General features: G+C 62.7%; 51 protein-coding genes. 39 read left to right on the top strand and 12 right to left on the bottom strand.

Translation table 11 applies throughout. The features are described 5' to 3' along the window. Nucleotides 1-79: 79 nt before the first annotated feature. Genes recA through dapF form a run of 5 tightly spaced genes read left to right on the top strand, consistent with a single transcriptional unit; the run spans nt 80 to nt 5,153 of the window. On the top strand, nt 80-1,123 hold the full coding sequence (recA, locus tag ACZ881_RS18335; protein WP_011774305.1) for a recombinase RecA: 1,044 nt from the start codon (nt 80-82) through the stop codon (nt 1,121-1,123). Beyond that, entirely contained in the window at nt 1,113-1,655 is a 543-nt protein-coding gene (locus ACZ881_RS18330) for a regulatory protein RecX (protein ID WP_476117527.1), read from the top strand. The genes recA and ACZ881_RS18330 overlap by 11 nt, the downstream gene beginning before the upstream one ends. Next, complete coding sequence (gene miaB, locus ACZ881_RS18325; protein WP_476117526.1) at nt 1,655-3,184, top strand: tRNA (N6-isopentenyl adenosine(37)-C2)-methylthiotransferase MiaB; 1,530 nt, start codon at nt 1,655-1,657, stop codon at nt 3,182-3,184. The genes ACZ881_RS18330 and miaB overlap by 1 nt, the downstream gene beginning before the upstream one ends. An 18-nt stretch (nt 3,185-3,202) precedes the next feature. After that, entirely contained in the window at nt 3,203-4,138 is a 936-nt protein-coding gene (gene miaA / locus ACZ881_RS18320) for a tRNA (adenosine(37)-N6)-dimethylallyltransferase MiaA (protein WP_476117525.1), read from the top strand. Nucleotides 4,139-4,184: 46 nt separating this feature from the next. Beyond that, nucleotides 4,185-5,153: a diaminopimelate epimerase gene (gene dapF / locus ACZ881_RS18315; protein ID WP_091466496.1), complete on the top strand. Its 969-nt coding sequence runs from the start codon at nt 4,185-4,187 to the stop codon at nt 5,151-5,153. Here dapF and ACZ881_RS18310 read toward each other — a convergent pair. After that, nucleotides 5,134-5,748, bottom strand: coding sequence for a class I SAM-dependent methyltransferase (locus tag ACZ881_RS18310; protein ID WP_476117524.1), 615 nt, complete (start codon nt 5,746-5,748; stop codon nt 5,134-5,136). The genes dapF and ACZ881_RS18310 overlap by 20 nt on opposite strands. A 517-nt stretch (nt 5,749-6,265) precedes the next feature. Between ACZ881_RS18310 and hflX the strand changes: the two genes are divergently transcribed. Together hflX and ACZ881_RS18300 are read left to right on the top strand one after the other, a co-directional pair. After that, complete coding sequence (hflX, locus tag ACZ881_RS18305) at nt 6,266-7,828, top strand: GTPase HflX (RefSeq protein WP_091466499.1); 1,563 nt, start codon at nt 6,266-6,268, stop codon at nt 7,826-7,828. Next, the gene (locus ACZ881_RS18300; RefSeq protein WP_476117523.1) at nt 7,821-9,881 is read left to right on the top strand and encodes an ATP-dependent DNA helicase; all 2,061 of its coding nucleotides are present in this window, start codon (nt 7,821-7,823) and stop codon (nt 9,879-9,881) included. Before hflX ends, ACZ881_RS18300 begins: the two co-directional genes overlap by 8 nt. 5 nt (nt 9,882-9,886) lie before the next feature. Here ACZ881_RS18300 and lexA read toward each other — a convergent pair whose 3' ends face one another. Further along, nucleotides 9,887-10,630, bottom strand: a complete 744-nt coding sequence (gene lexA, locus ACZ881_RS18295) for a transcriptional repressor LexA (RefSeq protein WP_026005367.1) — start codon at nt 10,628-10,630, stop codon at nt 9,887-9,889. A 348-nt stretch (nt 10,631-10,978) separates the two neighbouring features. Here lexA and ACZ881_RS18290 point away from each other — a divergent pair, with 348 nt between their 5' ends. The 8 genes from ACZ881_RS18290 to ACZ881_RS18255 all read left to right on the top strand — a co-directional run bounded on the left by ACZ881_RS18290 (nt 10,979) and on the right by ACZ881_RS18255 (nt 17,165). Further along, nucleotides 10,979-11,338 (top strand): LysM peptidoglycan-binding domain-containing protein, encoded by a 360-nt coding sequence (locus ACZ881_RS18290; RefSeq protein ID WP_091466503.1) that lies wholly within the window; start codon nt 10,979-10,981, stop codon nt 11,336-11,338. Nucleotides 11,339-11,417: 79 nt separating this feature from the next. Next, nucleotides 11,418-12,536: a histidinol-phosphate transaminase gene (locus ACZ881_RS18285; RefSeq protein ID WP_476117522.1), complete on the top strand. Its 1,119-nt coding sequence runs from the start codon at nt 11,418-11,420 to the stop codon at nt 12,534-12,536. A gap of 45 nt (nt 12,537-12,581) precedes the next feature. Beyond that, nucleotides 12,582-13,208 carry an imidazoleglycerol-phosphate dehydratase HisB gene (hisB, locus tag ACZ881_RS18280; protein WP_091466505.1) on the top strand — a complete coding sequence of 209 codons (627 nt, stop codon included), beginning with the start codon at nt 12,582-12,584 and terminating at the stop codon, nt 13,206-13,208. Beyond that, nucleotides 13,205-13,948 (top strand): imidazole glycerol phosphate synthase subunit HisH, encoded by a 744-nt coding sequence (gene hisH / locus ACZ881_RS18275; protein ID WP_476117521.1) that lies wholly within the window; start codon nt 13,205-13,207, stop codon nt 13,946-13,948. The genes hisB and hisH overlap by 4 nt, the downstream gene beginning before the upstream one ends. Nucleotides 13,949-13,969: 21 nt before the next feature. Continuing rightward, nucleotides 13,970-14,107, top strand: a complete 138-nt coding sequence (locus tag ACZ881_RS18270) for a hypothetical protein (RefSeq protein ID WP_162486097.1) — start codon at nt 13,970-13,972, stop codon at nt 14,105-14,107. A gap of 47 nt (nt 14,108-14,154) precedes the next feature. Continuing rightward, entirely contained in the window at nt 14,155-14,898 is a 744-nt protein-coding gene (gene priA, locus ACZ881_RS18265; protein ID WP_476117520.1) for a bifunctional 1-(5-phosphoribosyl)-5-((5-phosphoribosylamino)methylideneamino)imidazole-4-carboxamide isomerase/phosphoribosylanthranilate isomerase PriA, read from the top strand. Then, complete coding sequence (locus ACZ881_RS18260; RefSeq protein ID WP_476117519.1) at nt 14,898-15,809, top strand: SseB family protein; 912 nt, start codon at nt 14,898-14,900, stop codon at nt 15,807-15,809. Before priA ends, ACZ881_RS18260 begins: the two co-directional genes overlap by 1 nt. A gap of 51 nt (nt 15,810-15,860) precedes the next feature. Then, complete coding sequence (locus ACZ881_RS18255) at nt 15,861-17,165, top strand: MFS transporter (RefSeq protein WP_476117518.1); 1,305 nt, start codon at nt 15,861-15,863, stop codon at nt 17,163-17,165. A gap of 98 nt (nt 17,166-17,263) precedes the next feature. On the opposite strand, the gene ACZ881_RS18250 is transcribed toward ACZ881_RS18255, so the two are convergent. After that, nucleotides 17,264-17,662 carry a DUF1844 domain-containing protein gene (locus tag ACZ881_RS18250; RefSeq protein WP_091467627.1) on the bottom strand — a complete coding sequence of 133 codons (399 nt, stop codon included), beginning with the start codon at nt 17,660-17,662 and terminating at the stop codon, nt 17,264-17,266. A 393-nt stretch (nt 17,663-18,055) separates the two neighbouring features. On the opposite strand from ACZ881_RS18250, the gene infC reads away from it, so the two are divergent. From infC to ACZ881_RS18225, 5 genes are all read left to right on the top strand, one after another. Then, a complete protein-coding gene (gene infC, locus ACZ881_RS18245) occupies nt 18,056-19,090 on the top strand; it encodes a translation initiation factor IF-3 (RefSeq protein WP_476117517.1) in 1,035 nt (344 codons plus the stop codon). A 116-nt stretch (nt 19,091-19,206) separates the two neighbouring features. Continuing rightward, on the top strand, nt 19,207-19,401 hold the full coding sequence (rpmI, locus tag ACZ881_RS18240) for a 50S ribosomal protein L35 (protein ID WP_011774324.1): 195 nt from the start codon (nt 19,207-19,209) through the stop codon (nt 19,399-19,401). A gap of 119 nt (nt 19,402-19,520) precedes the next feature. Further along, on the top strand, nt 19,521-20,189 hold the full coding sequence (gene rplT, locus ACZ881_RS18235; protein ID WP_011774325.1) for a 50S ribosomal protein L20, sunset domain variant: 669 nt from the start codon (nt 19,521-19,523) through the stop codon (nt 20,187-20,189). A 26-nt stretch (nt 20,190-20,215) separates the two neighbouring features. Next, nucleotides 20,216-21,127, top strand: a complete 912-nt coding sequence (locus tag ACZ881_RS18230) for a TrmH family RNA methyltransferase (protein ID WP_476117516.1) — start codon at nt 20,216-20,218, stop codon at nt 21,125-21,127. Nucleotides 21,128-21,228: 101 nt separating this feature from the next. Further along, nucleotides 21,229-22,155: a cation diffusion facilitator family transporter gene (locus tag ACZ881_RS18225; protein ID WP_476117515.1), complete on the top strand. Its 927-nt coding sequence runs from the start codon at nt 21,229-21,231 to the stop codon at nt 22,153-22,155. A gap of 126 nt (nt 22,156-22,281) precedes the next feature. Here the strand turns inward: ACZ881_RS18225 and ACZ881_RS18220 are convergent, their stop codons facing one another. After that, nucleotides 22,282-23,490: an MFS transporter gene (locus ACZ881_RS18220; RefSeq protein ID WP_476117514.1), complete on the bottom strand. Its 1,209-nt coding sequence runs from the start codon at nt 23,488-23,490 to the stop codon at nt 22,282-22,284. Between the two features lie 133 nt (nt 23,491-23,623). Between ACZ881_RS18220 and ACZ881_RS18215 the strand changes: the two genes are divergently transcribed. Further along, nucleotides 23,624-24,058, top strand: a complete 435-nt coding sequence (locus ACZ881_RS18215) for a (deoxy)nucleoside triphosphate pyrophosphohydrolase (protein WP_476117513.1) — start codon at nt 23,624-23,626, stop codon at nt 24,056-24,058. Between the two features lie 56 nt (nt 24,059-24,114). Here the strand turns inward: ACZ881_RS18215 and ACZ881_RS18210 are convergent, their stop codons facing one another. After that, nucleotides 24,115-25,206 carry an Rv2578c family radical SAM protein gene (locus tag ACZ881_RS18210; protein WP_476117512.1) on the bottom strand — a complete coding sequence of 364 codons (1,092 nt, stop codon included), beginning with the start codon at nt 25,204-25,206 and terminating at the stop codon, nt 24,115-24,117. A 92-nt stretch (nt 25,207-25,298) separates the two neighbouring features. On the opposite strand from ACZ881_RS18210, the gene pcp reads away from it, so the two are divergent. Then, on the top strand, nt 25,299-25,940 hold the full coding sequence (pcp, locus tag ACZ881_RS18205) for a pyroglutamyl-peptidase I (protein ID WP_476117511.1): 642 nt from the start codon (nt 25,299-25,301) through the stop codon (nt 25,938-25,940). Here pcp and ACZ881_RS18200 read toward each other — a convergent pair. Both ACZ881_RS18200 and ACZ881_RS18195 read right to left on the bottom strand, forming a co-directional pair. Then, complete coding sequence (locus ACZ881_RS18200) at nt 25,937-26,566, bottom strand: SIMPL domain-containing protein (protein ID WP_476117510.1); 630 nt, start codon at nt 26,564-26,566, stop codon at nt 25,937-25,939. The genes pcp and ACZ881_RS18200 overlap by 4 nt on opposite strands. A gap of 2 nt (nt 26,567-26,568) precedes the next feature. Continuing rightward, the gene (locus tag ACZ881_RS18195) at nt 26,569-27,015 is read right to left on the bottom strand and encodes a hypothetical protein (RefSeq protein ID WP_454810223.1); all 447 of its coding nucleotides are present in this window, start codon (nt 27,013-27,015) and stop codon (nt 26,569-26,571) included. Between the two features lie 98 nt (nt 27,016-27,113). Here ACZ881_RS18195 and ACZ881_RS18190 point away from each other — a divergent pair, with 98 nt between their 5' ends. The 5 genes from ACZ881_RS18190 (at nt 27,114) to ACZ881_RS18170 (ending at nt 33,580) form a co-directional block, all read left to right on the top strand. Next, the gene (locus tag ACZ881_RS18190) at nt 27,114-28,040 is read left to right on the top strand and encodes an LppM family (lipo)protein (protein WP_476117509.1); all 927 of its coding nucleotides are present in this window, start codon (nt 27,114-27,116) and stop codon (nt 28,038-28,040) included. 109 nt (nt 28,041-28,149) lie between these two features. After that, nucleotides 28,150-29,211 (top strand): phenylalanine--tRNA ligase subunit alpha, encoded by a 1,062-nt coding sequence (gene pheS / locus ACZ881_RS18185; RefSeq protein WP_091466530.1) that lies wholly within the window; start codon nt 28,150-28,152, stop codon nt 29,209-29,211. Between the two features lie 2 nt (nt 29,212-29,213). Beyond that, nucleotides 29,214-31,757, top strand: coding sequence for a phenylalanine--tRNA ligase subunit beta (pheT, locus tag ACZ881_RS18180; protein ID WP_476117508.1), 2,544 nt, complete (start codon nt 29,214-29,216; stop codon nt 31,755-31,757). A 185-nt stretch (nt 31,758-31,942) separates the two neighbouring features. Then, nucleotides 31,943-32,809 (top strand): trypsin-like serine peptidase, encoded by an 867-nt coding sequence (locus tag ACZ881_RS18175; protein ID WP_476117507.1) that lies wholly within the window; start codon nt 31,943-31,945, stop codon nt 32,807-32,809. A gap of 132 nt (nt 32,810-32,941) precedes the next feature. After that, on the top strand, nt 32,942-33,580 hold the full coding sequence (locus ACZ881_RS18170) for a 4'-phosphopantetheinyl transferase family protein (protein ID WP_476117506.1): 639 nt from the start codon (nt 32,942-32,944) through the stop codon (nt 33,578-33,580). Here ACZ881_RS18170 and ACZ881_RS18165 read toward each other — a convergent pair. The 4 genes from ACZ881_RS18165 to ACZ881_RS18150 form a co-directional block, all read right to left on the bottom strand. Beyond that, nucleotides 33,577-34,920 carry a M1 family metallopeptidase gene (locus ACZ881_RS18165; protein WP_476117505.1) on the bottom strand — a complete coding sequence of 448 codons (1,344 nt, stop codon included), beginning with the start codon at nt 34,918-34,920 and terminating at the stop codon, nt 33,577-33,579. The two genes, ACZ881_RS18170 and ACZ881_RS18165, sit on opposite strands and share 4 nt — an antisense overlap. A 12-nt stretch (nt 34,921-34,932) precedes the next feature. Then, nucleotides 34,933-38,844, bottom strand: coding sequence for a Pls/PosA family non-ribosomal peptide synthetase (locus ACZ881_RS18160; protein WP_476117633.1), 3,912 nt, complete (start codon nt 38,842-38,844; stop codon nt 34,933-34,935). Between the two features lie 153 nt (nt 38,845-38,997). Continuing rightward, nucleotides 38,998-39,963, bottom strand: coding sequence for a quinone oxidoreductase family protein (locus ACZ881_RS18155; protein ID WP_476117504.1), 966 nt, complete (start codon nt 39,961-39,963; stop codon nt 38,998-39,000). Nucleotides 39,964-40,048: 85 nt separating this feature from the next. Continuing rightward, nucleotides 40,049-41,137 carry a fatty acid desaturase family protein gene (locus ACZ881_RS18150; RefSeq protein ID WP_476117503.1) on the bottom strand — a complete coding sequence of 363 codons (1,089 nt, stop codon included), beginning with the start codon at nt 41,135-41,137 and terminating at the stop codon, nt 40,049-40,051. A gap of 167 nt (nt 41,138-41,304) precedes the next feature. On the opposite strand from ACZ881_RS18150, the gene argC reads away from it, so the two are divergent. The 9 genes from argC (at nt 41,305) to ACZ881_RS18105 (ending at nt 50,894) form a co-directional block, all read left to right on the top strand. Further along, nucleotides 41,305-42,336 carry an N-acetyl-gamma-glutamyl-phosphate reductase gene (gene argC, locus ACZ881_RS18145; RefSeq protein ID WP_178996244.1) on the top strand — a complete coding sequence of 344 codons (1,032 nt, stop codon included), beginning with the start codon at nt 41,305-41,307 and terminating at the stop codon, nt 42,334-42,336. Beyond that, entirely contained in the window at nt 42,333-43,499 is a 1,167-nt protein-coding gene (gene argJ, locus ACZ881_RS18140) for a bifunctional glutamate N-acetyltransferase/amino-acid acetyltransferase ArgJ (protein WP_476117502.1), read from the top strand. The genes argC and argJ overlap by 4 nt, the downstream gene beginning before the upstream one ends. 10 nt (nt 43,500-43,509) lie before the next feature. Next, complete coding sequence (gene argB, locus ACZ881_RS18135) at nt 43,510-44,454, top strand: acetylglutamate kinase (RefSeq protein WP_476117501.1); 945 nt, start codon at nt 43,510-43,512, stop codon at nt 44,452-44,454. Beyond that, on the top strand, nt 44,451-45,842 hold the full coding sequence (locus tag ACZ881_RS18130; RefSeq protein WP_476117500.1) for an acetylornithine transaminase: 1,392 nt from the start codon (nt 44,451-44,453) through the stop codon (nt 45,840-45,842). Before argB ends, ACZ881_RS18130 begins: the two co-directional genes overlap by 4 nt. Further along, nucleotides 45,839-46,846, top strand: a complete 1,008-nt coding sequence (gene argF, locus ACZ881_RS18125; protein WP_476117499.1) for an ornithine carbamoyltransferase — start codon at nt 45,839-45,841, stop codon at nt 46,844-46,846. Before ACZ881_RS18130 ends, argF begins: the two co-directional genes overlap by 4 nt. Then, a complete protein-coding gene (locus tag ACZ881_RS18120) occupies nt 46,846-47,382 on the top strand; it encodes an arginine repressor (protein WP_011774347.1) in 537 nt (178 codons plus the stop codon). Before argF ends, ACZ881_RS18120 begins: the two co-directional genes overlap by 1 nt. A gap of 71 nt (nt 47,383-47,453) precedes the next feature. Further along, nucleotides 47,454-48,659 carry an argininosuccinate synthase gene (locus ACZ881_RS18115; protein ID WP_091466547.1) on the top strand — a complete coding sequence of 402 codons (1,206 nt, stop codon included), beginning with the start codon at nt 47,454-47,456 and terminating at the stop codon, nt 48,657-48,659. After that, complete coding sequence (gene argH / locus ACZ881_RS18110; protein WP_476117498.1) at nt 48,659-50,074, top strand: argininosuccinate lyase; 1,416 nt, start codon at nt 48,659-48,661, stop codon at nt 50,072-50,074. The genes ACZ881_RS18115 and argH overlap by 1 nt, the downstream gene beginning before the upstream one ends. Nucleotides 50,075-50,156: 82 nt before the next feature. After that, nucleotides 50,157-50,894, top strand: coding sequence for a maleylpyruvate isomerase family mycothiol-dependent enzyme (locus tag ACZ881_RS18105; protein ID WP_476117497.1), 738 nt, complete (start codon nt 50,157-50,159; stop codon nt 50,892-50,894). Nucleotides 50,895-51,037: 143 nt separating this feature from the next. On the opposite strand, the gene ACZ881_RS18100 is transcribed toward ACZ881_RS18105, so the two are convergent. Then, nucleotides 51,038-52,606, bottom strand: coding sequence for an AlkA N-terminal domain-containing protein (locus ACZ881_RS18100; protein WP_476117496.1), 1,569 nt, complete (start codon nt 52,604-52,606; stop codon nt 51,038-51,040). A gap of 95 nt (nt 52,607-52,701) precedes the next feature. On the opposite strand from ACZ881_RS18100, the gene ACZ881_RS18095 reads away from it, so the two are divergent. From ACZ881_RS18095 to tyrS, 3 genes are all read left to right on the top strand, one after another. Next, nucleotides 52,702-53,358, top strand: coding sequence for a DNA-3-methyladenine glycosylase (locus tag ACZ881_RS18095; RefSeq protein WP_476117632.1), 657 nt, complete (start codon nt 52,702-52,704; stop codon nt 53,356-53,358). Nucleotides 53,359-53,490: 132 nt separating this feature from the next. Then, complete coding sequence (locus ACZ881_RS18090; RefSeq protein WP_476117495.1) at nt 53,491-55,719, top strand: HelD family protein; 2,229 nt, start codon at nt 53,491-53,493, stop codon at nt 55,717-55,719. 37 nt (nt 55,720-55,756) lie between these two features. Next, nucleotides 55,757-57,067, top strand: coding sequence for a tyrosine--tRNA ligase (gene tyrS, locus ACZ881_RS18085; protein WP_476117494.1), 1,311 nt, complete (start codon nt 55,757-55,759; stop codon nt 57,065-57,067). Nucleotides 57,068-57,671: the final 604 nt, after the last annotated feature.

Here is a 57,671-nt window from a genome sequence, read left to right as displayed (position 1 = left end):
CACCGTAATAGCGTCAGACATGACAGGAAAGCGGCCTTTCGGGCCACTCCACAGCGAGAAAGCATCAGAGGTGTGAACCATGGCGGCAACCCCGGATCGTGAAAAGGCGCTCGAAGCAGCGCTTGCCCAGATCGACAAGCAGTTCGGCAAAGGCTCCATCATGCGCCTGGGTGATGACACCCGCGCCCCGATTGAGGTCATTCCGACCGGCTCCATTGCATTGGATGTAGCCCTTGGCATTGGCGGCCTGCCCCGGGGGCGCGTGGTGGAAATCTATGGTCCGGAATCCTCGGGTAAGACCACCGTGGCCCTTCATGCTGTTGCCAACGCACAGCGCGCAGGTGGCATCGCAGCGTTCATTGACGCCGAGCATGCACTTGACCCGGACTACGCCGCCAAGCTTGGCGTGGACACGGATGCACTCTTGGTTTCCCAGCCGGACACCGGTGAGCAGGCATTGGAGATCATGGACATGCTGGTGGGCTCCGGCTCGCTGGACATCGTGGTCATTGACTCCGTAGCCGCCTTGGTACCCCGCGCCGAAATCGAAGGCGAAATGGGCGACTCCCACGTTGGCCTCCAGGCTCGACTCATGAGCCAGGCCCTGCGTAAGATCACGGGCCGCCTGAGTCAAACCAAGACCACCGCCATCTTCATCAACCAGTTGCGTGAAAAGATCGGTGTTTTCTTCGGATCCCCGGAAACAACCACCGGTGGTAAGGCCTTGAAGTTCTACGCCTCAGTGCGTATCGACGTTCGTCGCATCCAGACCCTCAAGGAAGGTGCTGACTCCGTCGGTAACCGCACCAAGGCAAAGATCGTCAAGAACAAGATGGCTCCGCCCTTCAAGATCGCCGAGTTCGACATCATCTACGGTCAGGGCATCTCCCGTGAGGGAGGCATCATTGACATGGGTGTGGAGCACGGCATCATCAAGAAGTCGGGCTCGTGGTTCACGTATGACGGCGATCAGCTGGGCCAGGGCATGGAGAACTCGCGTCGATTCCTGCGTGACAACCCTGAGCTCGCCCAGGAACTGGAGCGCCTCATCAAGGAAAAGCTTGGCGTGGGCGTTGTAAAAACTGAAGAAGATTCCCCGAAGCTGAAGGCCGTTGACGGCTAGGAGAGGGCCGGAGCCGGATTCTTCCGTTGCGGCCGATCCCGAACCTGATCCCGAATCCGTGGCGCGTGCCATCGTCCTGAGGCAGTTGACGATGGCGCCGCGGAGCCGGCTGCAACTGTCCCGGAAACTCGCTGAACGGAACGTTCCCGAGCACGTGGCGGAGGCAGTTCTGGACCGCTTCGAAGAAGTTCAGTTGATCGATGATGCTGAGTTCGCCAGGATGTGGGTCCGCAGCCGTTCGCAGAGCAAGAAGCTTGCCAAAGGCGCCATTCGTCGGGAACTGGCAGACAAAGGCATAGAGCTGGATACGGCAGAGGAAGCCCTGTCGCAACTCAGCGACCAGGACGAGGAATCGGCTGCCCGGGAGCTCGTTCAGCGCAAACTGCGGCCCAGCATGGATCTGTCAGATCGGGCCGAGCGGGACAAGTACACCCGCCGGCTTGCATCAATGTTGGCCCGCAAGGGGTACGCCCCCTCCATGGCGTTCAGGATCGTCGGTGAGGTGCTGGCAGAAGCCGGTACCCTTGAGTAGTGAGTTTGACCATTCCCTCCCCAACAGCTGCCGCCACTCCTTCTGCCGAGCCCAGGACCTATCAGGTTCGTACTTTCGGCTGCCAGATGAACGTCCATGATTCAGAGCGCATGGCGGGACTCCTCGAAGAAGCCGGTTATGTGGCCGCTGAAGGTGAAGTGGCCGACGTCGTGGTCTTCAATACATGCGCTGTGCGGGAGAACGCAGACAACAAACTCTATGGAAACCTTGGCCAGCTTCGGCAGGTCAAGGAAGCAAACCCCGGAATGCAGATTGCTGTTGGCGGCTGCCTGGCCCAGAAGGACCGGGAAACCATTGTGAAGAAGGCGCCGTGGGTGGACGCCGTGTTTGGAACGCACAACGTGGGAGCCCTCCCGGCCCTGCTGAACCGCGCCCGGCACAACAATGAGGCGCAACTCGAGATTCTCGAATCCTTGGATGTGTTCCCGTCAACGCTCCCCACCAAGCGTGACTCTGTGTATGCAGGTTGGGTGTCAATCTCCGTGGGTTGCAACAACACCTGCACGTTCTGCATCGTGCCCTCGCTTCGTGGCAAGGAGAAAGACCGGCGTCCCGGCGAAATTCTGGCGGAAATTCAGGCTCTCGTGGATGACGGTGCTGTGGAAGTCACGTTGCTTGGCCAGAACGTGAATTCCTACGGTGTGGAATTTGGTGATCGCCAGGCGTTCTCCAAACTCCTCCGCGCATGCGGTGAAATCGAAGGCCTGGAACGTGTTCGTTTCACCAGCCCCCACCCCGCAGCATTTACGGATGATGTCATTGACGCCATGGCCGAAACACACAACGCCATGCCCCAGTTGCATATGCCACTGCAGTCCGGCTCGGACAAGGTACTGAAAGACATGCGCCGTTCGTACCGTTCCAGCAAATTCCTGGGAATTCTGGACAAAGTGCGGGAACGCATCCCGCATGCTGCCATCACAACCGACATCATCGTCGGCTTCCCCGGTGAAACCGAGGAAGACTTCCAGGCGACCCTGGATGTCGTGGAGAAGTCGCGGTTTGCCTCCGCCTTCACGTTCCAGTACTCCAAGCGGCCCGGCACGCCGGCTGCAGACCTTCCAGAGCAGCTCCCCAAGGCCGTGGTGCAGGAGCGCTACGAACGCCTCACGGCGCTGCAGGACCGTATTGCCGCAGAAGAGAACGCCAAGCAGCTGGGGCGGAAAGTTGAAGTCCTGGTTACAGCGCAGTCAGGGCGGAAAGCCGGCGAAACACACCGGTTGTCCGGCCGTTCGAAGGACCAAAGGCTGGTGCACTTCTCCTTGCCGGCCGGAGCTGAGACCCCGCGGCCGGGTGACTTCGTCACCGTGACCATTACCGCGGCCGCTGCCTTCCATCTTGTAGCTGACCCGGCAACAACAGAGGATTACCTCTTGCGCCGCTCCCGTGCAGGCGATGCCTGGGATCGCTCGCAGGCTGATTCGTGCGGGGTCCCGGCTGCAGGATCGGCGTCGGGCAAGACGGGCGTGTTGTTGGGCATGCCGGCCTTGCCGGTTCGCCGCGCCTAGTCCGTGAGCCAGGACCGCATGTCGTTTGCCAGTTCGGAACCTCCTCAGCCTGTCATCGCCGTTGTTGGTCCCACGGGTTCCGGTAAGTCGGATCTGGGCGTCAACCTCGCTCTGGCCCTGAACGGCGAGGTGATCAACGCCGACGCCTTGCAGTTCTACCGTGGCATGGATATTGGTACTGCCAAGATCACAGTGGAAGAGCGCAGGGGTGTGCCACACCATTTACTGGACACCATGGACGTCACGCAGGAAGCCAGCGTGGCCGACTTCCAAAGTGAATGCCGCGCAGCCATCCATGACATCCATTCACGGGGAAAGCGCGCCATCCTTGTGGGCGGATCCGGGCTGTATGTGCGGGCGGCACTGGATGTGCTGGAATTCCCGGGTACTGATCCGGTGCTCCGCAGTCAGTTGGAAGAAGAATGCGAAACCAACGGGCTTGCGCCGTTGCGAGCCCGCCTCGAGGAAGTCGATCCCGTCTCGGCTGCCCGCCTTGGAGACGCACGACGCGTAATCCGGGCTTTGGAAGTGCACGGGCTCACTGGCCGCCCTTTCAGCTCATTCATGCCTCAGCGAGAGTATTTTCAGCCGGCACTCCAGATCGGCATGGAGGTTGATCGAGAGCAACTGCGGGAACGTCTGGCACTGAGGGTGCATCGGATGGTAGATGCAGGGCTCCAGCAGGAAGTCGAACGACTCGACGCCGTCGGTTTGAGGAGCGGCAAGACAGCTTCGCGCGCTTTGGGATACGCCCAATTCCTGAAGGTGCTGGACGGCGGGATGACTGCGGACGCCGCCGCCGAGGAAACCATCGTGGCAACCAGGCAGTTTGCGCGGCGCCAGCTGACATGGTTCCGGGCGGATCCACGAATCACTTGGCTGGACTGGCAGGATCCGGAGCTTGTGGCTAAGGCAGCCAATGTTGTCAATGCGGCCAGCGCGTCCACGACCTAACCGCTGCAATTTCTGGCCAAAGAGCCGTGGCAGGTAGCCTAGATCCATGGACGAAACCGCCGCAGTTCCCGCCCCGCAGCCCGCAACTGCCGGTGCTCCAGTGCCACTTTCCAGCCTCGCCGGCCTGGAGTTCTCCAAAGGTCACGGAACGGGCAATGATTTTGTCCTCATCGCTGATCCCGGTGACGCCCACGAGATCACGGCCGAGCAGGTCGCGCAGTTGTGCGACCGCCATGTGGGCATCGGGGGTGACGGCCTCATCCGGGCAGTTCCTTCCCGTTTTCTCCCGGAAGGTCGTGTCGCCCTTGAGCAGGATCCCGAAGCCGAGTGGTTCATGGATTATCGCAACGGAGATGGTTCGCTCTCCGAAATGTGCGGCAATGGCGTACGCGTTTTCGTCCATTTCCTGATTGCGGAGAACCTGGTGAACCTGGGGCCCGGTCAGACGCTCACCATCGGCACTCGTGGCGGCGTAAAGAAGGTTGTAAGGACAGTCAACGGTTATGCCGTGGATATGGGCCCATGGGAGTTCATCTTCCCCCAAGAGGCCACCAGCAAGGCCATGGATGCGCTGGTAAGCGCTGACGGCCTGGAAGTGGCAAGGCCCGGTCTGTCAGTCAGTATGGGCAACCCCCACACGGTAGTTGCCCTCGCTGAACTCAGCGAGCTTTCAGCCACACAATTGTTCAAGCCCCCCGTGGTGGATCCCAAGCCCGCAAACGGAACCAATGTTGAGTTCGTGGTTCCCGCCGAGCCCCTGGTGGAGGACGGCGTAGGAACCATCACCATGCGCGTCCACGAGCGCGGCGTGGGGGAGACGCAATCCTGCGGCACAGGCGCGTGCGCCGCCGCCGTCGCGATTCGTCACTGGGCGGGTGATACGGCTCCCAACGACTGGCACGTGAAGGTACCGGGCGGCGTCGTAGGTGTGAAGTTCTTCCCTGGTGCGGGAGGCCGCGAGCATGTTGAACTTAGTGGCCCAGCCGTCATCGTGGCTACTGGGACGCTTTCCTGATACGGATGATCCTGAACGTCTTGGATGTGCTCTCACGGGAGACTGTGTAGGAGCTGTCCAGCTCGGTGGCCAGCCACCGCTGGAGGGAATCGGAGCCCAGGTTCTTCTGGACAACCAACCAGGCGTTACCGCCCGGTGCCAGCCGGGGCAGCCACGTCAGCAGCAGGGCATGCAATTCGTCTTTTCCGATGCGGATGGGCGGGTTGGACCAGATGGTGTCGAACTCGACGGCGGGATCTACCTCGTGCGGGAGGCTGGCAGTGACGTTGGTGAGGCCGAGCGCCGCCGCATTCTCGTTGGTCAGCGTGATGCAACGCTCATTCACATCCACCGCATGGACCTTGGCATGTGGCGCCATCAGACCCAAGGTGAGGGCAATCGGACCCCAGCCGCAGCCGATGTCCAGCAGGTGACCCTTCGGTGACGGCGGCGGAACCTCGGAAAAAAGTACTGCCGTGCCTTTGTCCACGCCGTCGGGACTGAAGATTCCCGACGAGGTCTGCAGCTGGCGCGTGGCTCCTGCGAGTTCCACCGTGAGTGGCTTGCGGGTGAACGGTCCGGCCGGTTGGGCAGTGAAATAGTGTGCAGACTCCATAATTTGCCAGATTAGTTGGCTATCGTCGGCTTGGGAAACCGCCTCCTTCCGCAGCAGGTTTGACAATGGCTGCTAAAGTGGAACGCATGTTCTTGATCTTCGAGTAATCAGCCCACAGACACCGGAGTCATCCGGCGTTTGACGGTACCGCCCGCGACGCAGGCCCGCTTGGCATTTCAGCCCGGCCGGCCTTTCCGCCCGGCAGGTCCCACTGGCTCAGTCCGGCAACTCCAGTATTTGGCGCCGGGCGCTCTGAAGATTCCGCCCCGCACCCTAGTGGACAGCTGTATCCATCCGGCTAAACGCGTAGGGCAGGCAGAGCATCCTCACGTTGGCCAGAGGACCCTCCCCGGGGAGTCATTCACGCCACATTCCAGCAGCCCCTGCCTCCGAAAGGCACCGACTGCCCAGTACACAGGAGGCCCATTTGGCCGATGTCCGTCAGCCCAGCGCGAATAGCGCCCCATCGAGCACGAAACCGCACTATTCTGGAATTGCCGAACAGTCTAAGGAGACCATGACCACCCAGAAGCACTCCGGATCCGATTCCGACGCCCAGGACATGAGTCCTGAACAAATCCAGGCCGTCATCGACCGGATTCTTTCCAAGGATGTACCTGCGCAGGCATCCGACGACAACGACGCCAACGGTGTGTTCGGCAAGGCGCAGGCGATTTCCACGCTGGACCGTGAACACAGTATCTACGACGGCGACCAGGAAGATTTGGCTGAACGCCGTGCCCTTCGCCGTACCGCAGGACTGTCAACCGAACTTGAAGACGTCACTGAGGTCGAATACCGACAGTTGCGCCTGGAACGCGTTGTGCTGGCCGGTCTGTGGACTGAGGGGACTCTCGCGGACGCTGAGAACTCCCTCCGCGAGCTGGCGGCACTTGCAGAGACGGCCGGATCCGAGGTGTTGGACGGTTTGGTTCAGCGCCGGCAGAAGCCGGACCCCGGGACCTTCCTTGGTTCCGGTAAGGCCCAGGAGCTCAAGGACATCGTCGCTGCCACGGGCGCAGATACTGTGGTTGTGGACACTGAGCTCGCGCCCTCGCAGCGACGCGGCCTCGAGGACATTGTGAAAGTCAAGGTAGTTGACCGCACCACGCTGATCCTGGATATCTTTGCCCAGCACGCAAAGAGCCGCGAAGGCAAGGCGCAGGTGGAGCTCGCACAGCTCGAGTACCTGCTCCCGAGGCTTCGCGGTTGGGGCGACTCCATGTCCCGCCAGGCCGGTGGCCAGGTGGGTGGAGCAGGCGCTGGAATGGGTTCGCGTGGTCCTGGTGAAACCAAGATCGAACTTGATAGGCGCCGAATCCGCACCCGCATGGCCAAGTTGCGTCGCGAAATCGCCGCGATGAAGCCTGCGCGTGAGACCAAGCGTGCCAACCGCCGTCGTAATGCGGTTCCGTCAGTTGCCATCGCCGGGTACACGAACGCTGGGAAGTCGTCCCTGCTCAACCGCCTTACTGACGCAGGTGTCCTGGTGGAGAACGCCCTGTTCGCCACCCTGGATCCCACAGTCCGTAAGGCGCAAACCCCGGACGGCATCGGCTATACCCTCGCAGACACCGTTGGGTTCGTTCGTTCACTCCCAACCCAGCTCATTGAGGCTTTCCGCTCCACGCTGGAGGAAGTTGCGGATGCGGACTTGATCCTCCATGTGGTGGATGCATCGCACCCCGATCCTGAGGGACAGATTGCAGCGGTAAGGGCCGTTTTCACCGAGGTTGATGCCCGCAAGGTTCCCGAGATCATCGTCCTCAACAAGGTGGACGTCGCGGATCCCTTCGTGGTGGAGCGCCTCAAGCAGAAAGAGCCCCGCCATGCTGTTGTGTCCACCCGCACGGGCCAGGGCATCGCGGAGCTGCTGGAAGACATCAGCCGGTCCATTCCCCGGCCCGGCGTGCGCCTTGAACTGCTCATTCCCTACGACCGCGGGGAAATGATCAGCAAATTGCACAGTTCCGACTCGGAAATCCTCAGCACTGAGCACGAGGAGAACGGGACCCGGGTAGTTGTCATGGTGCGCGAAGGCCTGGCCGCTGAACTGGAGTCATTCGTCAGTAATGGTTGAGAAGGTGGCGGCGGACGCCGTCGAATCGGTGGGGGAGAAGACCACCCTCGAACTGTTGGATCGGGCTGTTGCCGGCATGGGCGGACAAAGCCGTGCCGGCCAGCACGAAATGGCCAAGCATGTCACCCGGGCCATCGAGACCGGGGAGCACCTGCTGGTCCAGGCGGGAACGGGAACAGGTAAGTCGTTGGCTTACCTGATTCCGTTGATCGCCCATTCCATGGACAGCGATAAACCGACTCTCGTGTCCACCGCCACCCTGGCACTCCAAACCCAAATCGTTGGGCGGGACCTTCCCAGGCTGCTGGAGACCATCAACCCTGCCCTTGAGCGCCCGGTCAATGTGGCGCTCGTCAAGGGCAGGGCAAATTATGTGTGCCTGCAGAAGCTCGAAGGCGGGTTCCCCAGCGAAGAGCCCTCCGAAGGGCAGCTGTTCTCCCTCGGCGAGGACACCAGCGTGCCCCACTTTGCTGCTTCCATGGGCGGTCCGCAATCACAGCTGGGTAAGGAAGTAGTCCGTCTTCGGGAATGGGCTGAGAAGACCGCTACCGGAGACCGCGATGAACTCATGCCGGGAGTCACCGACAGGGCCTGGCGTCAGGTATCCGTGACGTCCATGGAGTGCCTGGGTGCCCAGAAGTGCCCCGTAGCAGAAGAGTGCTTCAGCGAGCTGGCACGCTCACGGGCGGGTGAAGCCGACGTCGTGGTCACCAACCACGCAATGCTGGCCGTCAGTGCTTTTGAAGGCCTGGCCGTGCTGCCTGAGTACGACGTCGTGGTGGTTGACGAGGCGCACGAACTTCAGGACCGCGTGACCGGTGCTGTTTCAGGCCAGTTGTCGGTGGCCATGGTTCACGCGGCGGCATCAAGTGCACGCAAACACACGGCCATTGCAGTGGACGCGCTCAACGCGGCCGCGGAGCGATTGGATATGGCCATCGCCGGGGTGCCCAACGGGCTGTTGCCCAACGGACTCAACGACGAACAGCTGGATTGCCTGGACCAGTTAAGGGACGCCGCCCGCGCTGCGCTCTCGGATTCGAAGACAGATTCATCAAACGCAGTCGACGGCGGACGGCAGCTGGCGCGTTCACGGCTCATGCTGATCCTGGAATTGTGCGAACGCATGCTGGCCGCCAGGGAGAACCGCGAAGTTGTATGGTTCTCCAGGAACAGCACGTTCGACCCGCAGCAGGGCTATTCCCAACCGGACGAGACTGCTCCCGCCTTGATCAACATCGCCCCGCTCAGCGTTGCCGGACGGCTTCGCGAAGGTCTCTTCGCCGGCCACACGGTGGTGCTGACCTCCGCCACGCTGGCCATCGGCTCGGCTTTCGAACCGGCAGCAGGTGGCCTCGGCCTCATCGGCGACGGCGCCCCGAGCTGGACCGGGATCGATGTGGGTTCGCCCTTTGATTATCCCAAACAGGGTGTCCTGTACGTGGCCAAGCACCTCCCAAAACCCGGTCGTGGTACGTCCCCCGAGGCGCTCGACGAATTGGAAGACCTCATTCGCGCGTCCGGCGGGGGAGCCCTGTGCCTGTTCTCCTCACGGCGTGCGGCCGAAGAAGCAGCCGATGCCATGCGGCACCGATTGGACGTGGATATCCTCTGCCAAGGCGAATCCACTATGGCGGCCCTCGTAAAGCAATTCGCGGATGAGCCAGACACCTGTCTCTTCGGAACCATGTCACTGTGGCAGGGCGTAGACGTTCCGGGTGGCTCATGCCGCTTGGTTGTCATTGACCGCATTCCCTTCCCGCGGCCTGATGATCCCCTGATGACTGCGCGCTCCCGGGCAGTGGCGCAATCAGGTGGGAATGGCTTCATGGCCGTATCGGCTACGCATGCTGCCATTCGACTGGCTCAGGGTGCTGGCCGCCTGATCCGTTCGACAGGAGACAAAGGAGTAGTTGCGGTGCTCGACTCGCGGCTCTCGACGGAACGCTATGGAGGCTTCCTGCGGGCCGCCCTGCCGCCGTTCTGGGCAACGACGGACCGGGCAGTGGTCCGTGGCGTTCTGGAGCGGCTGGGCTCGGCTAAAGCCTCGTAGGTCGCCTAGAGGGACCGCAGTACCGAAACTACCTTGCCCATGATGGTGGCTTGATCGCCCAGGATGGGTTCGTACTGGGTGTTCTGCGGGAGCAGCCACGTATGGCCATCCCGCTGGCGGAAAGTCTTTACGGTTGCTTCGTCATCCAGCAGGGCAGCAACGATGTCGCCGTTGATGGCGTCATTCTGGCGGCGGACCACAACCCAATCACCGTCACAGATGGCGGCGTCAATCATGGAATCGCCGGCCACCTTCAACATGAACAGTTCGCCATGCCCAACGAGTTGGCGGGGGAGCGCAAGCACGTCTTCCACCGTCTGGTCAGCCAGGATCGGTCCGCCGGCGGCGATCCGGCCCACCAGCGGGACCATGGCGGTATCACTGGCACTGGCCAGCTCCGTTACGGCAAGGCCGCCCGCGCTGCGAAGGGTGGTGGGCGCTTCCACGCCCGGAATGGTGCCACCATCGAGCGTCAGCGGCATCAGGACTTCCATGGCGCGGGGCCGCTTGGGGTCCCTGCGCAGGTAGCCAAGTTTCTCCAATTGGGACAACTGGTGAGTAACGCTGGACAAACTGGCCAGTCCCACGGTGTCACCGATCTCTCGCATGCTGGGCGGGTAACCGTTGTCATTGACCGACCGCTGGATGGTCTCCAGGATCTTTTTCTGCCGCACAGTCAGGCTCTTGGGACTCTTTTGAGGCTGCTGGCTCCGCAGGGGTGCCCCGCCGCCTGTGGCTTTCGCTGCCATGTTCGCCAATGCCTTTCCATTCCGCCCGAAGCGAGCCCGGGGTCGTTGGGTCTGCAAAAAATGTCAGACCCTCCTGTTCCACTGAAACAGTGCTGTTTCTTCACTCAAACGTAGGGCAGGCACAGGCGTTTATCAAACATTTGTTCTAGCGAGTCTCGACACCGTTCGTTGATAAGTGCTAAAAATGTCATAGCAAGGTTCGAATATGTGTTCTATAAACCTGATGCTGAAGCCGGATGTTCGAACAGAGTGTTCGAACATCCGGGATCAGAGGACGGGAACGCAAAGAATTGGCCGCCAGGCTCCGGGCACCCCGGAAACCGGCACTAGCTCAGAAGGGCTCAGCTCATGTCCGCAGTCACTACGTTCGCTGATTTCCGCACCACTCAGGCACCCGCTCGCCTGCGTCTCACCCGGCGGGGACGGATTGTCTTCTTCGGCATCCCGGCAATGCTGTTGGTGGCGGCGCTGCTGACCCTTGCCGGTTTCATCAACTCCCCGGCCAAGGCGTCGGACTCCCAGTCCCAATTGCGACCGCCCGTTGCAGTCACTGTCACGGTCCAGCCGGGCCAATCACTGTGGGGCATTGCCGGCGCGGCCGCTCCGGAGCGGGACCCGCGTGATGTCATCGCGGAGATCATCCAGCTGAACGACCTCCGCGGCGGCCGCATTCTGCCCGGCCAGCAGCTGTTCGTCCCTGCAAACTAAAGTCGTCCACCATCCGCGGGAACCGATCGCCCGGCGTCACAGTTAGTCGGCAGTCCGGGCCGCCCCTTAAACTGTGATGGTGAGTGACCAGCTTGAGCGACTTGACAGACTTCCCCTCCGGACCAACCTGCGTGGACTGAGCCCCTATGGCGCACCGCAGCTTGACGTCCCCATCCTGCTCAACGTCAACGAAAACACCCATGGCGTCCCCGCGGATGTCCAGGCCGCCATCACCGAGGCTGTCGCCGCTGCGGCCACAGGACTGAACCGCTATCCGGACCGTGAGTTCACTGAACTACGGGAAGCCCTCGCGGAGTACCTTGGCCACGAACTTTCTCCGGACAACATCTGGGCCGCCAACGGATCCAATGAAGTCCTGCAGCAAATCCTCCAGGCATTTGGTGGACCGGGACGCAAAGCGCTCGGTTTTCCGCCCACGTACTCCATGTACCCCCTTCTGGCGAGTGGCACTGACACGGAGTATGTCCGCGGAGTGCGTGCTGACGACTACGGGCTGGACGCCGAATCGGCCGCCGCGCAGGTTCGGGAAACAGGCGCCAACATCGTGTTCCTGTGCTCACCGAACAACCCAACCGGTACAGGGTTGGGCTTGGACGTTGTCGAGGCCGTCTACGAGGCCGGCGAAGCGAGCCAAGCCATCGTGATCGTGGACGAGGCGTATCACGAGTTCGCGCACGACAATACTCCGAGCGCCTTGACGCTGTTGCCAGGACGCGAGCGGTTGATCGTCTCGCGCACCATGAGCAAAGCGTTCGCCCTTGCTGGTGCCCGGCTCGGCTACATGGCGGCAGCCCCGGAAGTCACAGACGCCATCAGGCTGGTCCGCCTTCCTTACCACCTGTCTGCCGTCACGCAGGCAACGGCGCTGGCTGCACTCAACCACCGCGAAGCCCTGATGGCCGACGTCGAGGACATCAAGGTACAACGCGACCGGATTGTGACTGAGCTGCTTCGCATGGGCCTCAAGCCCGCGGCCTCCGACTCCAACTACGTCTTCTTTGGCGGCCTCGAGGAGCCACACAAGATTTGGCAGGGCCTGCTCGATGCCGGTGTGCTGATTCGCGACGTCGGCATCCCTGGGCACTTGCGTGTCACCGCCGGAACCGAACCGGAAACCACCGCCTTCCTTGAGGCCTTGGAAGCACTGCTGGACGGCACGGCGCCGCAGCGCGCCTAAACTTGTTCTAGACCCAACCCACCCTCCGTGTATAAGGACGTCCCAATGAGCGAAACCGGCACCACGCCGACCGCTGCCCGCACCGCGCGCATGGAGCGCACCACCAGCGAGTCTTCAGTTCTGGTGGAGATCAACCTGGACGGTTCCGGTGTCTCGGACATCAGTACCTCGGTTCCGTTCTACGACCACATGCTGACGGCACTGTGCAAGCACTCCCTGATCGACATGACGGTGAAGGCCACGGGCGACACCCACATCGACGCGCACCACACCGTGGAAGACGTGGCCATCACTTTTGGCGAGGTCCTGCGGACGGCATTGGGCAACAAGGCCGGCATCCGTCGCTTCGGCGAAGCAACTGTTCCTTTGGACGAAGCGCTGGCGCACGCTGTCGTGGATGTTTCCGGGCGTCCTTACCTGGTGCACGGTGGTGAGCCGGCCGGGCAGGAGTACCACCTGATTGGTGGACACTTCACGGGCTCGTTGACACGCCACGTATTTGAAGCCATCACACTGCACGCCGGGATCTGCCTGCACATGAATGTCCTGGCCGGCCGGGACCCGCACCACATCGTCGAGGCCCAGTTCAAGGCCTTTGCACGCGCGCTTCGCGCAGCCGTGGAATCCGATCCCCGTGTGGAGGGCATCCCGTCCACCAAGGGCGCACTGTGAGCGGCCAGGTTCTGAAGAACGGAGCGGTGGCTGACGCCACTGCATCGGTGAAGCCGGAGTCGCCCGAAGGCAAGCCCACTGTCACTGTGCTGGACTATGGATCGGGCAACGTACGGTCCGCCGTCCGTGCCCTTGAGCGCGCCGGAGCCCACGTGGTTCTGAGCTCCAAGCCTGAGGACGTTCTCAACGCTGACGGCCTGGTGGTGCCCGGCGTGGGTGCCTACGAGACGGTGATGAAGGAACTTAAGTCCGTCGATGCCATTCGCATGATTGGACGCCGGGTTGCTGGTGGCCGCCCTGTGCTGGCCATCTGCGTCGGCTTGCAGGTCCTCTTCGAAGCCGGCGTAGAGCACGGCACCGAATCCGAGGGTATGGCCGAGTGGCCGGGCAAGGTTGAACTCCTTCCCGCTCCTGTAGTGCCGCACATGGGCTGGAACACCGTGGACGTACCTGAGGGCTCCAAGCTGTTCGCCGGCGTCGAACAGGAACGCTTCTACTTTGTGCACTCCTACGGTGTCCAGGAGTGGAACTTCGACGTCGTTCAGCCCCGTATGGCTCCTCCCATGGTCACGTGGTCCGAGCACGGTGCACGCTTTATTGCTGCCGTCGAGAACGGCCCGCTCTGCGCTACCCAGTTCCACCCGGAGAAGTCAGGCGATGCCGGAGCCCGGCTCTTGCGAAATTGGGTGGACAGCCTCCGTAAGCCTGCTCCGGAAGCATCCGGAAGCGGTGCCGCCTAGATGTGGTGGTCGGTAATACTGATGGGCCTTGCCGGCCTGCTGGTGGGTGGAGGTATCTCCTTCCATCAGCAGAAAAAGCCCCGGTGGGTTTCCATTTCTTTCTACGTGCTGGCCGGGATGTCCCTGTTGGCCGCCTATCTTTTGACGCTGGGTAACTAAAACAGTCGCTCAACAAACCGCGTCACCTTCGAACTCCAAGGACACACATGACCACCTCCGCCCAGTCCGTTCTGGAACTCCTGCCCGCAGTCGACATCGTTGACGGCCAGGCAGTCCGCCTCCTGCAGGGAGAAGCCGGCTCGGAAACCAGCTACGGTACCCCCCTGGAAGCAGCCTTGAATTGGCAGGAAGCCGGCGCCGAATGGGTGCACATGGTTGACCTGGACGCCGCTTTCGGCCGTGGAAACAACGCCGCGCTGATCAGCGATGTCGTAGCGCAGCTCAACGTCAAGGTGGAACTCTCCGGCGGTTTGCGGGACGACGAATCCCTGGAGCGTGCACTGGAGCTGGGCGTCGCGCGCGTGAATCTCGGAACGGCAGCGTTGGAGAACCCGGAGTGGACCCGAAAGGCAATCGACCGCTTCGGTGACAAGATCGCCGTCGGCCTTGACGTCCGCGGGACAACTCTTGCCGGACGCGGTTGGACCAAGGAGGGCGGTGACCTTTGGGAGGTTCTGGCACGCCTTGAGGACGCAGGGTGCGCCCGCTACGTTGTCACAGACGTCACCAAGGATGGAACCCTTCAGGGCCCGAACGTGGAACTCCTTCGCCAGATGGTGGAGAAGACCGGCAAGCCCGTTGTCGCTTCGGGCGGTATCTCCAGCTTGGAAGACCTGCGCATTCTGCGCGAACTGGTACCGCTGGGTGTTGAAGGCGCGATCGTAGGCAAGGCTCTCTACGCCGGTGCCTTCACGCTGCCCGAGGCGCTGGACGTTGCCGGCCGCCGCTGATGCCCCACAACGCAGGACATCAGCACGACGATCATGGCCACGGCAGGCGAGAGCTTCCCGGTCACATAGCGGCCGCCTTGGCCGGCGCCGGTGGAGCTACCGACTCTGCCGGCCAGCCTTGGTCCGGGCGGAGCCTCAGTGGCGACAACGCCAAAATCCACAATTTTGAGGACGACGACGGCTCGGCGGACGCTGGTTATGTAGCCGCCATCGCGGCACTGATCAACGGAACCGGCAGCGAGGAAGACGTTGTTGCCTCCTTGGCGACGGCAAGGGTTTTCGTTCCGGTAGTTGCCCGGTTGGCTGAGGAAGCAGAAGGCGTCGACGGCCTCCATGCAGACAAGCAGGCCGATATGGCTTTGGTCACACTGAAGGCCCCCGATGGACGCACGGCCATGCCGGTCTTCACCTCGGCAGCTGCCCTCGAGGCATGGCATTCGGAGGCGCGGCCCGTGGCCGTATACGCAGCGCGCGCAGCGCTTTCTGCAGTATCCGAGGGCGCGCAGCTGTTGGTGATGGACCCAGGCTCCGACTTCGCATTTGTTGTTCGGCGCCCGGCAATGTGGGCCCTTGCCCAGCAGAAGGACTGGACGCCGTCATACCTTGATGATCAACTGGAGGCTGCTCTCGTTTCAACAGTCTCGGCATTTCGGACGGTTCGTCGCTTAGAGACGCAACCCGGTGGCGGTGTTGCGTCCCTGACGGCCGACGGTCGCCAGGTATCCGGCGGCGGTGCAGGGCCGGAACTGCGTGTGGTGCTCTTCCTCGAAGATGGACTCGACGCCGTTGCTGTGCAGACGCTCCTTGCCCAACTGAACGATGCGTGGGCAAGGATGGATTCCTTTGCCGAGGGCGTTGATTCCATGGAAGTAAAACTGCAGCGCGCAGCACAGGAGCCCGCGCGGCATTAATGGCAGTGCCGGTTCCCCGGGGCTGCCCTGGGGAACAAGAGGATTTAGCCAGTGAACTTCGCTCTCTATAAAGAGATGCTGTCCATCCGTCCTGTCCGGCGTCTGTTGGTTGTGGGCATGATTGCGCGCATTCCACACTCGGCGGCGGGCGTGCTCCTCACTCTGCACATCGTGCTGACGCTGGACCAAGGCTACGCCGCCGCCGGTGCAGCAGCCGCTGTCATGACCATCGGCATTGCGCTGGGTGCACCCTGGCGTGGTCGCCGGGTGGACATGGTGGGACTGAGAAAGGCCCTGATCCCTTCGGTTGTGTCCGAAACCGTCATCTGGTCGATAGTCCCGCACGTTTCGTATGAATGGCTGCTTCCGCTGGTGTTTGTCGGCGGTCTGTTCACGCTGCCGATCTTCAGTGTTGTCCGCCAGTCGCTGGGCGTCATGGTGGATGGTGAGCAGCGGCGATCGGCCTTTGCCCTCGATTCCATCGCCACCGAGCTGGTGTTCATGATCGGCCCGGCTGTCGGCGCCATCGTGGCAACCAGTGGCTTCTCGGCGATCGGACTGACGGCAGTAGGAATTTCGGTCTCCGTTGCCGGGCTGTTCCTTATGTGGTTCAACCCGCCAACCCGGAGCGAAGTGGTCTGCACCCCGCAGGAGACCGCGGACAGGGCGGCGGCTGACCTCGCTGCTGCGGAGGCTGCCATGGTGGCCTCAGCGCCTGCCCACGTCCAGGAGGCGGCCTCGGAGATGGCGTCCTCGACCTCGCGCAAAGCAGCCTTCCGTAGTCGCGTCGCCAAGAACTTCACCTGGTTCACGGTTTCCGTTGCGGCACTCTTCGCCGTAGCCGCGGGATCCGGGATGGTGCTCAGTGGTTCGGATGTCAGCATCGTCGGGCTGCTGGAACGTGGTGGGCACGAGAATGAAATCGGCATCGTGTTCTTCTTCTGGTGCGCAGCGTCCGTGGTCGGTGGACTCATCTACGGGTCAATGAAGCGGACCATTTCGCCAATGCTCTTGCTCCTGGGCATGGCCGCCCTCACCATTCCCATGGGTTTTGCCCAAGACACCTGGACCCTCGCGTTCCTCTCGCTCCTGCCCGGCCTTTTGTGCGCCCCGGTTTTGTCGGCGTCGTCTGAGAAGGTGGCTGACCTTGTGGACGAGGAGCGCCGGGGTGAAGCGATGGGCTGGTACGGCTCGGCATTGACTGCAGGCGTTGCCTTGGGTGCGCCTCTGGCCGGGGTCTTTATCGACACCGTAGGTCCGTCGGGTGGCTTTGCCGCCGTCGGCGTCGCTGGCGTCGCTCTCTGCGCTGCGGGACTCATCCTGACGTCCTTGCGCCGTCGCGCCGCCCGCGTCTAAAACCATGAAACGCTGAACCATCAACACCAAACAAGCAACGACGGCGGGTCGACCACACGTGGTCGACCCGCCGTCGTTGACTATTGCGGAAGTTGGGGCTAGTTCACCGGTCCGGTGAACTTTTCGCCCGGACCCTTGCCCGGGGCGTCAGGAATGAGGGAAGCCTCGCGGAATGCCAGCTGCAGTGAACGCAAGCCATCGCGCAACGGGCCGGCGTGCTGTGAACCGATTTCCGGGGCAGCTGCTGACACCAAGCCGGCGAGGGCCGTGATGAGCTTGCGGGCTTCGTCCAAGTCCTTGAGGTCCTCGGCATTGGGATCATCGGCCAGGCCCACCTTGACGGCGGCCGCGCTCATGAGGTGAACGGCGCCCGTGGTAATGACTTCCACTGCGGGGACCTCAGCGATGTCACGGATCTGCTGGGACACTCCGGCATCAACGGCGGGGGAGGCGTCTTCCCCATAGGAGTTACGGGAATTGCTGTCTTCAGTGCTCATACTGGTAAGCTTGTCACAGACCGACTGGAAGTCGTTATTCACAGTCAACATCTGCAGTTCTTGCTCCCGCCTTCCGCAATGTGCGCTTGGCGGGTTGTTTCTGTAGAATTGACTTTCAGTTTGCAAGCGGAGTTCTCTCCCACCCGCGTCAACCGTTCCCTTCGGGGACAGGATCCCTTTCGGGACAAGAGGTTGCCGGGTACCTGGTCGGACACTTTCGGAGGCATTGCTTCCGGGGGTGCGTACTTCCCGCGGGGAGGTGCAGCCGATCTTCGAGGCCTTCGATTGCACCAGCAATTGGGGGCCTTCTCTTTTTGCCGGTGACATCACCACAACCACAGGAGCTTTAACATTAGCGAGCCAAGAATCAATGAGCGTATCCGCGTCCCCGAGGTGCGGTTGGTCGGTCCTGCCGGCGAACAGGTAGGAATTGTCCGCATTGAGGACGCCCTGCGTCTTGCTGCCGAGTCCGATCTCGATCTCGTTGAAGTTGCCCCGCAGGCTAAGCCTCCTGTTTGCAAGTTGATGGACTTCGGCAAGTACAAGTACGAGGCTGCCGTGAAGGCCCGCGAGGCCCGCAAGAACCAGACCAACACGGTTCTGAAGGAAATTCGCTTCCGCCTTAAGATCGACAAGCACGACTACGAAACCAAGCGCGGTCACGCACTTCGGTTCCTGGGCGCCGGTGACAAAGTCAAGGCCATGATCCAGTTCCGCGGCCGTGAGCAGCAGCGTCCCGAGATGGGTATCCGCCTGCTGCAGCGTTTTGCTGAAGACGTTGCCGAGGTTGGCATCATCGAGTCCAGCCCGCGCATCGATGGCCGCAACATGGTCATGGTGATCGGACCGCTGAAGAACAAGGCTGAAGCGAAGGCCGAAGCCCGTCGCGCTACGCAGCGTGCTGAAGCCAAGGCTCAGAATGAGGCCAAGGCATCCGGACGTGTAGACACCACGGGCGAACAGGCTCCGCTGACGCAGAGCCTCGCCGACCTTCTTCCCGAGGGCTTCAAGGTCACCGAAGAGGAGACCAAGCAGGACACTGTCGAAGCCCCCGAGACCCAGGCAGCGGTTGCTGAGGAAGCTCCGGTTGTTGAGGAAGCGCCGGTTGTTGAAGAGGCTCCGGTTGTTGAAGAAGCTCCTGCTGCTGAGGAAGCTCCTGCTCCGGTTGTTGAAAAAGCACCCGTGGTCGAGGCTCCTGCAGCCAAGGCAGCTCCGGCAAAGGCAGCGCCTGCGCCGGCGAAAACTGCACCGGCCGCCAAGGCAGCACCGGCAGAAACGGCTCCGAAGCCAGTTGTTCCGGCAGCCGCCCCGAAGCCTGCAGTTCCGTCGGCTCCGAAGCCCGTCGCCAAGCCGGCAGCTCCCAAGCCGGCAGCTCGGCCCGCGGCCCCCAAGGCTGCGCCCAAGCCTGCATCACGCAAGACCAACTAGTTCAACGCCTCGGAGGCCCGCCTCCAACGGCAAGCAACCAGCACGCCGGCCCTCGTAGGCCGGCTGCGCGAAAGAATCGCGGACTCGTCCGTGGATACGTAAGGAGATCGGTTCCCATGCCGAAGATGAAGACCCACAGCGGTGCTAAGAAGCGCTTCAAGCTGACCGGCACCGGCAAGCTGAAGCGTCAGCAGGCCAACCGCCGTCACTACCTTGAGCACAAGTCCTCAAGGCTGACCCGTCGCCTCGCCGGCGACAAGCTCGTCTTCAAGGGCGATGCCAAGGTCATCAAGAAGATGCTCGGCGTCTAAGTTCCAAGTTCTTTGGTTACTGCCATCCGGCAGGGACCGACTACACCAAAAGCCTTCTCAGGCCGGCCGGGTTTCCGGCAGTAGCAGCTTGGGATAAAGATTTCTGAAGGAGTACGCACGTGGCACGTGTGAAGCGGGCGGTAAACGCCCACAAGAAGCGCCGGGTTGTCCTCGAACGCGCAAAGGGTTACCGCGGACAGCGTTCGCGCCTGTACCGCAAGGCCAAAGAGCAGCTGCTGCACTCGTTTGTGTACAGCTACGGCGACCGCCGCAAGAAGAAGGGTGACTTCCGTCGCCTCTGGATCCAGCGCATCAATGCTGCATCCCGCGCCAATGGCCTCACCTACAACCGCTTGATCCAGGGCCTCAAGGCCGCTGAGGTTGAGGTTGACCGCCGCATGCTGGCCGAGCTGGCTGTCTCTGACGCCAACGCTTTCGCCGCTCTGGTAAACATTGCCAAGGCTGCACTTCCGGCTGACACCTCCGCGCCGGCCGCGGCTGCTGCTCCCAAGGCCGCCAAGGTTGCTCCGGCTGCTGCCACCGCTACGGCTGTCAAGGCTGTTGTTTCCGAGAAGCCGGCTATCGACGGCGCAGTTGCTGCTGATGGCGACGAAGCTCCGGAAGGCTACGCCATCAAGGGCAACGCCGAGTCCAAGAAGTACCACGTTCCGGGTTCCACCTGGTACAACACCACTGCTGCTGAGTACTGGTTCTCCACCGTTGAGGCTGCAAAGGCCGCTGGCTTTGAGCCTGCAGGTGGCGAAGCCCGCCAGCAGATCAAGAACTAGTCGCAACTGCCACTAAAGTTCTTTATATGAACGAAACCGGGCGCCCGCAAGACTTTACGATGACCAACCCCCGAGCTGATCGGGTGAGGGACGTCGCCAGGCTTGCCGGGCGCCCGGCGCGTTTAAAACGCGGACGCTTCCTTGCTGAAGGTCCGCAAGCGGTGCGTGAGGCTTTGACCCTGCACCGTGAGCGCACTGCGGCCGGAGGACCCGCCGTCGTGCATGAAGTTTTTGCCAGCGAAGCGTGCCTTGAGCGCCTCCCTGAGCTTGCCGATCTGGCGCAGGAAACGCAGCTCCGGCTTGCAAGTGACGAAGTCCTTGCCGCCATGGCGGATACCGTCAATCCGCAGGGGATTGTGGCTGTGTGCAGTTTTGTGGACGTCAGCTTGGAGTCAGTGCTCGACGCCGGTCCACGCCTGATCGCTGTCATGTGCCAGGTGCGCGATCCCGGTAACGCCGGGACTGTTCTCCGCGCTGCGGATGCTGCCGGCGCCGACGCAGTTGTCCTTACTGGTTCGAGCGTGGACATCTACAACCCCAAGGCTGTCCGGTCGACAGCTGGCTCCCTTTTCCACTTGCCGGTGGTGCTGGGTGCCGATGTTGAGGAGTTGGTGGCACGCTGCCGGGATCGCGGTATCGGTGTCCTGGCTGCTGACGGATATGGAACCGTCAACTTGGACAAACTGCAGGACGAGAATGCGGCGCGGAGACTTGGGAATGAAGCAGTGACCTCGGACTATGCCCTTGAGTCACCTACGGCCTGGCTGTTCGGCAACGAAGCGCAGGGTTTGTCGGAGACGGAGCTTGCACTGGCTGATCATCGCGTGGCGGTTCCTGTCTATGGGGCAGCTGAAAGCCTGAACCTGGGTACCGCCGCCACTGTGTGTCTTTACGCCAGCGCGCGTTCCCAGCAGGGCGCCCGACTGGAGAATGTGTAAACAGCGCATCGCCGGGTACGGTATTGGATGCAAGATCGGACGATGACGACTCTTCTTGGCACATCCCATTCTTTCCCCGAACCCAAAGAGGTGAAGCTTTCGTGGCTGCAGGTGGCGGTACCAAAGCGATTGTGGCGGCCCTGGCCGCCAATCTGACTATTGCCGTATTGAAGTTCATTGCATTCTTCCTGACGGCGTCATCGTCCATGCTGGCTGAAGCCATCCACTCGGTGGCGGACTCCGGAAACCAGATCCTGCTGCTTGTGGGAGGCAAACGGGCCAAGCGGGCCGCCAGCCCCGAGCATCCGTTCGGCTATGGCCGTGAGCGGTACATCTACGCGTTCATCGTCTCCATCGTGCTGTTCAGTGTGGGTGGCCTGTTTGCCCTGTACGAGGCCTGGGAGAAGTTCCAGCACCCACACGGTATCGAGGGGGCTTTCTGGTGGGTCCCGTTGGCCGTCTTGGTCGGTGCCATCATTGCTGAGTCGTTCTCGTTCCGCACGGCCATCATTGAGTCGAACCACATCCGCGGCAAGCAATCATGGGTCACGTTTGTCCGCAACGCCAAGCAGCCGGAACTGCCAGTGATCCTGCTGGAGGACTTTGGCGCTTTGCTTGGCCTGATTTTCGCGCTCTTCGGTGTGGGAATGACGCTGGTCACCGGTGACGGGGTCTGGGATGCACTCGGCACAGCGATGATTGGCCTCCTGCTGGTAGCCATCGCAGTGGTCCTTGCCCTGGAAACCAAGTCCCTGCTGCTGGGGGAGTCTGCCACCAAGGAAGATGTCCAGCGCATCACGGAGGCACTGGAAGCTGACGGCACCCGCATCATCCACCTCAAAACCCTGCACCTGGGTCCGGAAGAGCTGCTTGTAGCTGCGAAGATCTCCATGCAGGCCTCTGAGACGGGCGAAGAGATTGCGAAGGGGATCGACGCCGCCGAGCAGCGTATCCGTGCGGCAGTCCCCATTGCGCGGGTCATCTACCTCGAACCTGACATAGAACGCGTCCAGGCGCCGCAGGCTTAGCCGTTCCGGAAATGTTCCTTCCGGATTAGTAAGTTCGATATGTGCTTAACAAGCATGGGCTCCGCCGTGGCGGAGCCCATGCTTGTTGTGTGTGGTTTGCTGGCCAACCAGCGCTCTTCTGGTGGATCAGGAGGACAGCGGCTTTTTTCGCTCCAGCAGACCACTGACCAGGGCCACTCCGAGGCCCAGAATGGCAAGGACCGCGCCAACTAATGCGGGAGCCACATATCCCCAACCCCAGGCAATAACTGTGCCGCCCAGGAAGGCGCCGAGCGCGTTGGCGATGTTGAGGGCGGAGTGGTTCAGCGAGGATGCCAGCGATGCGGCGCCCGGGGCAGCGTCCAGGAGGCGGGTTTGCAGCGCGGGAGTGAGCATGGAGCCCACACCGCCCACCACGAACGCCATGATGAAGGCGGCCCAGGCCCAGTGCGCAGCAATGGCGTAGACCACCAGGGCCACGGCGATTCCCGGCATGACCCAGTAGATGGTGCCCATCACGGACTTGTCGGCAAGGCGTCCTCCGAAGATGTTTCCCACCACCATGCCCAGTCCGTAGAGGGCCACAACGGCGGGGATCAGGTTCTCCGGTATGCCAGCCACAGAGGTCATGGTGTGTGCAATGTAGGTGTAAACGGCGAAGAAGCCACCAAACCCAATGATGCCGATCAGGAGCGCCAGCCAAACTTGGAGCCGTTTGAGGGCTCCAAGTTCGCGTCGGATGCTGGCCTCGGGGTGGGCTGCCTCGAAGGGGACGAATTTCCACACCATGGCGACGGTCAGCAATCCGATGGCGCCCACAATGACGAAGAGGAGCCGCCACCCGAAGGTCTGCCCAACCCATGTGGCCAAAGGAACCCCGATGACGTTGGAGACCGTGAGTCCTGCCATCACCATGGAGATTGCCCAGCCCCGTTTGGTTGGGGCGACGAGTCCGGCTGCGATGACGGCTGCCACTCCGAAGAAAGCTCCGTGGGGGAGTCCGGAAGCAAAACGGGAGAGCAGCATGAAGCCGTAATCCGGTGCGATGAAGGACGTCAGGTTTGCCAAGGACAGGAACAGCATGAGCCCCAACGCAAGGTGCTTTCTGGGAAGCTTTGCCCCGAACGCAGCGAAGAGGGGAGCGCCGATAACGACGCCCAAGGCGTAAGCCGAGATGAGGTTGCCCGCTTCGGGGGTGCTGATGCCCAGCCCCTCCTCGATTTCCTTCAGCAGGCCCATCATGGCGAATTCGGTGGTACCGATGGCGAACCCGCCCATGGCCAAGGCCAGGATGGCCAAGCCAAGGTGTTTCCTGCCTGCTTTGGCGGTGGCGGGGGTGGACACGGTGGTAGTCATAAGCCTGCTTCTTGAGGATGCCTTGTGGGCTGGGGAAATTGGAGAAAATCCGATAACAAGTTTAGTCCGGGGCCCCGTGACTTGTCGCTGCTATGTGACGATGCCCATTCATCGGGCCCCATAGACTGTTTCGGTGACTGCACTGATCAACGTCGTGGGCGCCGCCGTCGTCGACTCCTTGGAAGCCCCCACCCGCCTTCTTGTTGCGCGCCGCACTGCGCCGCCCCAGTTCGCGGGCATGTGGGAATTTCCGGGCGGCAAGGTGGAAGCCGGTGAGACCGCAGAGGCTGCCCTGCACCGTGAACTCGCGGAAGAACTGGGCATTGAAGTGCAACTCGGGCCCGAGCTGGACTCGGGCAACACCACTGGGTGGACGCTCAATGAGCGTGCCTCCATGCGTGTGTGGTTCGCCGAGCTGACGTCGGGAGAGCCGCGGCCGCTGGAGGATCACGACGAATTGCGTTGGGTATCGTTGGCTGACAGTGACGAAGCTCTCGGCCTGCCATGGATTCCGGCGGACCTTCCAATAGTCCGGGCGTTGCTTAGCCGGGTGGCCGCTCCCGCTTGAGAACCGGGCGCTTGGATGGAAGAGAAGGGTGCTTCCCTTAGCCGGTGGCCTTCAGCCTAGAAAAGCGGCTGCTGTCCAGGAAGGGGAGCGGAGGCGTCCACGGTTGCGGCCGCCGAGCCAGTGGCGGTGCGAGCGTTCCGGTGGCTGAATCCCGATGTTCCGGTGAAGCCGTACTTCGCCTTGAAATAGGTGATCCTGCCAGTGAGCCACACACGGTATTCCTTGGAAGCATAGGAGCCTTGTCCATAGAGTCGCCGGTACTTGCCCACCAACTCCGGGTGCTGGGTTGCCAGCCATTTCATGAACCACTCACGGGTTCCTGGCTTAAGGTACAGGGCGCCGGCGGTGACTCCTGTGGCGCCCGCCTTGGTTAGTTCCGCGAATAGTGAATCGAGGGCTTCGTCCGAGTCCGTCAGCCATGGCAGGATGGGCATGGCCATGACGCCGCAGCCCAGGCCGGCGTCGCGGAGCCGGGCTATGAGCTTGAGCCGGGCCTTGGGTGAAGGCGTGCCAGGCTCAATAAGCTCTGCGAGGTCCTGGTTGGTCATCGCCAGGGAGATGCCAAGGTCCACGGGGACCTGGGTGGCGGCGTGCTTGAGGAGGGGAATGTCCCTGGTCAGCAGCGTGCCCTTGGTCAAGATGGAGAAAGGCGTGCCGGAATCTGCGAGGGCCCGGATGATTCCGGGCATGAGCATGTAGCGGCCCTCTGCGCGTTGATAGGGATCCGTGTTGGTGCCGAGGGCGACTTGGGGCCGTTCCCAAGAAGGCTTGGCCAGTTCCTTTCGGAGAACTTCGGCGGCATTGATCTTGACCACAACTTGCGAATCGAAGTCCCGCCCGGCGTCGAATTCCAAATACGTGTGGCTCTTGCGCGCGAAGCAGTACACGCAGGCATGACTGCATCCGCGATACGGGTTCACCGTCCACTCAAACGGCATGTTGGAACCGGAAGGCACCTTGTTGAGCACTGACTTTGCGGTGACCTCATGGAAGGTGACTCCGGAGAATTCGGGTGTCGAGATGGAACGCACAAGCCCGGCAAGCGGCAGCAAGGCGTCCAAGGCCGGGGCAGGGCCTGGCGCCTCGAAACCACGGGGTTCTGACGCCGGTACACGTGTAGGTGAAAGTGCTTGTGCGTCCCATCTCATGGACTCCATTCGAATGTATGTTCGAACGAATGTCAAGGCCCCGGAAGGCAAGCTGCGGATAACCGGGACTGGAGCGTTGCTAAGGTTGGGCCATGATTCTGCTGACTGGCTTCGAACCGTTTGGCGAGGACGATGTGAATCCTTCCTGGCTTGCAGCGCGGCGGGCGGCAGGGTTGCTCGACTCGGAAGGCATCGCCGTTGAAGCCGTGCAGCTGCCGTGCGTCTTTGGTGAGTCGGGGACAGTCCTCACCGACGCCATAACCCGCGTGAACCCGGACATAGTTCTCTGTGCCGGCGTGGCGGGAGGCCGTGGACGGATCTCCTTGGAACGCGTCGCCATCAATTGCGATGACGCCCGGATACCGGACAACAAAGGCCAGCGCCCCATCGATGAGGAAGTCATCCGTGGCGGGCCTGCAGCATACTTCTCAAGCCTGCCTATTAAGGCCGCGCTTAGGGCCCTCCAAGTCGCGGGAATCAGGGGAGAGGTTTCGCAGTCCGCGGGAACCTACGTGTGCAACCACGTCTTTTATGCCTTGATGCATGCCCTCGCATCCAGGCCGGATATTCGTGGCGGGTTCGTCCATATTCCCTATTTGCCGGAACAGCTGCCCGATGGCAGCCCAACTCCGTCCATGCCTTTGGAATTAATGGCGGAGGGTCTTGCCGTCATTGTCCGGACGACGCTGCACACACAGGCGGACGTGAAAATGTCAGCCGGAGCTATTCGCTAAACGAGTTCCCATTCCACTTTGATGCTGGCCGAGACTGAAGACTCTCCGGCTTCCACGGGCAACGCCTCCGCAGTGAAGGATGCCCTCACCATGCCACCCAGGGGAATGGGTCCGCCGTGCAGGGGCTCCTGGGATATGGACACCACCTGCCCAAGCCGGGCAGATGCCAACGAAGCGTACTGTTCGGCCCGGGCCACGGCGTCCTGCCACGCAGCCTCCTGAGCCCGGGCTGTGACCGAAGCGGCATCCGCAAATCCTTGTTCGATCCCGTTGATCCGGATGTCGTCTCCGCCAGCCGCAACAGCCGCGGCGATAGCAGCAGGAGCACCCGCCTGGGAACGGATTCCCACCTGCAGGTTGGTGGATGCCACGTATGCAGTCACCTTCTGCCCTTGCCCTTCCACCCAGGCCAGATCGGCACGAAGGTTCAGTCCGCTGGTCCGGAGGTCCACGTCGGAAACACCCGCTGCCCGCAAACTGGCTGCGACAGCGTTAGCTGCTTTGCCGGCGTCGTCATAGGCTTTCGCGGCTGTATCCCGACGCGTTTCCACACCGAGCGTTAATGTCACCAGATCCGGGACGGCCTTTGCGATCGCGGTCCCGGTAACAGTGATGGATCGGTTCATGTTCAAGCCTCGATTCGCTTGCCTGCAGGGCTGTCCTGCCGGCGGGGATGAGTGTCAATGTAACCGCCGGCCACAAGGCCGGCCTGCCGTTCGAAGAAATTCCGCGACGCCGGATTCCCGCTGCGAAGCATGGACCAGCCGGCGGCGACGCCGTAAAGGGCCAGGAAAGGAAGCCCCAGGCAGTACGCGTACTGGGTGCTGTGCCGCTCCTCATGCCCCAGGAGCACTGCGTTGGTTCCGGCTACACCATGCGGCGCCCGGTACAGGACTACGTTCCCCAGCGTAAACGCGCCTGCATGGGGGAGCTTCCAGTTGTACCCGGCAGCGATCAGAAGCCCCCGCGGGCCGTGGGAAACGGTGGAACGGGACGCGGCTGCTACCGCCAGCCCCAGCGGGGTGGACAGGTTCAGGACGTTTGCGATCTGCCGAAAGCGTTGCGCCGGAGTCATGCTGCCATGCTAGCGCCGTAGTGTGTGCCCGGCGTTAGTAGAGATACGCTGTTCGAGCACCCGCTGGTGCCAAAAATAAAGATTGGGGGACGAGGGATATGAACTCGAAACGCGCCTTGGGCGTAGTCGGTGTACTGATCGCACTCATGCTGGCATTGACGGGTTGCGTCAAGCTCAACATGTCCGTGAAGGTCAACAACGAAAAGAGCGTGGACTACGAGGTTGTCTATGCCATCCAGAAATCCGTGCTGGGCGAGAAGTCCTTCGACGAATTCATGGAGTCGAACGGTACCGGAAGCCGGGGGATGGACATCCCCGACGGCGCTACCGTGGTGGACTACGAGGACGAGAAGTACAAAGGCAAGCGGATCACCGCCGCCAACCTCGACCCTGCAAAGCTTGCTGACTCGTCCAGCTCCGAGAACCCCTTCGAACTGAAGAAGGAAGGGGACTACTACGTCATCTCCATGGGTGGAGTGACCGGTGCTGAAAGCGGTGACGCATCGTCATCGGCCATGGCGAAGTCCATGTTCGACGAAGCCTCCGTCAAGTTCACCTTCCCGGGCAAGGTGGTGGAGGCCAACGGCGCCACCGTGGATGGCAACACGGCCACGTTTGACATGCTGGCCCTCAACGGGACAGTGGTTCAAGCCAAGGCCGAGGCCAACGCTGGAATTCCGATGTGGATCATCTGGATCCTCGTAGCTGTGCTGGTCATTGCCGGTGCGCTGGTCCTGCTGTTCGTTTTGCTGCGCAAGAGGTCTGCCCGGCAGGAGCCGGCGCTCGTCGGTGCAGCTCCGTATGGTCAGCCGGGTTACGCGCCTCAGCCGGGGCAGGCAGGTTACGCTCCTCAACAGCAGTCGGCTTACAACCCGCAGCAACCGTACGCACCGCAGCAGCCGCCGTACTCGCCGCAGCCACCGGTTCAGCAGCCGCCCTACTCGCCGCAGCCGCCAGTACAGCAACCCCCAGTCCAGCAACCCCCAGTACAGCAGCCGGGCCAGACGCGCGACGACGGCCTGTGAGGTTCAACTAGACTGAAGGGTAGTGCCTGCCGTCCGCGGCGAGCACTACCCTTTCGTTTTGCAGGTCCGCCTAGCCGGGCCGCTCCCTACTCGTAGCTAAGAACAGTAGATGACTGACACTTTGCCAGGCGCTGCCATCCCGAATCCGCTGGATGAAGCCGCCATCACCGCCGCCGTCGAGGACGCCATTGCCGCCATTTCGGCTGCTTCCTCCCTCGAAGAACTCAAGGCTGTCCGCCTCGCCCACACCGGTGAGAAGTCGCCCCTGAGCCTGGCCAACCGTGAAATCGGTGGCTTGGCGAAGGAGCACAAGGCTGCCGCCGGCAAGCTCATGGGTTCTTCCCGTGGCCGGGTCAACAAGGCGCTCGCAGCCCGGACCGAAGTTCTCGAGGCCGAGAATGACGCCCGCATCCTGGTGGAAGAAACCGTCGACGTGACGGCCGCTCCGCGTCGTCGTCGCGCCGGTGCCCGCCACCCGCTGTCCACGTTGCAAGACCGCGTCTCGGACATCTTTGTTGGCATGGGCTGGGAGATCGCCGAAGGCCCCGAGGTGGAGTCCGAATGGTTCAACTTCGATGCCCTGAACTTCAAGCCTGACCACCCCGCACGCGAAATGCAGGACACGTTCTTTGTGGAGCCTCCCGAAGCGCACCTGCTCATGCGGACGCACACGTCCCCGGTGCAGGTCCGTTCCATGCTGGAACGCGAAGTGCCCATCTATGTGCTGTGCCCCGGCAAGGTCTTCCGCACGGATGAACTGGACGCTACGCACACCCCTGTCTTCCACCAGTTCGAGGGACTGGCGATCGACAAGGACCTGAGCATGGCGGACCTTCGTGGAACGTTGGAGCACTTCGCCCGCCAGATGTTCGGCGACGAAGCTTCCATTCGCCTGCGCCCCAACTACTTCCCGTTCACGGAGCCTTCCGCTGAGCTGGACATCTGGCACCCGGGTGCCAAGGGTGGTCCCCGCTGGATTGAGTGGGGCGGCTGCGGCATGGTCAACCCCAACGTCCTCCGGGCAGCCGGCATCGATCCGGACATCTATTCAGGTTTCGCCTTCGGCATGGGCATTGAGCGCACGCTCATGTTCCGCAACGAGGTCGGCGACATGCGCGACATGATCGAAGGCGACGTACGTTTCAGCGAGCACTTCGGGATGGAGATCTAACAGTGCGTATCCCACTTTCCTGGCTGCGTGAATTCGCGCAGGTTCCGGCCGATGCTACGGCCGAAGACGTCATGGCTGACCTGGTCAAGGTCGGTTTCGAAGAAGAGGAAGTCCACCGTCCCACGGACGAGCTCACCGGTCCCGTTGTGGTGGGCCAGGTACTGAGCTTGGTCAAGGAACCGCAGACCAATGGCAAGACCATCAACTGGTGCCAGGTTCGCGTTGTTCCGGAAGGCCAGGAGCAGACCCTCACCGGCAAGGGTATCGATCCTTCGGGTGTGCAAGGCATCATTTGCGGTGCGCACAACTTTGTGGAGGGCGACAAAGTTGTTGTCACCCTCCCCGGTGCCGTGCTGCCTGGAAACTTCCAGATCTCCGCACGGAAGACCTACGGTCACCTTTCCGCGGGCATGATCGCCTCCGTCCGTGAGCTCGGCATCGGCGATGACCACGACGGCATTCTGGTGCTCTCACGCATCGGCCTGGACCCGGAAATCGGCACCGACGCGATGGAACTGCTGGGTCTGTACGATCAGGCAGCGGAAATCAACGTCACCCCGGACCGTGGCTACGCCTTCTCCATCCGTGGCGTAGCGCGCGAGTACGCCCACGCAACCGGAACCACCTTCGTGGATCCGGCTTCGAAGGTCACGGCTCCGGCCACCCTGCAGGGCGGCCACGGCGTCAAGCTCAACGACGACGCTCCCATCTACGGCAAACCCGGCTGCGACCGCTTTGTGGTCCGCACGGTACGTGGTGTGGACGCTTCCCGTCCCACGCCGCCGTGGATGTCCGCCCGCCTTCGTTTGGCCGGCGTGCGGTCCATCTCGCTGCCGGTTGATATCTCCAACTACGTCATGCTTGAGCTCGGCCAGCCGAACCACTGCTACGACCTCGACAAGCTCGCGGGCGACATCGTGGTGCGTCGCGCAGTGGCTGGGGAGAAGATCACCACCCTGGACGACAAAGAGCGCACGCTCGACGTCGAGGACCTGCTGATTACCGATGATTCCGGTGCCATTGGCATTGCCGGTGTAATGGGCGGTGCCCACACCGAGGTTTCCGACTCCACCACGAACATCCTGGTGGAAGCGGCGCACTTCGATGAGGTCTCAATCGCGCGTTCCCGTCGCCGCCATAAGCTGCCCTCCGAAGCTTCCAAGCGCTTCGAGCGTGGCGTGGACTGGCATGTGGCCCACATTGCTGCCCAGCGCGTAGTGGATCTGTTGGTAGAGCTCGCCGGTGGCACGGCGGACGAGGCAGGGACCGACGTCGGAACCGCACCTGATGCCGTGACTATCGACTTGCCTGCTGAGTTCGCTGCCGCCCGTATCGGCATTGACTTCACGGAAGAGCAGATCACCACTTCGCTTAAGGACCTTGGCGCTGCGGTGGAGAAAACAACCACCGGTTACCGGGTTACTGCTCCGAGCTGGCGCAACGACCTCGAAACCAAGGAAGACCTGTCCGAGGAAATCGCCCGGCTTGTTGGCTACGACAACATCCCTGCCACTCTTCCGGTTGCGCCTCCGGGTCGTGGGCTCAGCCGGAGCCAACAGCAGAAGCGCCGGGTTGTCCAGGCGCTGGCAGATGCGGGGCTCACCGAGGTATTGTCCTACCCGTTCGTCTCCAAAGCTGCCAATGACACTTTCGGTGTTGCTGGTGAAGGCGAACCGCGTCCGGCGTTGAAGCTGGCGAACCCGATCAGCGAAGAACACGGCTTCCTCCGTACGTCCATCCTGCCGGGCCTGATCGAGGTTGCCCGCCGCAATCACTCACGCGGCTTCCGCGATCTGGCGTTGTACGAAGCCGGTTCGGTCTTCCTCCCTGGCGACAAGCTGGGCACGGATTCCATTCCGCCGCTGGGCGTCAAGCCGGCCGACGAGGTACTGGATGCACTGTACGACGGCGTCCCGCACCAGCCGCTGCACATCGCCGCTGTTATGACCGGCCACGATTCTCCGGCCGCTGCTACGCATAGCCCGCGTGCTTGGGACTGGGCTGACGCCTTGGATGTGGCACGCCTCATGGCGGATGTCCTGGGTGTGGAACTGGTCGTTAGCCAGGGTAGCCACCAGGCGTTCCACCCGGGACGCGCGGCTCAGCTTGCGCTGCGCAACGGCGACGTTGTGGGTTACGCCGGGGAACTTCACCCGAAGCTCCTTGCTGCCCACGATATGCCTGCGCGTTCTGTAGCTGTTGAGGTCAACGTGGAAGCTTTGTTTGAGGCGGCCGCTGACGTGATCGTGGCCAAACACATCTCCGGGTACCCCGTGGCGACACAGGATGTTGCCTTGGTTGTCCCGCAGAATGTCCCGGCAGATCAGGTCCTTTCGGCACTGCGCGAAGGAGCAGGGGTACTTCTTGAGGATGTCTCGTTGTTCGACGTCTACGTTGGTCCGGGCATCGAGGATGGCAAGAAGTCGCTGGCTTTCGGCCTGCGCTTCCGTGCAGACGACCGTACGCTGACGGCGGACGAGGCTTCTGAGGCGCGCGCAGCAGCGGTGGCTGTGGCTACTGAGCGCTTCGGTGCAGTCCAGCGCTGATCCCTGCCGCAACTGATCAAGATCCCCGGGACCTGTTGGTCCCGGGGATTTTATTTAACGAGATTGCACTCCCAGCATCTTGACAGACCTTTCACATGTGTATGACAGTTTTGTCATACACATGTGAAGCATGTGTATCACATCCCTCGCACGGTTCCCTGAGAGCCGTCCCTTGAAAGGTACCCATGAAGAAGCAGAACGTTGCTTTGCTTGTCGGGGCTGCAGTAATGGCTTTGACGTCCTCGCTTGGCGGAGCCGCAGTAGCGTCAGAGTCGACGTCACAAGTGGCTGCAGCAGAGGTCCAGCCCGTGTCGCACACCGTCGACCAGTCGCAGGTCTCCGGTTCCACAGCATCGCCGTTAGCGGACAAATACACCATCGCCGCGCCGTCCAAGGCTGGAGGGGCTTCCACGGACTCGGTCATCGGCGCGGATGGCCGGGTTCGGATCACCAACACCACCGCTGCCCCCAACCGCTCCATCGTGCAGATCGAATTCAATGGTGGATACATTTGCTCCGGCGCCCTGATTTCCGACGACACCGTGTTGACCGCAGGCCATTGCGTGCACGAGGGCGGCACCGGATCGGAAGCCGACTACTCCTGGGGCGTCAAAGTGGCTCCGGGGCGTAACGGATCAACCGACCCCTACGGCACTTGCGGAGCAACAGAGATCTTCACGGACCAGCGCTGGATCGACTCCGCAAACACCAACGCCGACTGGGGTGTCATCAAACTGGACTGCACCATCGGCAACACCACCGGCTGGCTCAACTACACCGGCACCACGGCCAGCCTGAACGGAACCAGCACGACGGTCCGTGGCTACCCGGGGGACAAAGCGTTTGGCACCATGTGGTCCATGACCGGCCCCATTGAGAGCACAACCACTGAAAAGGTCTACTACAAAATGGACACCTACGGCGGCCAGAGTGGAGCGCCCGTCTACAACAGCTCCAACACAATCATGGCCATCCACACCAACGGTGGCAGCTCCAACTCAGGCACGCGCATCACACCCACGCTGGCGAATTACCTGACCTCGGTGAAGTAGCCCGGCTGGGTTAAGCCGCCTAAAGTGTTCCCCGCAGCGTTACCTTAGCTGCGGGGAACACTGCTGTCTGAGGCAGGACGCAGCAGCACCAGGCTAGAGTTTGCTGGGGACAAAGCTGTGAGAGGGGTCTTGATGCATAGCCCAATACTTCAGCTGCGGAAGCTTGACGACTTGCTGGTTCCGGACATCCGTGTCGAAGCCCTCGGCCAACCAGCCCTGGATCGTGCCGACAGATTCACCAACCCCGCAGACCGGGAAGAATTCATCACCGGCCGGCTGGCCTTGCTGAATTTTGCCGCTTCGCTCCTCGACGTGGATCCTGCTCGACTCGTCCCTGACTATCGCTGCCCGCAATGCGGCCCTGGACAAGACCACGGCCGTCCCGGCTTCATGCTCGACGGCGTTCCGGCACCTCTGGCGCTCAGCGCGTCCCGGGCGTCGGGCTGGGTGCTGCTGGCCGCCGTCGTGCATCCTACGGATGGCCTCCGGCTGGGTGTGGACCTTGAATCGGTTGACGGGGTTGGCTTTGGCGGCTTCGACGACGTCGCATTGACCTCAAACGAGCAGCGTTTCCTGGCGTCAGTTCCGGAGAGTGAGCAGACCAGACAGCGCGCCCGACTCTGGGCGCGCAAAGAAGCGTGGCTGAAGATGACTGGTGAAGGCCTGCGGAACAACCCCGCAGAGCTGGAGGTGCTGGACCTGCCAGGCCTGCGGGATGTCACCGATGCGAAACTGCCTGACAGATTGGTTGCCGCTCTGGCCCTCGGTTAACGCCCGGATGGCAATGGCGGCAGGGAAGTTTCGTAGAGCCACGGCCGGAGGATTCCCGCGGCATCGAATCCATGAATGTACGAATCCGCAGCCTCAACGAACGTCGCCGTTGAAACCGACCCGTGACGGTTAGCCGCCGTCCAATGCTGAAGGAAACCGAAGAACGCCTCATCGCCGGCCGCCATTCGGACTGCATGAACAGCAAGCGCACCGCGTTTGTAGACGCGGTCATCGAACATCAGCTCAGGGCCGGGGTCTCCCACCAGAAGGTCCTGCGGCCCGGCGTCGAGCCTTTTCCACGCCGCCGTTGCCCGGGCGGCGACAGTCATGGTGCGGGATTCCTCGGACCACAACCACTCTGCATAGCAAGCGAAGCCTTCGTGCAGCCAGATGTCCTTCCAGCTGCTCACCGTCAGCGAATTACCAAACCATTGGTGGGAAAGCTCGTGCGCGATCAGGCGCTGCGCTTCCCAGGACTCGCGCATATGGTTTCGGCCGAAAATGGACACGGTCTGGGCCTCGAGGGGAATTTCCAGCTCATCCTCAGTGACAACCGAGGTGTAGTCGGCGAAAGGGTAGGGGCCGAAGCAGTCCTCGAAGGTGCGCATCATGTCCGGCTGCCGCCGCAGGCCCTGGAGGGCGTCCACTGCCATTTCGGGTGTGACTGCCACGAACTGGGGGACCCTGTGGTGGGTGTCGTCCACGTGCAGGGGAACCTTGGCGTAGCGCCCGATCTGCACAGTGGCGAGGTAGGTTGCCATGGGTTCAGCCTGTTCGTAGACCCACGTTTCCCGGCTGGACTTGCGGGAGTGCGAGACAAGGCTCCCGTTGCACACTGGCCGGTAATTATCGTCAGTGGTCACCGAGATGCGGAACGTCGACTTGTATCGTGGATGATCATTGCAGGGGAACCAGGACGCCGCACCGTTGGGCTGTCCGGCGACCAATACGCCGTCGTTCAGTTCCTCCCAGCCGACATCGCCCCAGAGGCCGCGGCGCGGCTGGGGATTTCCGTCGTAGCGGATCTCCAACGAGAACTGCTGGCCGGGCTTAAGCGGGGATGCCGGCGTCAGGACGAGGTGTTCGGCCCTGTGGCTGAACTTCTGCAGCTTCTTGCCGTCCAGCTGAACCTTGCTTGCCCGCAGGCCCACTAAGTCAAGGACAAGCTGAGTGGAGGGTTCCAAAGCCGTGCATCGCAGGACCGCCTTGCCCATCAGCTTGTTGCTGCCCAGCCTGACGTCGAGATCCAACTCGTACCTGTCCACGCGGTAGCTGCTGCTGCCGTGGTTCAGGGCGTAGGGGTCGGCTTCGGTCAGGGGAGTGGTGATTGGTGCGGTCATGATCCGTCCAATCTACTTGAGGCGCGGCGCTTGTGCAGACGGACCCACCCACGGGCTTACAGGATTGCCCATCCAGTACGTCCCTGCAGGGACAGTTTCGCCACGCATGACCAACGACGCCGGCCCAACAGTACCGCCGTCGCCGATGCTCGCCGCGGGGAGGATGACGCCGTGCGGACCCATCGTGGCACCGTTGCCGAGCGTCACGGTGTCCAGGCTCATGACACGGTCGTGGAAGAGGTGCGTCTGGACCACGCAGCCACGGTTGACCGTGGAGTTCTCGCCCAAGGTCACGAGGTCGGCTTCGGGGAGCCAGTAGCTTTCGCACCACGTTCCGCGTCCGATCTTGGCTCCGAGTCCGCGCAACCACCACACCAGGGCGGGAGTTCCGGCAGCCGACCGGGCAAACCACGGCGCACTGACCATTTCAATGAAAGTGTCCACAACCTCGTTGCGCCAAATGAACGAACTCCACAGCGGGTGTTCGCCGGAGCGGATGGTCCCCACCAGAACCCACTTGGCCACGATGGAGCTGAGCGCGGCCGCAGCCCCCGCTGCCAACATGACAACACCGCCCAGGACTGCAGCTATCCAATAGCCCCATCCGCGCGCCATCCAGTCCAGCACAAGCATCACGCTCACGGCGATGGCCACTGTGAGGATGACAGGGAACAGACGGCACAGTTCCCAGAGCGCCCTTGCGATTTTCAGCTTCAGGGCCGGGCGGAACGTCCGGGTTTGATCGGCATCGACGGCGGTGCGGCGCAATCTGACGGGCGGACTGCCCAGCCATGACGTGCCGGATTTCGCCTTGGCAGGGGTGGCAGACAGAACAGCGACGAGGGAGTTCTTGGGTACGTTTCGTCCCGCGGCGGTCATGCCAGAATTGCCCAGGAAGGAACGCTTCCCGATTTTGGCCGGAGCGATTTTCATCCAGCCCCCACCGAGTTCGTACGAGGCCACCATGGTGTCGTCGGCAAGGAAGGCGCCATCGCCGATGGTGGTCATTTTGGGAACCAGCAGCACCGTTGACGCCTCAACGTTCTTCCCCACTTTGGCGCCCAGGAGACGCAACCACACAGGGGTGAAGAGGCTCGCATAGACCGGAAAGAGGAGGTCTCGAGCCATGTCCAGGAGGCGTTCCGTGGCCCAAACCTGCCAGCCGATACGGCTGCGAACCCGGTAGTAGCCCTCCTTGAGGCCCAGGCCCAAGAGCCTTGCAACGATCAGGATGAGCACCAGATTGCCGAAGAACCACACCAGGGCCGCAAGCGGAACGGCCAGGGCGATCTGCGGAAGAGCTGTTTCCAACGACTCATGACCCTGGATGAAAGCCAGGACCACCAGGGCTCCGGCGAACGCCGAAACATAGGGGATCAGGGCCAGCAGGGCCGAAGCGCTGGCAAACGCTGAGAACCAGAGTCGGTCAACCACTGGCCGTCGGCTGCTGGTATCCGGCCATTCGTGCTTGGCTTTTCCGCGGCGCTCCGCGGGGGAGCCGGCCACGAGGTGTCCGGCTTTCACTTTGCCCAGCACAGCGGATCCAGCGTCGACGTGGGAGCCCGCGCCGATGGTGGCTCCTGGCATCAGGGTGCTTCTGGCGCCTACTACTGCACCGGCTCCCACATGGATCTGGCCGATGTGGACGGAGTCTCCGTCAACCCACCAGCCCGAAAGGTCCACCTCGGGTTCGATGTTGGCACCGCTGCCCAAGGACAGGAGGCCGGTGACCGGGGGCAACGAATGCAGGTGGACATCCTTGCCGATCTTGGCTCCGAGGGCCCGGGCGTAGTAGGGGACGAACGGGGCGCTGGCTAGGCCGATGGCACCCGACAGGTCTTGTATTTGCTCGGCCAACCACAATCGCAGGTGGGTTTTGCCGGACCGCGGGTAGGTACCGGGCTGAATCCTGCCAAGCAGTACCCTGGCTGCAACCACGGAGATCGCCATCCGGCCCAAGGGGCTGACGAAGACCAGCCACGACGCTGCAATCCACCACCAGGAGACCACGGGGGCCGCCGCGAATCCGGCGAAGTCTGCCAGGAGCTTGTTGGCGGCCATGAGGTAGGTCAGCCAGCGCATTCCCACGAGAATGTGCAACGGCACGCCCATGAGGACCTGGAAGATTTGCGACTTCAAGGCGGTAGGGCGGACGGTGCGCTCAGCAGCGGGCCCCGGCGATCCGCCGTCGGGAATTGACTGCCTTGCAGTGTCAATCAGCGCCCCCACGCGGGGCGTTGCGTAGATATCGGCGACGGTGATGGTGGGGTAACGGACGCGGAGGGCAGAAACAAGTTGGGCCGCCGCCAAGGACCCGCCGCCATAGGCGAAGAAATCGGCGTCGAGCGAACTGACGGGGCTCCCCAGCACGGACTCCCACTGGTCCACCACCCATCGGGCGTCGTCGGGCAGGTTCAGCGGTGCGTTGCCGGCCTCGGTGGCGCCGGCTCCTGCCAGAGGCCAGGGGAGTGCGTGCCGATCCACTTTGCCGCTGGTTTTGGTGGGGAGGGAATCAACGGTGGTCAGCAGGGGGATCAGGGCCGCCGGGAGGCTTTCGCCAAGCAGCTTGCGGGCCTCGTCCATGTTCAACTCGTGACCGTCAACGGGAGCCAGGTAACCTACCAGGATTTGGTTGCCTGCCGCCGTCGTTTGCACCGCAGCAGCCGCGCCGGCGACGCCAGGCAGGGACTGCAGTGCCGAATCCACTTCGCCCAGTTCGATCCGGCGTCCACCCAGCTTGACCTGTTCATCTGCGCGACCCATGAAGATCAGGCCCTCGGCTTCAAATCGCACCAGGTCACCTGAACGGTACGCTCGAGCCCAGCCAAGTGTTGTCATCGGGGCGTACTTCTCGGCGTCCTTGGCGGGATCGAGGTAGCGGGCCAGCCCCACTCCGCCGATGATTAGTTCACCGATCTCACCCTCGGCGACCGGAACCCCGGTGGAATCGACGACGGCCAGGTCCCAACCGTCCAGCGGCAGGCCGATCCGTACGGGGCCGCGTCCGCCCAAGGGAGCGGCGCAGGCAACGACGGTTGCCTCAGTGGGCCCGTAGGTGTTCCACACTTCACGACCGTCTACTGCCAAGCGCTCGGCCAATTCAGGCGGGCATGCTTCCCCGCCGAAAATCAGGAGGCGGACGTTCTCGAGTGCTTCGGCGGGCCACAACGCAGCCAGGGTAGGCACGGTTGAAACCACAGTAATGCCGTGATTGATGAGCCAGGGACCGAGGTCCATGCCGGTTCGAACAAGCGCCCGTGGTGCGGGTACCAGGCAGGCTCCGTGCCGCCAGGCCAACCACATTTCCTCGCAGGAAGCATCGAAGGCCACAGAAAGGCCGGCGAGTACCCGGTCCTGAGGGCCGATGGGCTCAGCCTGGAGGAAGATCCGGGCTTCAGCGTCGACGAACGCTGCTGATGAACGATGCTTGACTGCAACGCCTTTGGGCGTCCCGGTGGACCCGGAGGTGAAGATGATCCAGGAGTCGTCGTCCAATCCGGGGATGGCTGGCGGGGAGACAGCTTCCTTTGCCGGGCCGGAGAGCTGGATGTCAAGGCCCCCGGCAATGACTGCCCCCACCCTGGCTTCGCCGAAAACCAGCCGGGCCCGCTCTTCGGGGTCGTCCGCATCCACGGGAACGTAGGCAGCACCAGCCATGAGGATTCCAAGTATGGCGATGTAGAGCTCATTGGTGCCGGACGGGATCCGGACGCCGATTTTGTCTCCTCGGCCAAGCCCCGCATTATTCAATTGCGTGGCAAAAGCGCGAACGGCCTTGAGTAACTCGGTGTAGCTCAACGACTTTTGGCCATCATCCAGGGCCGACGCCTCGGGGAATGATGAAGCGGTTTCTTCCAGGATGTCAACGAGAGTTCGCTCGGCGGGAGCCGCGGCCCCTCCCGGTAGCTGGGGACGGTACGTCATCAGGGCAGGCGTCGTACCGGCCCCAGCGGGATGTTCTGTGCTCACGTCTGTCAGCTTTCCTCAGAAAGATGAACAAAAGGTGTCCGCCGCTTCCCACTCGTCACACTTTGTTGCACCGTTGTTCGCTTTTTGCACAGATGGCGTTCAAGAGGGTCAGGGAACCAGCAGGACTTTCCCGGTTGTGCGGCGACCCTCAAGGTCCCTGTGCGCCTGGGCGGCTTCCGCGAGGGGGTACGTTGTACCTACCCTGACAGCTAGGGTGCCGTTGGCGGCGGCGTCGAAAATCTCGGCTGAGCGCCAGCGGCGTTCCTGGGCGTTCTGGACAAAGTGCGCCATGGTGGGCCTGGTCAGCGTCAGCGAACCTGCGGCATTTAGACGCTGGGGATCGAAGGGCGGCACAGGCCCGGACGCTGCGCCGAAGAGCACCATGGCACCGCGGATGCGCAGGCTCTTAAGGGAGTCGTCGAACGTGTCCTTGCCTACGCCGTCGTACACCACGTTGACGCCCTCGCCATCGGTGAGTTCACGGACCTTGTCAGCGAAGTCCTCGTACCGGAGCACTTCATCGGCGCCCGCCAGCGTGGAGAGGTCCGCCTTCTCATCGGAGGAGACGGTGGTGATGACGCGGGCGCCGCGGGCCTTCAGCAGTTGTGTCAACAGCAGACCAACGCCACCTGCGCCCGCGTGAAGCAGAACGGTGTGGCCTGGCGCTACCCGGAAGGATGAATTCATCAGGTAGTGAGCGGTGATTCCCTGCAGCGGCAGGGCTGCGGCGGTGTGGTCATCGACGCCGGCAGGAACCGGAAGAGCCTTGCTCGCGTCAACGAGGGCGTACTCCGCGTAGGTCCTGGTTCCCTCGGCCGTGGCAATACGGTCGCCGACGGAAAATTCCTCAACCCCCGCTCCGACGGCCTCCACGGTGCCGGCTGCCTCGGCTCCTGGCGTGAAGGGGTAGTCCACCTTGTAAGTGCCGCTGCGTTGGTAGGTTTCAATGAAATTGACCCCGGCAGCTGCGACCTTGATCAACAGCTGGCCGGGGCCAGGCGACGGCGTTTCCACGGATACGTACTCGAGGACCTCAGGTCCTCCGGACTGCTTGGCAACGATGGCGTGCGTCATGGTGGCTCCTTACTCCGGGGCGGTCCTTCCGGTGCCCGGTTTCAGAATCCATCCTAGGGAGGTTGGGGCCTCCGGTGTCGAACGCCTAGCGGCGTCCGTGCGTCGACGCGACGGGGCAGTCGAAGCCACGGCCTGCTGCCAGGCCTACTTCATTGAGGTACCTGACCACGATGCCGTATGACTGCATCAGCGTGGTTTCGGTGTACGGGATGGAGTGTTTGGCGCAGAACTCGCGCACGATCTTTGTGGCCTTGTACAAATGGGGGCGAGCCATGTCCGGGAACAGGTGGTGCTCAACCTGACGGTTTAGCCCACCCAGGAGGAAGTCCATGAAGATGCCACCGGAGATGTTGCGCGAGGTCAGGATCTGGCGGTTGAGGAAGTCCACGCGGCTGTCCTTCGGAAGGACCGGCATGCCCTTGTGGTTCGGGGCGAACGAGGCGCCCATGTAGAAGCCATAAACCATGATCTGTACGCCCAGGAAGGCGAATGCCATGCCGATGGGCAGGAACGTGAAAGCCAGAATCGGAAGGGCGGCCAGCCTGGTCACGAGGATGGGGGTCTCAACCCAGCGGTGGCGCACGTTCTGCTTGCCGAAAACGAAGCGTAGGGAGTCGAACTGCAGACTGATGCCAAGGAGCATCAGGAGCGGGAAGAAGAACCAGCCCTGCCTGCGTGTGAGGAACGCGAGGCGGCCCTTGCGCTCTGCTGCTGCCTCTTCGTGGAAGACCAAGGCGTTGTTCCGGATGTCCGGGTCCTTGGAAATGACGTTGGGGTGGTTGTGGTGGGCTCCGTGCTTCTGCTCCCACCAGGAGTAGCTGATGCCGGCCACGCCGGTGGCCAGGAGGCGGGCCGACCAGTCGTTGGCGCGCCGTGAAGCGAAAATCTGCTTGTGACCTGCCTCGTGGGCAAGGAAGCTAAGTTGCGTGCACAGGATGCCAACGGCCGCAGCGATCAGGAGCTGGTACCAGGAATCGCCTATGAGTGCGAAGCCGAGCCAGGTGCCGGCCATGAGCAGTACCAAGGCCGCGAAGACCCAGATGTAGAAGCCGCTACGGCGTTCGAGGAGTCCTGCAGCCTTGACGCTCTTGAGGAGCTCTGAGTAGCTCTGGACGACGGGATTTGGTTGAATTGCGCGAGCTTTGGGGCGCTCAGCGGTGGACGTGGGTGACATAAATGTGCCCCGTATCGCTAACGGGCAACGCTGCAGCCGACGTTCGGACTGCACGGTCTGGATCACCCTCCACTAAGCATACGTGCAATCCCCTAAATAATGAGACTGCTCACAACTGCATGCATAAATATCGGACAGCATGAATATTCTTGCTGTACAGTAGGGTCATGACTATTTCAGTTGCCGTCTCCGGTGCCAGCGGCTACGCCGGGGGAGAAGTGCTGCGCTTGCTGGCAGGCCATCCAAACGTCACCATCGGTGCCATCACCGCGCACAGCAACGCCGGTTCCAGACTAGGGGAGTTGCAGCCGCATCTCCACGGTTTGGCCAGCCGGATTCTGGAAGACACCACCGTGGAGAACCTGTCGGGCCATGACGTCGTGTTCCTTGCCCTGCCGCACGGTGCCTCAGCCGAGATCGCTGCGCAGTTGCCTGAAGGCACCGTAGTTATCGACGCCGGTGCCGACCACCGCTTGCAGGACGCTGCGGCATGGGAAAAGTTCTACGGCTCCGCCCACGCGGGCACCTGGCCTTACGGTCTTCCAGAGCTCCCTGGTCAGCGCGAAGCCCTCAAAGGTGCCACGCGCATCGCCGTTCCCGGGTGCTACCCGACGTCGGCCCTGCTCGCCTTGACGCCCGGGTTCGCCAACAACCTCCTCCTGACGGACGACGTCGTGATTGTCTCTGCATCAGGGACCTCAGGCGCGGGCAAGGCTGCCAAAGTCAATTTGATTGGCGCTGAAGTCATGGGTTCCATGAGCCCTTACGGCGTCGGCGGCGGACACCGGCACACGCCTGAGATCGAACAGGGACTGGCCAACGCTGCCGGCGAGCCGGTAACAGTCTCCTTCACGCCAACACTGGTTCCGATGAGCCGCGGCATCCTGACGACGGCGACGGCCAAGGTCGGTCACGGCGTTACTGAAGCCGAACTGCGCCAAGCCTGGACAGACGCCTACGACGACGAACCGTTCGTGCACCTCCTTCCGGAGGGCCAGTGGCCCACCACCAAGTCGGTCCAGGGCTCCAACCACGCCGTAATGCAGTTGGCTTTCGACGCCCACACGGGCCGCGTGATCGTGACGTGCGCTATCGACAACCTCACCAAGGGGACCGCCGGCGGAGCCGTGCAGTCCATGAACATTGCCCTCGGCCTGGATGAAACCGCCGGCCTGAACCTGCAGGGAGTTGCACCGTGACCATTACCGCCCCCAAGGGATTCCGCGCCGCAGGCATCAAAGCCGGCATCAAGGCTTCGGGCAACCCGGACTTGGCCCTTGTAGTCAACGACGGACCGCAAAAGTCCGCCGCCGCCGTCTTTACCTCCAACCGCGTGGCTGCTGCACCGGTCCACTGGTCACGCCAAGTGGTGAGCGACGGACGAGTGGATGCCGTGGTCCTGAACTCCGGCGGAGCCAACGCCTGCACCGGTCCGCAGGGCTTCCAGAACACCCACGCCACGGCCGAGAAAGTGGCAGACGTGCTGGGAGTATCTGCTTCCGATGTCGTGGTCTGCTCAACTGGGCTGATCGGCGAGCAGTTGCCCATGGACAAGATCCTTCCCGGCGTCGAGGCCGCTTTCCGCGACCTGTCGGAGGACGGCGGCTCAGCTGCCGCCACGGCGATCATGACCACGGACAGCGTGTCCAAGGAAGCCGTCTTCACGGGCACCGACGCCGAGGGCAAGCAGTTCACCGTGGGTGGCATCGCCAAGGGTGCCGGGATGTTGGCGCCGGGCCTGGCAACCATGCTGGTGGTCCTTACCACCGACGCCGAGGTTCCTGCGGATGAGCTCGACGTCGTCCTCCGGGACGCCACGCGCGTCACCTTTGATCGGGCGGACTCGGACGGCTGCATGTCCACCAATGACACCGTGGTGCTGTTGGCATCAGGGGCGTCCGAGGCGTTGCCGTCTGCCGAACAGTTGAGCGAAGCGGTCACCCAGGTCTGCGCCGAACTGGCACGCAAGCTCATCGGTGACGCCGAGGGCGCCAGCCACGACATCGCTATCCGGACGTTCAACGCCGCCAGCGAGCGCGACGCCGAAATCGTCAGCCGCAGTGTTGCCCGCTCCAACCTGTTCAAAGCCGCCATCTTCGGCAAGGACCCGAACTGGGGCCGCGTGCTCTCGGCTGTGGGAACAACAGACGCCGTATTCGAGGCGGACCAACTCAACGTCGCAATGAACGGTGTGCAGATCTGCCGCAACGGCGCAATCGGCGAGGACCGCAACCTGGTGGACCTGGAGCCGCGCGAAGTGTTGGTCGAAATCGACCTGCAGGCCGGCGATGCCGAGGCCACCATTTGGACCAACGACCTCACGCACGATTACGTGCACGAGAACAGCGCATACTCGAGCTGAGCGGATGACCATGACTGCGCACACCCGCGAAACCACCTCCATGAGTGACGCCCAGGACAAAGCCGGGACACTGATCGAGGCCCTCCCGTGGATCCAGCGTTTCGCCGGTACCACCATGGTGATCAAGTACGGCGGCAACGCGATGGTCAACGACGACCTTCGTCGTGCCTTCGCGGAGGACATTGTGTTCCTCCACCACGTAGGCATCCACCCCGTAGTGGTCCACGGCGGTGGTCCCCAGATCAACTCCATGCTCGGCCGTCTCGGCATCGAGTCCGAGTTCAAGGGCGGCCTGCGCGTCACCACCCCTGAAGCCATGGACGTGGTCCGCATGGTCCTCACGGGCCAAGTCGGTCGCGAACTCGTCGGCCTCATCAACTCTCACGGTCCCTATGCCGTGGGCATGTCCGGCGAAGATGGCGGCTTGTTGCGCGCCGTCCGCACGGGCACTGTTGTTGACGGCGAAGAGGTGGACCTCGGCCTGGTGGGAGAAGTGGTGGGCGTGGATCCTGCCGGAATCAAGGACATTCTCGACGCCGGCCGCATCCCGGTCATCTCAACGGTCGCCCCGGAAATTCTCGACGACGGCAACGGTTCCGGTCCTACGACGGGACAGGTCCTCAACGTCAACGCGGACACTGCAGCTGCCGCCGTCGCATCCGCCTTGGGCGCCACCAAGCTTGTCATCCTGACCGACGTCGAGGGCCTGTACGCCAACTGGCCGGACAAATCGTCGCTGATCTCTTCGCTCACCGCATCGGAACTCCGCGAGATGCTGCCCAAGCTCGAGTCGGGGATGATCCCGAAGATGGCCGCCTGCCTCAAAGCCATCGACGAAGGCGTGGAACGCGCCCACATCGTTGACGGCCGCCTCCCGCACTCAATGCTGCTGGAAACTTTCACCACCGCCGGCATCGGCACGCAGGTAGTACCCAATGAGGAAGTGAACGCATGAGCGAAACTGTTGGCCTCAACCCGACCGGCGATGGCCCCCCCGCCCGTCCCCAGCCGCTCCCCATCCTCGCAAGCTCGGACGGGGACCCCGGCGGCAGTGGGCCCATCGCGGTGCCCGACCACACCCGGGGGTCCATCGCCGGATCGGAGGCCAAAGCTTCCGTCATTACTGGAGTGAGTAATGGCGCTGACTGGCTTGCCCGTTACTCGTCGTCCCTCATGGGTGTCTTTGGCACCCCGCAGCGGGTCTTGGTTCGCGGCGCAGGCTGCCTCGTGTGGGACGCCGACGGCAAGGAATACCTGGACCTCCTTGGTGGCATCGCTGTGAACGCACTGGGCCACGCGCACCCCTTCGTCACGTCAGTGATCTCCAGCCAGTTGGCCACGCTCGGGCACGTCTCGAACTTCTTCACGAGCCCCACGCAAATTGCTTTGGCTGAAAAGCTCCTCGCCCTCACCAATGCTCCGGCGGGGTCCAAGGTCTTCTTTGCCAACTCCGGTACTGAGGCCAACGAGGCAGCGTTCAAGCTGGCCCGACGGAATAACTCCGATGGGAAGCGCACCAAGGTCATCGCCCTGGAGGGCGCCTTCCACGGCCGCACCATGGGTGCCTTGGCGCTCACGGCCAAGGAGGCCTACCGTGCACCCTTCGAACCACTGCCCGGTGGCGTGGTTCACATCCCGTTCGGCGACATCGAAGCCTTGCGTGCCGCCGTCGACGATTCCACAGCGGCCGTCTTCCTTGAACCCGTCCAAGGCGAAGCGGGCGTCCGCCCACTCAGCGCCGAATACCTGCAGGCAGCCCGCGAGGTGACCACCGCAGCGGGTGCCCTGCTGATCTTGGATGAGGTACAAACCGGCATCGGCCGGACCGGTAAATGGCTCGCCAGCGAAGACGCGGGAATTGTTCCCGACGCCGTGACCCTCGCCAAGGGGCTCGGCGGCGGTTTCCCGGTGGGTGCCTTGGTCACGTTCGGAAGTGCGACGTCGGCCCTGCTCACCGCCGGGCAGCACGGCACCACTTTCGGTGGGAACCCAGTGGCTACGGCCGCCGCTTTGGCCACGCTGCACGCCATCGAAAGCCAAGGTGTGCTGCAGAACGTGGTCACTGTCGGCGCCCACCTTCGTGAGGGACTGGCCGCCATCGAGGCTGTCACCGAAGTCCGCGGCGAGGGTCTGTTGATTGGCTTCGATGTTAATGCCGACATCGCACCTGCCATGGTTACCGCAGCTTTGGATGCCGGCTTCATCATCAACAGCCCGGGCCCGAGGACTATCCGCCTTGCGCCGCCGCTGATCCTGACCATCGATCAAGCGGACCGTTTCCTGGATGCATTACCCACCCTGATCGCTACGGCTACAGCCAACACCGCTAAGGACGCACAGTGACTACTACCAACACCACCCGTCACTTCCTCAAGGACACGGACCTGAGTCCCGCCGAGCAAGCTGAGGTTTTGGAACTCGCCGCACGGATGAAGGCAGCGCCGTACAGCGTGCAGCCCTTCGCCGCCGAGGGCAACGGCCGTAAGACGGTGGCCGTGATCTTTGACAAGACCTCCACCCGCACGCGTGTTTCTTTTGCCACCGGCATCGCGGACATGGGCGGCAACGCACTGATCATCAACCCGGGTGAAGCCCAGATCGGCCACAAGGAATCCGTGGAGGATACGGCGAAGGTCCTGGAGCGCATGGTGTCCACCATCGTATGGCGGACAGGTGCCCACTCGGGCCTGGTGGCCATGGCGGAAAACTCCAAGGTCCCCGTCATCAACGCCTTGTGCGACGACTACCACCCCTGCCAGCTCCTGGCCGACCTCCTGGCCGTCAAGGAGCACAAGGGTGAACTTGCCGGCTTGAACATGGCCTATCTGGGTGACTCCGCCAACAACATGGCCAATTCCTACCTCCTTGCCGGTGTGACGGCTGGAATGCATGTGCGCATTTCCGGCCCCGAAGGCTATCTTCCGGCGCCGGAGATCGTGGCGGCTGCCGAGGAGCGTGCGGCCGAGACAGGCGGCTCAGTGCTTATCACCAGCGATGCCGCAGAAGCCCTCAAGGGCGCCGACGTCGTAGCAACGGACACGTGGGTATCCATGGGCCAGGAAGCCGAAAAGGAAGCCCGGCTGCAGCTCTTCCGCGACTACTCCGTGGATGAGGCCGCCATGGCGCAGGCCGCGCCGGACGCCGTCGTGCTTCACTGCCTCCCGGCCTACCGCGGCTACGAAATTTCCGCCGGAGTGATCGACGGCCCGCAGTCGATTGTCTGGGACGAGGCGGAGAACCGCCTCCACGCTCAGAAGGCGCTGATGGCCTGGCTGATGCACCGCTCCGGGCTTGCTTTCGTGGATGGTCTTTCTCCCGTCGAGGGAACCGGGGAGAGCACGTTCTAGTGTCCACCAATCCGTCCGTGCCGGGCGCCAGCCCAGCCACAAAGACTGCCCGCCAGGCGCGTATCACCGCGATCCTGACGGGTGAGTCCGTGCGTTCACAAGCAGAGCTTGCAGCCCTGCTGGCGGACGACGGCGTCCAGGTCACCCAGGCCACCCTGTCCCGCGACCTCGTGGAACTGGGCGCGGTACGGGTCCGGGGCAAGGAAGGCGCACTTGTTTACGCTGTCCCGGGGGAGGGCGGGGACCGCAACGCCAAGAGCGGCGTCACCCAGGAAATCCTGGATGCGCGGCTGACGCGGCTTTGCGGCGAACTCCTGGTGACAGCTGAGGCATCGGGCAACATCGTGGTCCTCCGCACTCCACCGGGAGCAGCCAACTTCCTGGCCCTGGCCGTTGATCACTCGGTGATGCCGTCGGTATTGGGTACGATCGCAGGCGACGACACTTTGCTGCTGGTCGCACGGGATCCCGACGGCGGGGCGGAACTGGCAGCGCGTTTCCTGCGCATGGCCGAAGAAGCCGGGCCTGGCAACTAATTGATCTTTTTCAGCATTGATTCACACAGCATTGATTCGAATGAACCAAGCAATAACAAAGGAGCACTCTCGTGACTGAGCGCATTGTTCTGGCCTACTCCGGTGGCCTTGATACTTCCGTAGCCATCGGCTGGATCGGTGAAGCCACCGGCGCCGAGGTCATCGCCGTGGCCGTCGACGTCGGACAGGGCGGCGAGTCGCTGGAGACCATTCGCCAGCGCGCCCTCGGTTGCGGCGCGGTTGAGGCTTACGTGGCCGACGCCCGTGACGAGTTCGCCAACGAGTACGCCATGCCCACCCTGAAGGCCAACGCCCTCTACCAGGGCCACTACCCGTTGGTTTCGGCTATCTCCCGTCCGGTCATCGTGAAGCACCTCGTGAAGGCTGCCCGCGAATTCGGTGCCACCACCGTTGCCCACGGCTGCACCGGCAAGGGCAACGACCAGGTCCGTTTCGAAGTTGGCATCCAGACCCTCGGCCCGGACCTGAAGTGCATTGCACCCGTCCGCGACCTCGCCCTGACCCGCGACAAGGCCATCGCCTTCGCCGAGGAAAAGGGACTGCCGATCGAGACAACCAAGAAGAACCCGTACTCGATCGACCAGAACGTCTGGGGACGCGCCGTCGAGACAGGTTACCTCGAGGACATCTGGAACGCTCCCACCAAGGACATCTACGACTACACCGCCACCCCGGAATTCCCGCCGGCGCCCGATGAGGTCACCATCTCCTTCCAGGCCGGTGTTCCGGTAGCGATCGACGGCGTAAAGGTCACCCCGCTGCAGGCCATCCAGGAGCTGAACCGCCGTGCAGGCGCTCAGGGCGTTGGCCGCATCGACGTCGTTGAAGACCGCCTCGTCGGCATCAAGTCCCGCGAAATCTATGAAGCCCCGGGTGCCATGGCGCTGATCACCGCGCACAAGCACCTCGAGGACATCACTATCGAGCGCGAACAGGCCCGCTTCAAGGCAACTGTTGGCCAGCGCTGGGCAGAGCTGGTCTACGACGGACAGTGGTTCTCCCCGCTCAAGCGCTCCCTGGACGCCTTCATCGAAGACACGCAGCAGTACGTTTCCGGCGACATCCGCATGGTCCTCCACGGTGGCCAGGCAATTGTCAACGGTCGCCGCTCCGAGACCTCGCTGTACGACTTCGACCTCGCCACCTACGACACCGGCGATACCTTCGACCAGTCCATGGCACGCGGTTTCATCGAGCTGTGGGGCATGTCCTCCAAGGTTGCCTCGGGTCGCGACCTGCGGGTCGCAGGCGAATAATGACGTCGGCAACGAACGAAGGTGCACTGTGGGGCGGCCGGTTCGCCGGCGGCCCCGCGGATGCGCTGGCCGCATTGAGCAAGTCCACACACTTTGACTGGCGGCTGGCCCGCTATGACATCGCCGGTTCCAAGGCGCACGCCCGCGTGCTGGCCAAGGCCGGACTGTTGGACGACGCCGAGCTCGAAGGCATGCTCGCCGCCCTCAACCAGCTGGACGAGGACGTCGCGAGCGGCGCCTACCTCCCGGCTGAGAGCGACGAGGATGTGCACGGTTCACTTGAGCGTGGCCTGATCGAGCGCGCAGGAACCCACTTGGGCGGCAAGCTCCGCGCTGGCCGTTCCCGCAACGATCAGGTTGCCACCTTGGGCCGCATGTTCCTCCGCGACCACGCCCGGATTATCGCCAGCGGTGTCCTTGCCACCATCGACGCCCTTGTGGAGCAGGCAAAGGCCCACCAGGGCGTTGCCATGCCGGGCAGGACACACTTGCAGCATGCCCAGCCGGTGTTGCTGAGCCACCACCTTCTGGCACATGCCTGGGCACTGCTTCGCGACGTGCAGCGACTCCAGGACTGGGACAAGCGCGCCGGTGTTTCGCCCTATGGTTCGGGTGCGCTGGCCGGTTCCTCCCTGGGACTGGACCCCGAGGCTGTTGCCGCGGACCTTGGTTTCTTCTCGGCGGTCCACAACTCGATCGATGGCACCGCCTCACGCGATGTTTTCGCCGAGTTCGCCTGGGTGTGTTCCATGATTGGCGTGGACCTCTCCCGGATCTCCGAGGAAGTCATCTTCTGGGCAACCAAGGAGTTCTCCTTTGTCACGCTGCATGATTCGTACTCCACGGGGTCCTCGATCATGCCGCAGAAGAAGAACCCGGACGTCGCCGAGCTCGCACGCGGCAAGGCAGGTCGCCTCATCGGCAACCTGACTGGCCTGCTGGCGACGCTCAAGGGCCTGCCGCTCGCGTACAACCGCGATCTGCAAGAGGACAAAGAACCGGTCTTCGACGCCGCCGACACCCTGGAGCTTTTGCTTCCGGCCGTGTCCGGCATGATCGCCACGCTGAAGTTCAACACCGAGCGCATGGAATCCCTGGCTCCCCAGGGCTTCGCGTTGGCCACGGACATTGCTGAGTGGCTTGTCCGCCAGGGCGTTCCGTTCCGTGAGGCCCATGAACTGTCCGGTGCTGCCGTCAAGCAAGCTGAAGGCCGCGGCGTGGAGCTGTGGGACCTGACGGACGAGGAATACGCAGCAATCTCGGGACACCTCACTCCCGAGGTCCGCAGCGTTCTGAGCACCGAAGGTTCGCTCAACAGCCGCAACTCGCAGGGCGGCACAGCACCGGCCGCCGTCGAACGCCAATTGGCTGCGCTCCAAGCGGAACTGGACGCAGCGCGTTCCTACGCCGGCTAGACCAGTCGGGACGGCACGTCGCGGCCATGCCTTCGGGCAGGGCAACGCGAGGTGCCGTCCCGCAGTGCGTTAACATGGCGCTATGACTCAGATCACCCCCGAGACGTTGCCCGCAGAGCTTCACAAAGCCGCCGGCACCGTCACCCGCCTCCTCGCCAAACTGGACGACTCATCCGTCGCTGAACCGTCAGAGCTTCCAGGCTGGACCCGGGGTCACGTCCTTGCCCACCTTGCAGGTATTTCCAACGCCATGGCTCGGCAACTTGCGTACGCGAGCCGCGGCGAAACCGGGGAACTGTACGACGGCGGCATGGACGGCCGTAACAAGGCCATCGCACTCGCTGCAGGGCACAGCCTCGCGCAGCACACGGAGGCCGTCACCACCGCCTTGGATGCGGCGATTGCCGCGTTCGATGCCTTGGGCCCTGAGGACTGGCAGGCGCGTATCGCGTACCGGGACGGCACAGTGTTCGACGGCGGCCTGGCCCTGTGGCGCGAACTCACCATTCATGCTGCCGACCTTGGCTTGGGTTACGGTCCGGAGACGTGGAACAGGCCTTTCTGCGAACATCTGATCGGCTTCCTGGCCGCTCGCGTTCCTGACTCGTACAAATTCGTTCTGCAGCCCACAGGTCTGCCTCAGAGGACGATCGGCGGCGGCGGCACCTCCATCGCGATTACCGGCATGCTGACCGACATCGCCGCGTGGCTAGCGGGCCGCGAGCCAAGCCTTGGGAGCCTCAGGGCTACTGCAGCCGCTGACGGAGTGGACCTGCCGGAGCTGCTGCCGTGGCCGGCCGCGCAACCGGCGGCCCGCTGACGCACGGTCGCCCGCTCACTTCCCTCGGGCTTGAGCTGGATGCTCGCTCACGTCCCTCGGGTTTGAGCTGGATGCTCGCTCACGTCCCTCGGGTTTGAGCCGGTCGCTCGCTCATGTCCCTCGGGTTTGAGCCGGTCGCTCGCTCATGTCCCTCGGGTTTGAGCCGGTCGCTCTCTCATGTCCCTCGGGCTCGAGCTGGATGCTCGCTCACCTTCAGGGAGCAATTTGCTCTTGGTCTTCACGGCCGCTGCCCTCCACAGGTGCATGGTGGCGTACGAACGCCACGGGCTGACCTCCCTGAAGTCGGCACTGAGTCCAAGGCCCGCGGGCAGCACCTTCACGCCGTTCCTCACTGCCGCGTCGTTGGCCAGGAACACATCCGGAGCGCCAAGCACCCGCATGGCAACGTACCCCACGGTCCAAGGCCCAACGCCTGGTAACGGAAGCAGTTTGCTGCCGAGGCTGCCTGGATCGTCGCCGTAGCCGAAGTCGAGTTCCCCGCTGGCCATGGCCTCGGCGGCGGCCACGATGGAGTCGATGCGGCGCTGTGGTCCTCGGAGTAAGGCACGTCCGTGTTCGGCGAGTTCTGCTGCTGTAGGAAATAGTCGATCAAGGTCTGGCGCAAAGCCATCGACGGCGGATCCGGCCGCAGACAACTGGGTAAGGGCAGTTCGGGCAGCGGCGACGGTGATCTGCTGTCCGATCATTGCCCGGATGAGCAATTCCTGGGGATCCACAGCACCCGGCACGCGCATCCCCGGGAGCGCGGCGATGCTAGCCGTAAGCCTCGGATCCGCTGCCAGGGCGTCATCTATCGCCTGCGGATCGGCGTCCAGGTCGAATAGCCTGCGGACCCGGCTCAACAGTGCCGGGAGGTCGTGCAGGTCCACGGCCGTGGCTGTGAGTTGCAAGGGTTTGCCGGGTGTTGAGGGGCTGTAGGTAACCGAAAAGGATGCGCTGCCTCGGGGGAGCCGCAGCGTGCGGGCGTAGCTCCTGCTTCCGTCGCTGTCAGTCGTTGCTTTTTCGATGCCTGGTATCGCACGAACTGCCAGGAAGTCGAAAATGCCCGGATCGAAGGGTTCCCTGTAGGGCAGGTTCAGCGTCAGAGCGGATGGCGCCGGCCCAACCGCCACGGTACCTCGGCGATTAGCGGACTTCGCCCCGGTGGCACGCACCGCCGTCGGGGTCATTGCGAACACCTCGCCAATGGTGTCGTTGAATTGCCGCACGCTGTTGAACCCCGAGGCGAACGCAACGTCGGCCAGGAGCATGTCGGTGGAGACCAGCAAGGTCCTGGCGGTCTGCGCCCTGCTTGCCCGTGCCAGTGAGAGGGGACCCGCGCCGAGTTCGTTGCTGAGGATGCGGTTGAGTTGCCGCGCGGAGTAGCCCAGGCGGTTCGCGAGGCCGTCGACGCCTTCGCGAGTGATCACGCCGTCGTTAATCAATCTCATCGCGCGGCCCGCAATGTCGGAACGGATGTTCCACGCGGGCGTTCCGGGCACAGCTTCGGGCAGGCACCGCTTACAGGCGCGATACCCGGCCTCATGGGCGGCCGCAGAGGTTTCGTAGAAGGTGACGTTCTCAGCCTTGGGCGTTCGGGCAGGGCACGACGGCCGGCAGTAAATGCCTGTGGAGCTGACGGCAGTGAAGAATTGACCATCAAACCGGGTGTCGCGGGCGTCGATCGCCCGGTATCGCTGCCAGAAGTCCATGGCTTCATCCTGCCAGTCGTCCGAAGCCCTCGCTAGCGGAAATCGGACATAGCCGTGGCAGGAAATTTTGCTAGGGTCTGCTCATGAGCCCGTCCATGGACAACGGAGTCAGCAGCCCGTCCCAAGTGCGCAAGTTCCTTGGGGGTGATCCACGTGTCATCGCCCCGCTGATACTTGGCGCGGTACTTACCCACGACTCAGAAGCCGGTCCAGTCTCGGTCAGGCTCACAGAGGTGGAGGCCTATATGGGCCCGCGCGATTCAGAGCATCCCGACCCCGGTTCCCATACCTTCGGTGGTCCTACCGCCCGGAATGCACCAATGTTCGGGCCTCCGGGTTTCCTGTACGTCTACTTCACCTACGGCATGCACTACTGCGCCAACATCGTCTGCGGTCCTGACGGCTCCGCGTCTGCGCTGCTTCTGCGGGCAGGAGAGATTGTTGACGGGGATGAGCTCGCTGCCCTTCGCAGGCCGGCCTCCAAGTCGCACAAGGAACTGGCTAGTGGACCTGCCAGGCTCGCCTCCGCGCTGGGACTCACGACGGCGGATACTGGCCGTGACGCCCTCGCCTCTCCGTTCAGCCTGTGGTTGCCGACGACGCCCGCAGCTGCCGTCGCCAGCGGACCGCGGGTGGGCGTAGCGGGTCCAGGTGGAAGCACCGAATATCCTTGGCGGTTTTGGATTGAGGACGATCCCACCGTGTCCAGGTACAAGGCTGCCCGGCCCCGGACCCGTAGCGCTGCCGGGTGACTTTCGACGCTGGTGGATCAGTGAAACATGAACTTTCTGTGACGCAGTCCGCCGTATGACGTGGACCCCCCACGTTTACCAAAATCGCTGTAGAATGGACGGTCTGTCTTTTGCGATAGGGGTTACGGTTCGATGCACGACGCTGATTTGGTCCACGAGCAGGAATATGTTGCCGGGCTGTATGCCCGGCTTGATGAGCTGCGCGCCGAAAAGCGCGCCCAGCTGGCGCAGGTGCGCAAGGCCGGCGCGGTGGGAACCATGCAGAACGTCTCAGAACGTGACGCGTTCGCGGCACTGTACGAAGACCGTCTGGCCCAGCTCGACGCCGTCGACGATCGCCTGGTCTTTGGCCGCCTTGACCTCGACTCCGGTGAGGCTCAGTACATTGGCCGCATCGGGCTGTCCACCGCCGATCTGCAGCGCCTTATGGTCGACTGGCGTGCGCCGGAAGCAGGCCACTTCTATCAGGCCACCGCGTTCGACCGTCAAGGCGTGCGTCGTCGTCGCCACCTGATCCTTCAGGGGCGGGACGTAAAAGCGATTGAAGACGACGTCCTGGACGCAGGGATGCTCGCGGACAACGACTCGCTTCAGGGCGAAGGCGCCCTGCTGGCTGCGCTGAATTCCAAGCGCACGGGCCGCATGTCGGACATCGTGGGCACTATCCAGTCCGAGCAGGACCGGATCATCCGTTCCTCCATCTCCGGAGCACTGGTAGTGCAGGGCGGTCCCGGAACAGGCAAGACCGCCGTGGCCCTGCACCGTGCCGCCTACCTGCTGTACACGCACCGTGAGCGGCTCAAGAGCGCCGGCGTCCTACTCGTGGGCCCGTCGTCCTCCTTCATGCACTACATCGAACGAGTGTTGCCATCGCTCGGCGAGACGGGTGTGGTCATGGCCAGCCTGGGACGCCTCATGCCCGGGATTCACGCCGTTCCCGAGGAAGATGCGGATGTTGCCGCCCTCAAAGGCAAGCTGGACATGGCAACCGTGGTGGCAAATGCCGTGGCCAACCGGCAACGGACGCCCGCCGAGGACCGCATCCTCGAAGTCGATTCGCGGAAGCTGACGCTGACGGTCCGCCAGGTGCGCCGCGCCCGGGAGAAAGCCCGCGCCACAGGAAAGCCCCACAACGAAGCCCGACTCACGTTCGTCAAAATCCTCCTGCGCGAGCTCACGGAACAACTCACGGACCTGGTCGAGGAAGGCAACATCGGCAACAACGCCGATCGCGCCTACCTGGCGGAAGACGTTAGGTCTGCCCGCGATGTTCGTATTGCACTGAACCTCTGCTGGATGCCCATGACGCCCGAGAAACTTATCTCTGAGCTCTTCAGCAAGCCGGCCATCCTCGAAGCCTGCACGCCGCACCTGACGTCGGAACAGCGCGCCCTGCTGCAGCGTCCTGTGGATGCGCCTTGGACGGAAGCGGATGTTCCGTTGCTGGATGAGGCTGCAGAATTGCTGGGTGAACTGGATCCAGCCGCCGGGAGGGGATTGGCACAGCAGGAAGCCGACCGTGCCCGCGATCTCGCCAACGCCAAGCAGACCCTCGCCAACATGGAAGCGATGGGCGTGGACGTACTGGTGACTGCTGAAGAGCTTGCCGAGCAGAACCAGGAACGTGAAGGTCGGCTGACCGCTGCCGAACGCGCCACGAGCGATAGGTCGTGGGCCTTCGGCCACATCGTGGTTGACGAGGCCCAGGAACTCTCGCCCATGCAATGGCGGCTCCTGGTGCGGCGTTGCCCGCTGAAGTCCTTCACCATAGTGGGGGACATCGCACAAACGAGTGCAGCGGCCGGTGCCAATTCGTGGCAAGGCGCGCTGGCGCCGTCGTTCGGTGACCGCTGGACGCTGGAAGAACTTACCGTGAACTACCGCACGCCGTCGCAGATTGCCGAGGCGGCTGTCCGCATGGCCAACCGCGCAGGCCTGGTTGTCTCGGCACCCAAGGCCGTACGCGAAGGCAAATGGTCGCCCATCGTGGACCATGTGGAGGCGGACGACATCGTCAAGCGCTTGGTAGAGGTCCTGCCGGAGGAAGTGGAAGCGATCGACGGCGGCCTGCTGGCTGTCATCGCCGACGGACCGCTGCTGCCGCAGGCCACCGCCGCGCTGCGTGAGGTCTACGGACGCCGCATCGGCAGCGGCGCAGGCAGCTACCAGCAAGACATCGTGGTGATCAGCCCCAAGGAAGCCAAGGGCCTGGAATTCGACGGTGTTGTGGTCCTGGAACCGGCCGCCATGCTGAACCATGAGCACGGCAAGGTAGGCGACCTCTACGTCGCCATGACCCGTGCCACGCAACGCCTGCGCCTCATCGCGGCCGCGCCGGTACCCGCCGGCATCGAGCGCTAGGAAAAACGGACCCTGCAATCCTGCTAACTTAGATCTCGTGTCACACGTAAACAACCTCGAGTCCCAGCACAACGATCCCGCCTTTGCCAACGTCTGGCAGGAGCTCAAATGGCGCGGCCTTGTCCACGTTTCCACTGATGAAACTGAACTGGAAAAGCTGCTCGCCGGGGACCCGATCACGTATTACTGTGGCTTCGATCCCACTGCGCCATCGCTGCACCTGGGCAACCTGGTGCAGTTGCTGGTGATGCGTCGCCTGCAGTTGGCCGGCCACAAACCGCTCGGTTTGGTGGGTGGTTCCACCGGCCTGATCGGTGACCCCCGTCCGACGGCGGAGCGCACCTTGAACACCAAGGACACCGTCGCGGAGTGGGTTGGCTACCTTCAGGGCCAGGTGCGACGCTTCCTCAGCTTCGAGGGCGGGAACCCGGCCCGCATGGTCAACAACCTGGACTGGACAGCACCGCTCAGTGCCATCGATTTCCTCCGGGAGATCGGCAAGCACTTCCGCGTAGGCACCATGCTTCGCAAGGATGCCGTGGCGTCACGTCTGAACTCAGACGAAGGCATCAGCTACACAGAGTTCAGCTACCAGATCCTGCAGGGCATGGACTACCTCCAGCTCTTCCGTGACTACGGCTGCGCCCTGCAGACCGGCGGCTCGGACCAGTGGGGAAACCTCACCAGCGGTACCGAACTCATCCGCAAAGTGGAAGGCAAGAGCGTCCATGCCCTGGGCACGCCGCTCATCACCAACTCTGACGGCACCAAGTTCGGCAAGAGCGAAGGCAACGCCATTTGGCTGGACCCGGACATGTGCAGCCCGTACACGTTCTACCAGTTCTGGCTGAACACCGCCGATGCTGATGTGGTTGATCGACTCAAGGTGTTCACCTTCCTGTCGCGCGCCGAGATCGAGGCGCTTGGTCAGTCTGTGGAGGAGCGCCCGTTTGCCCGGGAAGGCCAGAAGAAGCTTGCCTTCGAAGTGACCTCCTTGGTGCACGGCGTCGACGCAACCGAGAAAGTCATCGCCGCTTCGGCTGCGCTTTTCGGCAACGGCGACCTCACGGTACTGGATGAGCGCACCCTTGCGGCAGCCACTGCGGAACTTCCCTCCACCACCATTGGCGCCGACGGACTTGGCATCATCGACCTCTTGGTCGCTTCGGGGCTCTCGGACAGCAAGTCTGCTGCTCGTCGAACAGTTGGCGAGGGCGGTGCGTACGTGAACAACACCAAGGTGTCCGATCCCGACGCTGTCATTGCCCGCGACGAACTGCTTCACGGACGCTATTTGCTCCTCCGCCGCGGCAAGAAGAACCTGGCAACCATCGAGGTTTCGGCCTAGCTTTCATCAGTAGTCCAGTTCCGAAAAGGCCGGCAACCGTTATGGTTGCCGGCCCTTTCTGCGTTTGAGCGTGGTTGGGGAAGTGCTGGGATGGCTGGGTGCCGCCTCCTCCCGACGCTCTCTCACATCCCGCGGATTTGGGGGGGGCATGGCTCTCTCACATCCCACGGGTTCGTCCGCGTGACGCGCTTCACAAATGTCTCTTTGAGCTGATTGGAGTGCTTTTGGGCGTGTTTTCCTTGTGTTTGCGGGGTTTTTGGGTGGTGTTGGGGTGGATTTGGTGTGGGGGTTGGGCGCGTGTAAAGTTATTCGAGTCGCCGCCGCTGATGCGGAAAGATAGCGACCGACTCCCTTCAAATTACCGGTTCCGGTAGCGCTTTTGTGTGCTTCTGGTTGGTGGGGGAGGCCCGGGTTCTGGTTTGCTTTGTGCGGCTGGTTCGGGTAAGTTTGAAAAGTTGCTCCGGAGCGATCCTGGCCCCTTGTGTGGGGTTTGGTGGTGCCGGGTGTGTCTGTTGTTTGAGAACTCAATAGTGTGCCAAGTTTGTTGATACCGATTGTTTTTCAATTGGTTGAAATTATGGCCGGATCATTATGCACCCCCGTG

Source organism: Paenarthrobacter sp. TE3676 (assembly GCF_056279165.1).
The sequence above is the reverse complement of the archived record's forward strand: the minus strand, read 5'-3'. Positions and strand labels throughout refer to the sequence as shown.

Coding starts and splice junctions, on each gene's coding strand:
- pheS (WP_091466530.1), top strand. CDS start 28,150: ATGACTGACACTTTGCCAGGCGCTGCCATCCCGAATCCGCTGGATGAA.
- ACZ881_RS18105 (WP_476117497.1), top strand. CDS start 50,157: ATGACTCAGATCACCCCCGAGACGTTGCCCGCAGAGCTTCACAAAGCC.
- argC (WP_178996244.1), top strand. CDS start 41,305: ATGACTATTTCAGTTGCCGTCTCCGGTGCCAGCGGCTACGCCGGGGGA.
- rpmI (WP_011774324.1), top strand. CDS start 19,207: ATGCCGAAGATGAAGACCCACAGCGGTGCTAAGAAGCGCTTCAAGCTG.
- ACZ881_RS18290 (WP_091466503.1), top strand. CDS start 10,979: ATGTCCGCAGTCACTACGTTCGCTGATTTCCGCACCACTCAGGCACCC.
- argB (WP_476117501.1), top strand. CDS start 43,510: ATGACTGCGCACACCCGCGAAACCACCTCCATGAGTGACGCCCAGGAC.
- ACZ881_RS18300 (WP_476117523.1), top strand. CDS start 7,821: ATGGTTGAGAAGGTGGCGGCGGACGCCGTCGAATCGGTGGGGGAGAAG.
- argH (WP_476117498.1), top strand. CDS start 48,659: ATGACGTCGGCAACGAACGAAGGTGCACTGTGGGGCGGCCGGTTCGCC.
- ACZ881_RS18250 (WP_091467627.1), bottom strand. CDS start 17,662: ATGAGCACTGAAGACAGCAATTCCCGTAACTCCTATGGGGAAGACGCC.
- ACZ881_RS18210 (WP_476117512.1), bottom strand. CDS start 25,206: ATGAGATGGGACGCACAAGCACTTTCACCTACACGTGTACCGGCGTCA.
- ACZ881_RS18220 (WP_476117514.1), bottom strand. CDS start 23,490: ATGACTACCACCGTGTCCACCCCCGCCACCGCCAAAGCAGGCAGGAAA.
- ACZ881_RS18310 (WP_476117524.1), bottom strand. CDS start 5,748: ATGGAGTCTGCACACTATTTCACTGCCCAACCGGCCGGACCGTTCACC.
- recA (WP_011774305.1), top strand. CDS start 80: ATGGCGGCAACCCCGGATCGTGAAAAGGCGCTCGAAGCAGCGCTTGCC.
- priA (WP_476117520.1), top strand. CDS start 14,155: ATGACCACCTCCGCCCAGTCCGTTCTGGAACTCCTGCCCGCAGTCGAC.
- dapF (WP_091466496.1), top strand. CDS start 4,185: ATGGACGAAACCGCCGCAGTTCCCGCCCCGCAGCCCGCAACTGCCGGT.
- ACZ881_RS18175 (WP_476117507.1), top strand. CDS start 31,943: ATGAAGAAGCAGAACGTTGCTTTGCTTGTCGGGGCTGCAGTAATGGCT.
- ACZ881_RS18230 (WP_476117516.1), top strand. CDS start 20,216: ATGAACGAAACCGGGCGCCCGCAAGACTTTACGATGACCAACCCCCGA.
- ACZ881_RS18270 (WP_162486097.1), top strand. CDS start 13,970: ATGGGCCTTGCCGGCCTGCTGGTGGGTGGAGGTATCTCCTTCCATCAG.
- miaA (WP_476117525.1), top strand. CDS start 3,203: ATGTCGTTTGCCAGTTCGGAACCTCCTCAGCCTGTCATCGCCGTTGTT.
- ACZ881_RS18260 (WP_476117519.1), top strand. CDS start 14,898: ATGCCCCACAACGCAGGACATCAGCACGACGATCATGGCCACGGCAGG.
- ACZ881_RS18170 (WP_476117506.1), top strand. CDS start 32,942: ATGCATAGCCCAATACTTCAGCTGCGGAAGCTTGACGACTTGCTGGTT.
- hflX (WP_091466499.1), top strand. CDS start 6,266: ATGACCACCCAGAAGCACTCCGGATCCGATTCCGACGCCCAGGACATG.
- ACZ881_RS18090 (WP_476117495.1), top strand. CDS start 53,491: ATGCACGACGCTGATTTGGTCCACGAGCAGGAATATGTTGCCGGGCTG.
- ACZ881_RS18195 (WP_454810223.1), bottom strand. CDS start 27,015: ATGACTCCGGCGCAACGCTTTCGGCAGATCGCAAACGTCCTGAACCTG.
- ACZ881_RS18100 (WP_476117496.1), bottom strand. CDS start 52,606: ATGGACTTCTGGCAGCGATACCGGGCGATCGACGCCCGCGACACCCGG.
- lexA (WP_026005367.1), bottom strand. CDS start 10,630: ATGGCAGCGAAAGCCACAGGCGGCGGGGCACCCCTGCGGAGCCAGCAG.
- ACZ881_RS18165 (WP_476117505.1), bottom strand. CDS start 34,920: ATGACCGCACCAATCACCACTCCCCTGACCGAAGCCGACCCCTACGCC.
- ACZ881_RS18190 (WP_476117509.1), top strand. CDS start 27,114: ATGAACTCGAAACGCGCCTTGGGCGTAGTCGGTGTACTGATCGCACTC.
- ACZ881_RS18130 (WP_476117500.1), top strand. CDS start 44,451: ATGAGCGAAACTGTTGGCCTCAACCCGACCGGCGATGGCCCCCCCGCC.
- hisB (WP_091466505.1), top strand. CDS start 12,582: ATGAGCGAAACCGGCACCACGCCGACCGCTGCCCGCACCGCGCGCATG.
- pcp (WP_476117511.1), top strand. CDS start 25,299: ATGATTCTGCTGACTGGCTTCGAACCGTTTGGCGAGGACGATGTGAAT.
- ACZ881_RS18150 (WP_476117503.1), bottom strand. CDS start 41,137: ATGTCACCCACGTCCACCGCTGAGCGCCCCAAAGCTCGCGCAATTCAA.
- ACZ881_RS18095 (WP_476117632.1), top strand. CDS start 52,702: ATGGACAACGGAGTCAGCAGCCCGTCCCAAGTGCGCAAGTTCCTTGGG.
- ACZ881_RS18200 (WP_476117510.1), bottom strand. CDS start 26,566: ATGAACCGATCCATCACTGTTACCGGGACCGCGATCGCAAAGGCCGTC.
- ACZ881_RS18155 (WP_476117504.1), bottom strand. CDS start 39,963: ATGACGCACGCCATCGTTGCCAAGCAGTCCGGAGGACCTGAGGTCCTC.
- ACZ881_RS18160 (WP_476117633.1), bottom strand. CDS start 38,844: ATGACGTACCGTCCCCAGCTACCGGGAGGGGCCGCGGCTCCCGCCGAG.